Annotated in this window: 57 protein-coding genes (1 of these 57 only partly in view); 21 read left to right on the top strand and 36 right to left on the bottom strand. The window is 60.5% G+C overall.

Going from position 1 to position 56,547, the window contains the following annotated elements:
• The 10 genes from AC4PR2_RS07290 to AC4PR2_RS07245 form a co-directional block, all read right to left on the bottom strand.
• On the bottom strand, nt 1–247 hold the 5' portion of the coding sequence (locus AC4PR2_RS07290) for a BglG family transcription antiterminator (protein WP_089186491.1). Its footprint begins 1,670 nt before the window's first position; 247 of the gene's 1,917 nt are visible here — the first part of the coding sequence; its start codon is at nt 245–247; its stop codon lies off the left edge, out of view.
• 51 nt (nt 248–298) lie between these two features.
• Nucleotides 299–1,513, bottom strand: coding sequence for a lactonase family protein (locus AC4PR2_RS07285; RefSeq protein ID WP_087763586.1), 1,215 nt, complete (start codon nt 1,511–1,513; stop codon nt 299–301).
• A 337-nt stretch (nt 1,514–1,850) separates the two neighbouring features.
• Nucleotides 1,851–2,591 carry a 2-dehydro-3-deoxy-phosphogluconate aldolase gene (gene dagF / locus AC4PR2_RS07280; RefSeq protein WP_033648993.1) on the bottom strand — a complete coding sequence of 247 codons (741 nt, stop codon included), beginning with the start codon at nt 2,589–2,591 and terminating at the stop codon, nt 1,851–1,853.
• Nucleotides 2,588–3,706: a DgaE family pyridoxal phosphate-dependent ammonia lyase gene (locus AC4PR2_RS07275; RefSeq protein WP_049273708.1), complete on the bottom strand. Its 1,119-nt coding sequence runs from the start codon at nt 3,704–3,706 to the stop codon at nt 2,588–2,590. The genes dagF and AC4PR2_RS07275 overlap by 4 nt, the downstream gene beginning before the upstream one ends.
• Entirely contained in the window at nt 3,690–4,829 is a 1,140-nt protein-coding gene (locus tag AC4PR2_RS07270; RefSeq protein ID WP_060440973.1) for an amidohydrolase/deacetylase family metallohydrolase, read from the bottom strand. Before AC4PR2_RS07270 ends, AC4PR2_RS07275 begins: the two co-directional genes overlap by 17 nt.
• A 63-nt stretch (nt 4,830–4,892) precedes the next feature.
• A complete protein-coding gene (locus AC4PR2_RS07265) occupies nt 4,893–5,543 on the bottom strand; it encodes a DUF4310 family protein (RefSeq protein WP_048234891.1) in 651 nt (216 codons plus the stop codon).
• Nucleotides 5,544–5,554: 11 nt separating this feature from the next.
• Entirely contained in the window at nt 5,555–6,331 is a 777-nt protein-coding gene (locus AC4PR2_RS07260) for a DUF4311 domain-containing protein (RefSeq protein ID WP_004937006.1), read from the bottom strand.
• Between the two features lie 30 nt (nt 6,332–6,361).
• Nucleotides 6,362–6,658, bottom strand: a complete 297-nt coding sequence (locus tag AC4PR2_RS07255; protein WP_047729783.1) for a DUF4312 family protein — start codon at nt 6,656–6,658, stop codon at nt 6,362–6,364.
• Complete coding sequence (locus AC4PR2_RS07250; protein ID WP_019453148.1) at nt 6,658–7,023, bottom strand: glycine-rich SFCGS family protein; 366 nt, start codon at nt 7,021–7,023, stop codon at nt 6,658–6,660. The genes AC4PR2_RS07255 and AC4PR2_RS07250 overlap by 1 nt, the downstream gene beginning before the upstream one ends.
• A gap of 36 nt (nt 7,024–7,059) precedes the next feature.
• Nucleotides 7,060–7,386, bottom strand: a complete 327-nt coding sequence (locus AC4PR2_RS07245) for a glycine dehydrogenase (RefSeq protein ID WP_369803947.1) — start codon at nt 7,384–7,386, stop codon at nt 7,060–7,062.
• A 444-nt stretch (nt 7,387–7,830) separates the two neighbouring features.
• Between AC4PR2_RS07245 and rnk the strand changes: the two genes are divergently transcribed.
• A complete protein-coding gene (gene rnk / locus AC4PR2_RS07240) occupies nt 7,831–8,241 on the top strand; it encodes a nucleoside diphosphate kinase regulator (RefSeq protein ID WP_004936993.1) in 411 nt (136 codons plus the stop codon).
• A 37-nt stretch (nt 8,242–8,278) separates the two neighbouring features.
• Here the strand turns inward: rnk and AC4PR2_RS07235 are convergent, their stop codons facing one another.
• Genes AC4PR2_RS07235 through AC4PR2_RS07225 form a run of 3 tightly spaced genes read right to left on the bottom strand, consistent with a single transcriptional unit; the run spans nt 8,279 to nt 11,392 of the window.
• Nucleotides 8,279–9,067, bottom strand: a complete 789-nt coding sequence (locus AC4PR2_RS07235; RefSeq protein WP_060424644.1) for a sulfite exporter TauE/SafE family protein — start codon at nt 9,065–9,067, stop codon at nt 8,279–8,281.
• Entirely contained in the window at nt 9,060–9,941 is an 882-nt protein-coding gene (locus AC4PR2_RS07230) for a formyltransferase family protein (RefSeq protein ID WP_197803614.1), read from the bottom strand. Before AC4PR2_RS07230 ends, AC4PR2_RS07235 begins: the two co-directional genes overlap by 8 nt.
• Nucleotides 9,938–11,392, bottom strand: a complete 1,455-nt coding sequence (locus AC4PR2_RS07225) for an FAD/NAD(P)-binding protein (protein ID WP_060440971.1) — start codon at nt 11,390–11,392, stop codon at nt 9,938–9,940. The genes AC4PR2_RS07230 and AC4PR2_RS07225 overlap by 4 nt, the downstream gene beginning before the upstream one ends.
• 283 nt (nt 11,393–11,675) lie before the next feature.
• Here AC4PR2_RS07225 and AC4PR2_RS07220 point away from each other — a divergent pair, with 283 nt between their 5' ends.
• Nucleotides 11,676–12,458 carry an AraC family transcriptional regulator gene (locus AC4PR2_RS07220; protein WP_060440970.1) on the top strand — a complete coding sequence of 261 codons (783 nt, stop codon included), beginning with the start codon at nt 11,676–11,678 and terminating at the stop codon, nt 12,456–12,458.
• A gap of 4 nt (nt 12,459–12,462) precedes the next feature.
• Here AC4PR2_RS07220 and cybC read toward each other — a convergent pair whose 3' ends face one another.
• The 4 genes from cybC to AC4PR2_RS07200 form a co-directional block, all read right to left on the bottom strand.
• Entirely contained in the window at nt 12,463–12,849 is a 387-nt protein-coding gene (cybC, locus tag AC4PR2_RS07215; protein WP_060440969.1) for a cytochrome b562, read from the bottom strand.
• A 138-nt stretch (nt 12,850–12,987) separates the two neighbouring features.
• Entirely contained in the window at nt 12,988–14,328 is a 1,341-nt protein-coding gene (gene pmbA, locus AC4PR2_RS07210; protein WP_060424635.1) for a metalloprotease PmbA, read from the bottom strand.
• A gap of 175 nt (nt 14,329–14,503) precedes the next feature.
• Entirely contained in the window at nt 14,504–14,842 is a 339-nt protein-coding gene (locus AC4PR2_RS07205) for a helix-turn-helix domain-containing protein (RefSeq protein ID WP_033636158.1), read from the bottom strand.
• On the bottom strand, nt 14,826–15,188 hold the full coding sequence (locus AC4PR2_RS07200; protein ID WP_089186498.1) for a type II toxin-antitoxin system RelE/ParE family toxin: 363 nt from the start codon (nt 15,186–15,188) through the stop codon (nt 14,826–14,828). The genes AC4PR2_RS07205 and AC4PR2_RS07200 overlap by 17 nt, the downstream gene beginning before the upstream one ends.
• 190 nt (nt 15,189–15,378) lie before the next feature.
• On the opposite strand from AC4PR2_RS07200, the gene yjgA reads away from it, so the two are divergent.
• The gene (yjgA, locus tag AC4PR2_RS07195; protein WP_004936968.1) at nt 15,379–15,927 is read left to right on the top strand and encodes a ribosome biogenesis factor YjgA; all 549 of its coding nucleotides are present in this window, start codon (nt 15,379–15,381) and stop codon (nt 15,925–15,927) included.
• A gap of 30 nt (nt 15,928–15,957) precedes the next feature.
• Here yjgA and AC4PR2_RS07190 read toward each other — a convergent pair whose 3' ends face one another.
• The 5 genes from AC4PR2_RS07190 to aaeX form a co-directional block, all read right to left on the bottom strand.
• Nucleotides 15,958–16,257: a barstar family protein gene (locus AC4PR2_RS07190; protein WP_047730838.1), complete on the bottom strand. Its 300-nt coding sequence runs from the start codon at nt 16,255–16,257 to the stop codon at nt 15,958–15,960.
• Nucleotides 16,258–16,262: 5 nt separating this feature from the next.
• Nucleotides 16,263–16,730, bottom strand: a complete 468-nt coding sequence (locus tag AC4PR2_RS07185) for a ribonuclease (protein ID WP_087763582.1) — start codon at nt 16,728–16,730, stop codon at nt 16,263–16,265.
• A gap of 279 nt (nt 16,731–17,009) precedes the next feature.
• Entirely contained in the window at nt 17,010–18,977 is a 1,968-nt protein-coding gene (aaeB, locus tag AC4PR2_RS07180) for a p-hydroxybenzoic acid efflux pump subunit AaeB (RefSeq protein ID WP_087763581.1), read from the bottom strand.
• Nucleotides 18,977–19,912: a p-hydroxybenzoic acid efflux pump subunit AaeA gene (aaeA, locus tag AC4PR2_RS07175; RefSeq protein WP_084827489.1), complete on the bottom strand. Its 936-nt coding sequence runs from the start codon at nt 19,910–19,912 to the stop codon at nt 18,977–18,979. Before aaeA ends, aaeB begins: the two co-directional genes overlap by 1 nt.
• 7 nt (nt 19,913–19,919) lie before the next feature.
• Nucleotides 19,920–20,123, bottom strand: coding sequence for a p-hydroxybenzoic acid efflux pump operon protein AaeX (gene aaeX / locus AC4PR2_RS07170; protein WP_004936952.1), 204 nt, complete (start codon nt 20,121–20,123; stop codon nt 19,920–19,922).
• Nucleotides 20,124–20,437: 314 nt separating this feature from the next.
• Here aaeX and aaeR point away from each other — a divergent pair, with 314 nt between their 5' ends.
• Nucleotides 20,438–21,349 (top strand): HTH-type transcriptional activator AaeR, encoded by a 912-nt coding sequence (gene aaeR, locus AC4PR2_RS07165; protein WP_004936950.1) that lies wholly within the window; start codon nt 20,438–20,440, stop codon nt 21,347–21,349.
• Here the strand turns inward: aaeR and AC4PR2_RS07160 are convergent.
• Nucleotides 21,340–21,684, bottom strand: coding sequence for a hypothetical protein (locus tag AC4PR2_RS07160; protein ID WP_060424629.1), 345 nt, complete (start codon nt 21,682–21,684; stop codon nt 21,340–21,342). The two genes, aaeR and AC4PR2_RS07160, sit on opposite strands and share 10 nt — an antisense overlap.
• Nucleotides 21,681–21,956: a zinc ribbon domain-containing protein gene (locus AC4PR2_RS07155; RefSeq protein ID WP_443014498.1), complete on the bottom strand. Its 276-nt coding sequence runs from the start codon at nt 21,954–21,956 to the stop codon at nt 21,681–21,683. Before AC4PR2_RS07155 ends, AC4PR2_RS07160 begins: the two co-directional genes overlap by 4 nt.
• Before the next feature lie 207 nt (nt 21,957–22,163).
• Between AC4PR2_RS07155 and uriH the strand changes: the two genes are divergently transcribed.
• The 3 genes from uriH to AC4PR2_RS07140 all read left to right on the top strand — a co-directional run bounded on the left by uriH (nt 22,164) and on the right by AC4PR2_RS07140 (nt 25,470).
• The gene (gene uriH, locus AC4PR2_RS07150) at nt 22,164–23,105 is read left to right on the top strand and encodes a uridine-preferring nucleoside hydrolase UriH (RefSeq protein WP_060424624.1); all 942 of its coding nucleotides are present in this window, start codon (nt 22,164–22,166) and stop codon (nt 23,103–23,105) included.
• Between the two features lie 5 nt (nt 23,106–23,110).
• On the top strand, nt 23,111–23,317 hold the full coding sequence (locus AC4PR2_RS07145) for a hypothetical protein (RefSeq protein ID WP_127554753.1): 207 nt from the start codon (nt 23,111–23,113) through the stop codon (nt 23,315–23,317).
• Between the two features lie 473 nt (nt 23,318–23,790).
• Nucleotides 23,791–25,470, top strand: a complete 1,680-nt coding sequence (locus AC4PR2_RS07140; protein ID WP_443014497.1) for a PglL family O-oligosaccharyltransferase — start codon at nt 23,791–23,793, stop codon at nt 25,468–25,470.
• Nucleotides 25,471–25,515: 45 nt separating this feature from the next.
• Here the strand turns inward: AC4PR2_RS07140 and AC4PR2_RS07135 are convergent, their stop codons facing one another.
• From AC4PR2_RS07135 to csrD, 10 genes are all read right to left on the bottom strand, one after another.
• Nucleotides 25,516–26,280 (bottom strand): CDP-diacylglycerol diphosphatase, encoded by a 765-nt coding sequence (locus AC4PR2_RS07135; RefSeq protein ID WP_413727292.1) that lies wholly within the window; start codon nt 26,278–26,280, stop codon nt 25,516–25,518.
• A 107-nt stretch (nt 26,281–26,387) separates the two neighbouring features.
• Complete coding sequence (tldD, locus tag AC4PR2_RS07130) at nt 26,388–27,833, bottom strand: metalloprotease TldD (RefSeq protein ID WP_443014496.1); 1,446 nt, start codon at nt 27,831–27,833, stop codon at nt 26,388–26,390.
• 7 nt (nt 27,834–27,840) lie between these two features.
• The gene (gene nit1, locus AC4PR2_RS07125; RefSeq protein ID WP_004936930.1) at nt 27,841–28,701 is read right to left on the bottom strand and encodes a deaminated glutathione amidase; all 861 of its coding nucleotides are present in this window, start codon (nt 28,699–28,701) and stop codon (nt 27,841–27,843) included.
• On the bottom strand, nt 28,698–32,501 hold the full coding sequence (yhdP, locus tag AC4PR2_RS07120) for an AsmA2 domain-containing protein YhdP (protein ID WP_443014495.1): 3,804 nt from the start codon (nt 32,499–32,501) through the stop codon (nt 28,698–28,700). Before yhdP ends, nit1 begins: the two co-directional genes overlap by 4 nt.
• 86 nt (nt 32,502–32,587) lie before the next feature.
• Nucleotides 32,588–34,057: a ribonuclease G gene (gene rng, locus AC4PR2_RS07115; RefSeq protein WP_025304418.1), complete on the bottom strand. Its 1,470-nt coding sequence runs from the start codon at nt 34,055–34,057 to the stop codon at nt 32,588–32,590.
• A 38-nt stretch (nt 34,058–34,095) separates the two neighbouring features.
• Entirely contained in the window at nt 34,096–34,680 is a 585-nt protein-coding gene (locus tag AC4PR2_RS07110) for a Maf family protein (RefSeq protein ID WP_004936921.1), read from the bottom strand.
• 10 nt (nt 34,681–34,690) lie between these two features.
• Entirely contained in the window at nt 34,691–35,179 is a 489-nt protein-coding gene (gene mreD / locus AC4PR2_RS07105) for a rod shape-determining protein MreD (protein ID WP_004936918.1), read from the bottom strand.
• A complete protein-coding gene (gene mreC / locus AC4PR2_RS07100) occupies nt 35,176–36,201 on the bottom strand; it encodes a rod shape-determining protein MreC (RefSeq protein WP_060424614.1) in 1,026 nt (341 codons plus the stop codon). The genes mreD and mreC overlap by 4 nt, the downstream gene beginning before the upstream one ends.
• A gap of 94 nt (nt 36,202–36,295) precedes the next feature.
• Nucleotides 36,296–37,339 carry a rod shape-determining protein MreB gene (gene mreB, locus AC4PR2_RS07095; RefSeq protein WP_003855260.1) on the bottom strand — a complete coding sequence of 348 codons (1,044 nt, stop codon included), beginning with the start codon at nt 37,337–37,339 and terminating at the stop codon, nt 36,296–36,298.
• 413 nt (nt 37,340–37,752) lie between these two features.
• Nucleotides 37,753–39,687, bottom strand: a complete 1,935-nt coding sequence (csrD, locus tag AC4PR2_RS07090; RefSeq protein ID WP_142110579.1) for an RNase E specificity factor CsrD — start codon at nt 39,685–39,687, stop codon at nt 37,753–37,755.
• Nucleotides 39,688–39,891: 204 nt separating this feature from the next.
• On the opposite strand from csrD, the gene acuI reads away from it, so the two are divergent.
• The 11 genes from acuI to fis all read left to right on the top strand — a co-directional run bounded on the left by acuI (nt 39,892) and on the right by fis (nt 49,627).
• The gene (gene acuI, locus AC4PR2_RS07085; RefSeq protein WP_443014494.1) at nt 39,892–40,869 is read left to right on the top strand and encodes an acrylyl-CoA reductase (NADPH); all 978 of its coding nucleotides are present in this window, start codon (nt 39,892–39,894) and stop codon (nt 40,867–40,869) included.
• Between the two features lie 155 nt (nt 40,870–41,024).
• Entirely contained in the window at nt 41,025–42,026 is a 1,002-nt protein-coding gene (msrP, locus tag AC4PR2_RS07080) for a protein-methionine-sulfoxide reductase catalytic subunit MsrP (protein WP_047729767.1), read from the top strand.
• Complete coding sequence (msrQ, locus tag AC4PR2_RS07075; protein ID WP_047729766.1) at nt 42,027–42,626, top strand: protein-methionine-sulfoxide reductase heme-binding subunit MsrQ; 600 nt, start codon at nt 42,027–42,029, stop codon at nt 42,624–42,626. It abuts the gene before it with no gap.
• 287 nt (nt 42,627–42,913) lie between these two features.
• Nucleotides 42,914–43,366, top strand: a complete 453-nt coding sequence (aroQ, locus tag AC4PR2_RS07070) for a type II 3-dehydroquinate dehydratase (protein WP_004936891.1) — start codon at nt 42,914–42,916, stop codon at nt 43,364–43,366.
• 32 nt (nt 43,367–43,398) lie between these two features.
• Entirely contained in the window at nt 43,399–43,866 is a 468-nt protein-coding gene (gene accB / locus AC4PR2_RS07065; RefSeq protein WP_492174962.1) for an acetyl-CoA carboxylase biotin carboxyl carrier protein, read from the top strand.
• Nucleotides 43,867–43,878: 12 nt separating this feature from the next.
• Nucleotides 43,879–45,228 (top strand): acetyl-CoA carboxylase biotin carboxylase subunit, encoded by a 1,350-nt coding sequence (gene accC, locus AC4PR2_RS07060; protein ID WP_004936886.1) that lies wholly within the window; start codon nt 43,879–43,881, stop codon nt 45,226–45,228.
• Between the two features lie 152 nt (nt 45,229–45,380).
• Nucleotides 45,381–45,623, top strand: coding sequence for a DUF997 family protein (locus AC4PR2_RS07055; protein WP_197659211.1), 243 nt, complete (start codon nt 45,381–45,383; stop codon nt 45,621–45,623).
• Nucleotides 45,613–47,058: a sodium/pantothenate symporter gene (gene panF / locus AC4PR2_RS07050; protein ID WP_336948333.1), complete on the top strand. Its 1,446-nt coding sequence runs from the start codon at nt 45,613–45,615 to the stop codon at nt 47,056–47,058. Before AC4PR2_RS07055 ends, panF begins: the two co-directional genes overlap by 11 nt.
• Nucleotides 47,059–47,069: 11 nt before the next feature.
• Nucleotides 47,070–47,951: a 50S ribosomal protein L11 methyltransferase gene (prmA, locus tag AC4PR2_RS07045; RefSeq protein WP_033636181.1), complete on the top strand. Its 882-nt coding sequence runs from the start codon at nt 47,070–47,072 to the stop codon at nt 47,949–47,951.
• Nucleotides 47,952–48,344: 393 nt separating this feature from the next.
• On the top strand, nt 48,345–49,349 hold the full coding sequence (gene dusB / locus AC4PR2_RS07040; protein ID WP_004936856.1) for a tRNA dihydrouridine synthase DusB: 1,005 nt from the start codon (nt 48,345–48,347) through the stop codon (nt 49,347–49,349).
• Nucleotides 49,331–49,627, top strand: a complete 297-nt coding sequence (gene fis / locus AC4PR2_RS07035) for a DNA-binding transcriptional regulator Fis (protein ID WP_000462905.1) — start codon at nt 49,331–49,333, stop codon at nt 49,625–49,627. Before dusB ends, fis begins: the two co-directional genes overlap by 19 nt.
• Before the next feature lie 127 nt (nt 49,628–49,754).
• On the opposite strand, the gene AC4PR2_RS07030 is transcribed toward fis, so the two are convergent.
• Nucleotides 49,755–50,096, bottom strand: a complete 342-nt coding sequence (locus AC4PR2_RS07030; RefSeq protein WP_016930249.1) for a hypothetical protein — start codon at nt 50,094–50,096, stop codon at nt 49,755–49,757.
• 246 nt (nt 50,097–50,342) lie between these two features.
• On the opposite strand from AC4PR2_RS07030, the gene lpxO reads away from it, so the two are divergent.
• The 3 genes from lpxO to AC4PR2_RS07015 all read left to right on the top strand — a co-directional run bounded on the left by lpxO (nt 50,343) and on the right by AC4PR2_RS07015 (nt 53,283).
• Nucleotides 50,343–51,248, top strand: coding sequence for a lipid A hydroxylase LpxO (gene lpxO, locus AC4PR2_RS07025; RefSeq protein WP_060424607.1), 906 nt, complete (start codon nt 50,343–50,345; stop codon nt 51,246–51,248).
• Between the two features lie 301 nt (nt 51,249–51,549).
• Entirely contained in the window at nt 51,550–52,470 is a 921-nt protein-coding gene (lpxP, locus tag AC4PR2_RS07020; protein WP_060440957.1) for a kdo(2)-lipid IV(A) palmitoleoyltransferase, read from the top strand.
• Between the two features lie 114 nt (nt 52,471–52,584).
• Nucleotides 52,585–53,283 carry a CTP synthase C-terminal region-related (seleno)protein gene (locus tag AC4PR2_RS07015; protein WP_321189997.1) on the top strand — a complete coding sequence of 233 codons (699 nt, stop codon included), beginning with the start codon at nt 52,585–52,587 and terminating at the stop codon, nt 53,281–53,283.
• Nucleotides 53,284–53,332: 49 nt separating this feature from the next.
• On the opposite strand, the gene AC4PR2_RS07010 is transcribed toward AC4PR2_RS07015, so the two are convergent.
• Nucleotides 53,333–56,547 (bottom strand): non-ribosomal peptide synthetase (locus AC4PR2_RS07010; protein WP_492174961.1); only part of this gene is annotated, 3,215 nt, incomplete at its 5' end.

The raw sequence follows: 56,547 nt of genomic DNA, 5'->3' as shown, positions 1-56,547 counted from the left end.
TGCGGCGCTCCTGATGCTGCAGAGCGCTGAACAGCGCGGCGTTATCGACCTGCAGGCGATAGCCGGCCCCGCGGCTATGCACGAAACGCGCGCCGTATTTGTCCAGAATCTCGTTCAGCGCGGTGATGTCCGCCCGCACCGTGCGGGTGGACACGGCGAAACGCTTCGCCAGCTCATCCTGCGGCAAAGTCTCGGTTTGCAAAGCATCGAACAAGTAAGCCAAACGCGGGTAAGGAAATCGCACCATTCTGTGTCCGTCAATCAGGCAACCCGCCCGGTGAACCGGGCGGGCCACGGGTTACTTCGGCGGCGGCAGGAACGCCATTTGCGAGGGGCTGCCGATCGGCAGATAGCCGCCCACAAAGCTGAGTTTGCCGTCCGTCGGATTTACGCTGAAACGGGTAACGTTATCGCTGCGCTGGTTCAACGCATACAGATAGCGGCCATCCGGGCTCAGCGCCAGCGAACGCGGGTAATCGCCGCGGGTCCAGGTTTCCGCCACCGGCTTCAACTCACCACCGGCGCCCACGCTGAACTGGGCAATGCTGTTATGCAGCCGGTTGGCGACGTACAGCGTGTCGCCGTTCTTGCTGAGCGCCAGCCCCGAAGCGAAGCTGGTGCCCTGATAGTCGGCGGGCAGTGCGGAAACCGCATGCAGTTGTTTCAGAGTACCTTTTTGGCGATCAAAACGGTAGCTGGTCAACGTCGAGGCCTCTTCGTTCACCAGCAGCACGGTTTCGCCGTCCGGATGGAACACAAAGTGACGCGGCCCCGCGCCGGCGGAAGAGGCGGCGATCCACGGCGGATCGTTCGGCGTCAGCCGGCCGCTCGCGGCGTCAAAGCGCCATTGGTAGATGCGATCCAACCCCAGATCGGTGGAGAACACGAACTTGCCGCTCGGATCGCTGGCGATCATATGGGCATGCGGGCCATTGTGATCGCTGATGGCGAAGCTGCCGTTCACCGCCGCCGCCGGTTTGGCCGCGCCCGCCGGGCCCTGCTGTTGCTGCACCGAGCTGGCGGCGCCCAGGCTGCCGTCCGCTTCGATCGGGAAAGCCGCCACGCTGCCGCTGACGTAGTTGGCCACCAGCAGATGCCGCCCGTCCGGCGTCGATGAGAGATACACCGGCCCCGCCCCCTGCGAATCTACCTGGTTGAGCTGCGTCAGGCCGCCGTCGGCAGGATTGACCCGGTAAGCGGTGATGCCGCCGTGTTTGCCGCCGTTGAAATCGGCCACTTCGCTGGCGACATACAGCGTCTTGCCATCGGCGCCCAGCGTCAGCTGCGCCGGATTCGGCACTTTGCTGACCAGCGTAGTGTGGCTCAGCGCGCCGCTGGCCGGATCGACCTGCACCCGATAAACGCCTTCGCCGTTGGGATTGTAGGTGCCGATATAGGCGAAATGAGATGACATGGAATTCATTGCATCCTCAGCATGCAGCGCCGGGCCGGTCACGGCCAGCAGCGCCAGGAACAACGCGGTGCGTCGGGTTGGAGTCTGCCAGTTTCGCATAGTAATCCTCAGTATATATCCGTCATCTTTCAAGCTGCAGCGTTGTTGGCTGCCCGCACTCACCCCAGTCACTTACTTAAGTAAGCTCCTGGGGCTCCTGCGCTTGCCGCCTAGCTGCAACTTGAAAGCTATAGGCTATAGCTAACGGCGACGCGGCATGCCGCGCCACGGGAAAACCTTCGCCTCCCAGCGTTATCCCGTCATACTTGAAGTTACTTCTGTGTTGGCTGCAAGCACTCCCCCCAGTCACTTACTTAAGTAAGCTCCTGGGGACTCATGCTCTTGCCGCCGGGAAGCAACTCCAATTATTTAGGGCATACCTCATCCCATTGCGCGTTCAGCCCACCAGCTTTTTGGTCATTGCCAGCAGGGTTTTCACGTCCTGCGGTCGCGTGTCGCCGCTGGCGGCGTCGATGATCGAGCTGTAGATATGCGGGATCACGCGTTTCACGCCGGCCGCCAGCGCGATCTCGACGATCGGCTCGTAGTTCTCCAGATCGATGCCGCCGGTCGGCTCCAGCATAAAGTCATGCTCGGCGCAGGCCTTGGCTACGTACTGGTATTCGTCCTTGCACTTCAGGCCGCCCATCGGGAAATACTTGATCGAGCTGCCGCCCATGTCCTTCAGCAAGGCGATGGCGGTTTCCACCGGCACGATGCCGTCAGGCGCTGCGGCACTCAATGGGCCGGTAGAAATCTTCACCCAGCCGACGCGGCCGGTCGGCGATACCAGGCCGTTGACCACGCTGTCGTTCTGGCCCAGCAGCGCGCGGCTGGCGCCGACGCCGGTAAACACCTGGTTAACGTGCTGCGGCTGCACCTGCTGAGCGATCAGGCTGACCATCGCCGACTGTTTCGGATCGCCGGCGCCCAGGCCGACCGAGAGCGCGTTTTCAATCAGGCGCGCATAGCGCAGCATGTCGGTCACCGCGCTGTCGACGTCCGGGTAGTTCTTGGAGAGTACGCCCACCAGCACATGGCCTTCCGCCGCGGCGTAGATGTCCTGCGCGTTGGCTTTGGAGCCGGCCAGCACGTTCAGGCAGACGCGGTCGCGATAGTAGTTAGGCTGCAGCTTCATGCTTGTTTCTCCGTAAACAGGTTCTTGATACAGCTAAAGACGGTCATCAGCTGTTGCTCGTCGACGCTGCGCACGTCGACCTCAATCTTGCCCTCGTTGGCCTTGTAGCCGCGGAAGTAGATGGCAATATCGCCGGTTTTCAGCGCCTGAACGATGTCATAGGTCGACCGCCCCAGCACCGCTTCGTCGAAGGTGATCTCGGCGCGGGCGATATCGCGGCCGGCGCTGTCCCAGACGGTTTTGGCGCTGACGCCGGTCAGGGTGTTGAGGCTGTCGAGGAACGGCGTCATCCGCGCCACCATCTGTTGCCCGGTGGTTTTCTCAAGCGTCAGATAGCTTTCAATCGCCTGCGTCAGGCCGAGGATGCCCTCTTTGCCGACCTTCATCGCCCGGCCGATACCGCCGGACTGCAGCTTCACCCACTCGACGTACTGTTTCTTGCCGATCACGAGACCGCTGGTCGGCCCCTCGATGGCTTTGGCGCCGCTGTAGATCACCAGATCGGCCCCCATCTGGTAGTAACACATCAGATCTTCTTCCGCCGCGGCGTCGACGATCAGCGGCAGGTTATGCTTGCGCGCCACTACCGCCGCCTGTTCGACGGACAAAATGCTTTTCTGCACGCAGTGGTGCGATTTGACGTACAGGATCGCCGCCGTCTGCGGCGTGATGCAGGCTTCAATCTGCTCCGGCGAACATTCATTGGCGTAGCCCGCCTCCACCACCTTGCCGCCACCCAGCGCCACCATGGTGTCCACCGGCGCGCCGAAGTTGACGTTGTGACCGCGCGGCAACACGATCTCGCGCGGCACGGCGATCGGCGCCGAGTGCAGGTTCACCAGCAGATTGGCGTTATCTTTGACGATCGCTGCCGCCACCGACTGGGCGATGCCCGCCGAGGCGCAGGAAACGATCACCGCGTCCTCCACGTTGAGCAGATCGGCGATGTAGGCGCCGGTCTTGTTGACCAGATCCTTGATTTCGAAATAGTGATTCAGGCCGTAGTCAACGGCGTCAATCACGTCCTGGCGCGGCGTGGAAACGCCGAGAATGGTCATGCGGCCGGAGGTGTTGATCACCTGCTTCAAACCGTATTTTTCATAAATCGAAGACATGGGCTGCCTCCCCTTGTTCGGTTAATAGGATTTCCCCGGCCACCACCGCGGCCAGCGGCACCAACAGCTGTTCGCCCTCGGCGGTTTGCCCTTCGGCGTCGGCGAACACCTGCGGTTCGCGGCGCAGTTCAAACAGCGTGAAATCGGCGTCATAACCCGGCTCCAACCGCCCTTTGCCGCTCAGCTGCAGCGCCGACGCGGCGTTCTCCGTCACGCAGGCGATCACCTGCGGCAGCGTCAGGCCGACGCTGAAGAATTTGGACATCACCGTCGCCAGGCTGTGCACCGGCCCGTTCATGCGGTTGCGGCAGTAAATATCTGAGCTGATGGTATGCGGCAAAATGCCCAGCGAGATCGCCTGGCGCGCCACCTCGAAGCTGAAGCTGGCGGTGCCGTGCCCCACGTCGAGCAACACGCCGCGCCGCAGCGCCCGCTGGATCGACTCGCGCAGCGTGCCCGCCGGCGTCAGAATGCGGTTCGGTTTGCCGTTGTAGCAGTGGGTGATGATGTCGCCACGGGTCAGCAGATCGGCGATCTCGTCCAGATTCGGCGGGTTGTTGCCGATATGCACCATCAGCGGCAGCTGGCGGTTTTCCCGCTGGATCTCTTTGGCCAACACCAGCGGCCGGGTGCCGTTCTTGCCCACCACGCTGCTGCTCATGCGCGCCTTGATGCCGATGATAAAACCGGGATGGTTGGCGATGGCCTGGCCGGCCTCGTGCTTGTCGATATCCGTCAACTCCGCCAGCTCGTTCTGCCGCAGCAGGCCGATGCGCGAGATGTTGAGGAAGGCGAACACGTTGGTTTTGGCGCTGCGCGTCAGCTGATAAAAGGCGTCGATATCGTCGGCGCCGGTGCTGCCGGCATCGACCACGCTGGTGACACCGCTGGCGACGCCGACCCGATCGGGCTCGTCATGGTAAATCGGCGAGTCGGGATAGCAGTGCACGTGCGCATCGATCCAACCGGCGCTCAGGCGGCAGTTGCCCGCCAGATCCAGTTGGCGAACGGCGCTGACGTCCGCCGCCAACCGCCCGACCGAGGCTATTTTGCCGTCTTTCACCGCCAGATCGATCAGCGTGTCGTCCGCCAGTCTGGCACCTCTGATTACTAAGTCATACATACCGCATTGCTCCTGTTAGCCCGGGCGCCGCCGCAGCATCGGGCGGCGCCTGGCGCAGGCCTCTTAAGAAATGGCTACCGGGAAGATCGCCCCCAGGATCATCGCGCCGAGGATCGCTCCGCCGGTGATCGGTTTACCCCAGATATAGAACAGCAGCGCGCCGAGCAGCGAACCGATGCCGATCGGGATCGAGGCGGTCATCGCCGACAGGATGATCAACGGCCCGAGGAAGCGGCCCGACGAGTTGCCCGCGCCCATCATCACGTCCGCCCCGTAGGTGGAGTTGCTCTGATTGATGGTGAATTTGCGCGCCAGGATGATCACGTAACCGATCGCCAGGCCGATGACGAGGCCGGTGGCCAGCGAAGCGGCGAAGTTGGCGACCGGGAACACGATGCCGGCCCCCAGCAGCAGCGCCGGTACGCCCAGCCCGACGCCGGTCTGGATCGCGCCACCGATGTCCAGGATCCCCACCAGCGAACCTTCGATGATGCGCGCGAACAGGAAGCTGGCGCCGAACGCCGCCACCGCGCCATACACGCCGGTATCCATCCCCGCCCGCAGCATGGAAACGAACGCCACTTCGTTAAAGGCGCCGATGCCGTACAGGTAGTACATGTGCGTCCCGGCGAACACGCCGGAGGACAGCAGGCCAACAAAAATCGGGAATGACCAGTCGGCGTACCAGAAGCCTTTTTGGGTTTGCTCTTCCATCATCCCGCTCCTTATTTACCGCTCAGGGTGTTGTGAATGGCGTCCAGCCAGCCCGGCACGCCGAGGCTGAAGGACTCGAGAACTTTCATGTCGAAGCCGCGGAAGAAGCCGCTCAGCACGAACAGCAGCACGATCACCGCCATCATGATCTTGGTGATCTTGTTCCAGCCACTCTCTTCCACGCCTTTGCCGATCAGAATGCCCAGCACCAGGCCCGGTACGGCGTTGCCCATGATCAGCTGCGCCAGGCCACCGAAGATGGTGCCCCAGAAGCCGGAACGGCGGCCGGCGTCGATCGCCGCCAGCCAGAAGATCACCGGCATCACGGTGTTCACCAGCAGGTTGGCCGCCGGCACCAGCACCTTGATCGCGGTGACCTGCAGCGCGGCAGGCACGGCGGAAGCGGTGGTATTGAGGAACGCCACCACCAGCATGCCGATGATGCCGCAGGCAATGGCCATTTTTTTCGGATCGTGCAGCGTTTGCGCCAGATTGCGGTTCTTGACCATCAGGGCCGCCGCACCCCAGTGCGGGATGATGCGGTGGTCGACGTCCTGCGTGAAGGAGCCCGCCGCCACGGAAGACGCCCAGGCGTTGAAGAAGAAGCCCAGACCGAATGAGAAGTGGGAAGCCGGATCGCCCTCGCAGGAATTCAGCTCGCCCAGGGTGCGAAACGCCCCCATGCCCTGTGTTGTCGGTGCGTGGAACATGCGCGCGGCGCCGGCCCCTACGCCGACCCCCACCAGCCCACCGATAATAATCGATTTAAATAAGATGATTAAAAACATCAGTATACCCTTTCATTTATGCTAACGTTTTTATTTCGTGACGAAGACAACCTTCTCGGTATTGATAATGGTTACGTTCACGGTTATTTCCAGAGAAACGGCATAGCGCTTTCTTTCACGCGGCAAAAAGAAGAAAAGAAATTTCTCTTTAGTTATTTTCTCTTCCGCTTTCACTACGCTGACGTCCTGCGGCTCGATACGCAGCAGAATATTGTTGGTGGACTTTAATACCGCTCCCTGCACATTAGCCAAGGCGGAAGCAAAAGCTTTCGCTTTGCTGTCGCCTTTACCCTCCACCTTTACCGATGTGGTATATTGCTCTTTCATTATGGATTGCCATGTTTTTTGACGTAGGCTTCCACCAGTTTCTGGCCCAGCTCTTCTTTATCCATAAAGCCGAAGCCCAGCACGTTGTAGCCTTCGTTAATTGCCGTCACGCCCTCTTCCACCGAACGCATGCCATATTTAGCCTTGTAGCCGTGTTTGGTTTGCGCGGTAATCGCGCCGGCGCCGCCGCTGCCGCAAAAAGAGATGCCCAGCTGCGCGTTTTCCGCTTTCATGACGTCGCCGAGCTTCATGTCCGCCGCGACGCCGGGGATGACTACCGCTTTTCCGCCTGCGCTTTCAACGCCTTGGCCAACTTTTTGCCCTTTGCCCAGACGATCGCCGATCACTACGGTAATTTGACCCATGGTATATTCTCCTGATTGAAATCGATGCGTTAACCGCTATGCGTTATTATCTTTCGCCACTTCGAAGTGCACTGACAGCAAATAGGCTTCTTCGATAGGCAATGTGCCAAACTGATTCACCACGCGCTCCGCCATTTGCATGGATTCGGCAGAGATTTCGTCGAACAACGATTTATCCACCTCCGGCAACGGCTCACCGGTTATTGAACGCAGCACCATGGCGCGAATATGCGATTCCAGCATCTGTTGCTGCACCGCATTGGTATAAATATTTTCAGCATTCAGCATCGCGGTAATATCCGCCAACACCCGAGCAGCGATCGCTCCGGCTTCGCTGACATCGGATTGTTCAATTTCTTTTATCGAAGCAGATCCATCATTCACTTTTCAGTACCCCTAGATCCTACATTAATCAGTAAGCCGTAAAGCGCATCACCTGAATAACCCGCTTTCTGTGATGTCTTTACCCTACCCTCGGTAGGATTTTCTGTGTAGACCGGTTTTTTCCAGTTCGAAGTGGAAATCGAATGACGCGCGGGGATCCATTTCGCAAAACGGCGCGGCGGTGAAAAAGTCAATGAGATAACAAATAGATAACCGGGCTAACCGTTTCTTTTGCCACGATTGACGATAAAAGCCTTCGTGATCGGGATCTCTTTCTTTTCTCGCCCCAACCGCCTACTATCAATAGGACAAATCGACATTACCCACACCCCCGCTCCTCTGGCGCGGGGGTGTTGCTTTGTGTTGTTTTTCCGAATTTATGGGTGCACAGACTGGCACCCTTTGATTTGACTGGAGAGTGGAATGACCAAACCCATCATTACTATTAATGAGCTGGATGCGGAACGCCTGGATGCGCTATTGGAACAACCGGCCTTTGCCAACACCGACGTCGCCGCCGCGCTGAACGACGAGTTGGATCGCGCGGAAATCCTGCCGCCGGAGAAAATGCCGGCCAACGTGGTGACCATGAACAGCCGCGTGCGTTTTCGCGATCTGCACACCGATGAAGAGCACGTGCGCACGCTGGTTTACCCGGCATCGCTGAAAGACAGCCACGATCAGCTGTCGGTAATGGCGCCGCTGGGCGCAGCGCTGCTCGGCATGCACGTCGGCAAGCAGATCTCCTGGCAATTGCCGAACGGTGAAGAAGCGCGGATTGAAGTGCTGGAATTGCTGTACCAGCCGGAAGCGGCGGGCGAATACCACCGTTAAGCGGTTCTCAGGGCGGCATCCGGCCGCCCTTTCTGTTTCAGAGGCAAATAGCGATCAGCACGGCGATCAGCAGCAGCACGTAGATTTTGGCATGCAGCGCATCGCTCACCTTAGGCAAACAGCGCCTGGCAAACACGATCCCCGCAATCCCCGCGACCACCAGCAACCCCAGAATGTTCAGATTGACGTAGCCCAGATACTGCGGCCCGCTCATCTCGTGCCACCCCAACACGATATACATCAGCGCCCCGATCACCGCCACCGGGATCGACAGCGGATTAGCGGCGCTGACGCAATACTTCATGTCGTAACCATGGCGGCGCAGCAGCGGCACGGTCATCACGCTGCCGCCCACCCCCAGCAGGGTGGCGATGCCGCCGATCAGCGGCCCACCGCCCCACAGCGTAACGGGGGACAGTTCGGCGCGCGCCGGTTTGATCAAAAAACCCCGGCGGAACAGGCAGTCGGCGATGGTCACTGCCATATAGACCACAAACAGCCCGCGGATCACGCCGTCCGCCAGCAGCGAAGAGGCGAACGCGCCCAGCGCCGCGCCGATGCCGATGAAAAAGATCAGCGGCACGATGGTTTCACGCAGCAGGTTGCCGCTGCGCCAGTTGGTCAGCGTGGCGTAACTCGCGTTGAGGATCATCACCGCCGTCGAGGTCGCCACCGCGATATGCATCGCCTGGCCGGGCTGCTCGCCCGAGGCGGAGATCAGGTGATAGACGAAAGGCACCACCACAAAGCCGCCGCCGAAGCCGAACAGAATGGTGGTGATGCCGGTCAGAAAACCGGCACCCAGTACAATCAAGGTTTCAATCATGGCCGTGCGCCCGCACGAAGTCGTCGAACCCGGCGCAGAACTGCCCCGCCAGCGGGTGGAAACGATCGCCGACGAACAGCCCCAGATACTGCTCTCGCACGGCGTCATGGTCCACCAGCTCAATGCCCGCCTGCTCTGCCTGCGCCAGCGTCTGCGCGTCCGGGAAGCCCCAGTAGCGCGAATCGCCCTGCTTTTCCGCCGCTATCGCTTCGCTATGCTCCGCCCGCATCAGCTGGCGCGCCAGGAAAGTGCCGCTCTGCACGCCCAACAGCATCATGTTTTCCAGGAACGACAGATCGTGACGCAGCTCGGCGGGCAGGCGGGCGATCACCGGGCCGGCGTCCCAGTGCTCATCCATTTCATGCAGCGTTACCGCACAGTCCCTGTCACCGTTCATCATCGCGCGGAACAGCGTCATCACCCCACGATAGCGCGGCAAATCCCCCGGATGCAGGTTCCAGAGCAGCTTGCCGCGTCGGCTGAAGGCGCGCACATAGTCGGCGGAGAATTTCTGATAACAGCGCAGGGAGATCACCCCATCCATATGCTCCAGGCTGCTGATAAACGCGGTGTCGTTGATGTCGAGAACGCGATGCGCTTTGACCCCGGCGGCGGCCAGGAACAGCGCCGGCGGCTGATAGGCGCCCTCGCAGGCGGCGGCGTTGCGGCCCACGAACGGGAACACGAAATCGTTCAGCACTTCGCGCTCATACAGCCCCAGGCGGCGAACAGCCGGCTCCTGCGTGCGCCCGGCGCTTTTCGCCAGGGGGAAATACACCGTAAAGGCACACTCGCCTTTCAGGGCGGCGATCAGATCCTGACACACCAGCCAGGAGAAAATGTCGTTGCCGACAAAGAGCGCTACGTTTTTCATACTTCAGCCTTCTTTGCGTTGAAAATAGGGTTGTTAAACACGATCTTGCTAATATCCCGCGTGATGGACTCCATCGCCGAGGTGTAAAACAGATCGCCCTTGGCGGGCGCGCCGAGCGAGTAGAGATGCTGCTCGCGGCCGCGCCGGTCGGCGATTTTCAGCGTGTGCGGGTTGCACTTCACGCCGCCGAACAGGTTCTCTTGCACCAGCCCGTCTTGCAGCAGCTGATGGCTCAGGCGGTTGGGCGGCAGTTGATAGGAAGGCGTGGTGCAGTTGAACAGATACTGCGCGTGCACCCGCGTCTCATGGCAACGGAGGGTAAACCCGTCCGCTCCCTTGCTGATATCCGCCAGGCCGCCGCAGGCGCGCAGGCGTTGGCTCTCCAGCGCCGCCACGATCTTGTTGGCGTTCTTGATCGGCATGGCGTGCCGATTGCGCATCCAGGAGGAGTTGTAAAAGCGCATGAAGACCTGCCGGTTGTTGGCATCCATCTTGACCCAGGCGGCGCACACCGCCGGGTGGATCGCCGCCAGATAGCTGCAAATATGCTCCCGGGCAAAACGCGCGCGATCGAGGCTGTCTGCCAGATCGCGATAGCAATCGCGCCTTTCCCCCAGCGCCGAGAGCACCGTCAACCGCTCCGGCCCCGGATAGTGGCGCGCCAGCGCGGCATTGATCGCATGCACCAGCTGATGCGCGTCAATGAAATCGCAGCCGGCGACAAAGCGCCGCACCCCCTCCACAAACGCCTCCGGCGGCGGACGCATCAGCGCCGGCTGCACGCTGGGGAACAGGCCCGAGCGCGATAAAGCGCAGATGTCGGTCGCCCCCAGGCGCTCCATCAGCTCTACGATGGCGTCAATCGCCGTCAGGCTGCAGCCGATCACGCCGATGGTCGAATAAGGGTTGATCGGCGGCAGATCCTGGTGGGCCTGATAGGCGATCACCCCGTCCACCGGATAGAGACATTCCGGCGGGTTGTGCCCTGAGCACAGCACCAGCGCGTTCATCTGCTCGGCGCCGCCGCAGGCGGTGGTCAGCCGATAGCCGGCTTCGTGCGGCGCGATGGCATTCACTTCGGCGGTCACGAAATTCAGCGTCACATTACTGTCCGCCGCCATATAAATCGTCATGTCGCGAATAAAATCGAGATATTCCCGATACAGCCAGCGCGGCGGATAACGATCCTGGCAAAACTGCGGGAAATGCATGGCAATCCAATCAACAAAGTGCGCATCGTCGAAAATATCCGCCGACATGTTTTCCGGCGTCATATTTAATATATGGCTGTCAAAATCGCTGCTGTATGCCATACCGCCTTTGAAGCCCTGCTTGTCGAAAACCTTCAGGGAAAGCGGTCTTTTGCAATGATTAACCGACTTATTTTTTATAAAGTTATACGCAAAAGATATCCCGGCGGCTCCGCCGCCAATCACACCGAACTTATACATGAAATATCACCTTATAGTCATTGAGCTGCACTAAGAACTATTGCTTCAGGTGTTGGAATAAAATGACGCTTTATTCCTTATTAACTTCTTGTATTGCGAGAACGAGAACGTTCGTCCCACCCCGGTGTGAAAACTTGCATGGGTTGCCTGGCCGATAAAATAGCGGCGCCCCGAACAAGCGTTATTTTTCTGCCCCGATAGTAGGGCGACGGCCGTTGGCTTGCTTTATATGAAGGGCCAACTATCATTGCGTTTCGGCCAATCTGCCCGCCAAAGAGGACACATGCGCAATGTCCGCATTGATGACATCGACCACGTAACGCGCGCGGTGATCGCCATCGGCACCGACTACCCGCCGGGGCATCTGCTGCCGATGCACAGCCACCGGCGCGCGCAGTTGCTGTACGGCGCCACTGGCGTCATGCACGTATTCACCCAGCAAGGCAATTGGGTCGTCCCGCCGCAGCATGCGGTGTGGCTGCCGCCGCAGATGCCGCACGCGGTGAGGATGGTCGGCGTCACCACCCGCAGCCTGTACCTCGAACCCGGCGCATTGCCCGCCGAACGGCCGCAGGTCTGCCAGGTGGTCAGCGTCACCCCGCTGATGCGCCAGCTGTTGATGGCGGCGGTGGATATGCCGCTGGAGTATGAGCGAGACGGGCGCGACGGAGCGCTGGCAACGCTGCTGCTGCATGAGTTGGCCCGGCTGCAACCCTTGCCGTTGCACATCCCGCTGCCCGCCGATCATCGGCTGGGCGAGCTGTGCCACGCCTTTTTGCAGCACCCCGACGCCCACGACTCCGCGCAGCGGTGGGCGCCTCGTCTGTACATGAGCATCCGCACCTTCAGCCGCTTCTTTCGCGCGCAGACCGGCCTGCCGTTTTCGCAATGGCGCCAGCGCGCCTGCGTGGTGCTGGCGTTGGCGCTGCTGGCCGAAGGGCGCAGCGTAACGCAGGTGGCGATGGAGATGGGATATGACAGCAGCGCGGCGTTTTCAACCATGTTTCGCCGCGTGCTGGGGCAGGCGCCCTCCTCCTATCTGACGGAAGACGGGCGCGACGGTTGACGGGTTAGCGGAATTTCTTGTGGTTGGCGTCGCGGGTCTGTTTGAACCCCTGCGCCAGCTGCTTCGCTTCGGCGACTTTGCCCTGATTGGCCAGCGCCAGCGCCTGATCGATCTGGCCGATCAGGGTATCCAGCCCGTGGCGGAAATCTTTCATTTCCGGACTGTCGGCGGCTTTGTCCTCCAGCTTCGGCGGAGTGCCCTGTTTGGCGTCCTGCGCGGCGGCGCGCATGTTTTGCAGGCTCTGTTTAAGGGTAGCGGCGGAATCGGTATTCAGCACCGTTTTATAGTTTTCCGCCAGGGTGTCCATATCGTCGCCCAGATCGGCGGCGGCCGCCAGCGAACTGGCCGCCAGCAGCGTCAACGCCGCCAACGCTTTCAGGGTATTCTGCATGTTTGCTCACCTTCCAGTTATTGTTTTAATAAACCCACCGTTACCATAGGCAAGGCCGGGCAAAACCGAAACCGGAGATTTGTAAGCAAGGTTGAGGCGGGATAACGCGCAGCCGGCAGGCACCGGCCGCGCAGAGGATCACTGACCGGCGATCTTCATTTCCGGCAGCAGCACCGAACCGCACTGGATATTGCTGCGGGTTTCGATATCGCTGCCGACGCTGACGATATTGCGCAGCATGTCTTTCAGGTTGCCGGCGATGGTGATCTCGCTGACCGGGTATTGGATCTCGCCGTTTTCGACCCAGAAACCGGCGGCGCCGCGCGAGTAATCGCCGGTAACGCCGCTGACGCCCTGGCCCATCAGCTCGGTCACCACCAGGCCGGTGCCAAGCTGTTTCAACATGCCGGCAAAGTCCGCGCCCTGCCCGGCAATGCGCCAGTTATGGATGCCGCCGGCATGACCGGTGCTGTGCAGGCCCAGCTTGCGCGCCGAGTAGCTGGTCATCAGCCAGGTTTGCAGCACGCCGTCCTTGACGATATCGCGCCGCTGGGTGCGCACGCCCTCGCTGTCGAACGGCGTCGACGCCAGCCCTTTCAGCAGGTGCGGATGCTCCTCGACGGTCAGCCACGCCGGCAGGATCTGTTTGCCGAGCGAGTCCAGCAGGAAGGTCGACTTGCGGTAAACGCTGCTGCCGCTGATGGCGCCCACCAGATGGCCGAACAGCCCGGTGGCCACCTCGGAGGCAAACAGCACCGGCGCCTTCATGGTCGACAGTTTGCGCGGCGCGAGGCGCGCCAGCGTGCGGCGGGCGCACTCCTGCCCCACCCATTCGGGGCTGTGCAGATCGCCCATCGCACGGCCGATGGTGTAAGCGTAATCTCGCTCCATATCGCCGTCCTGCTCAGCAATGACGCAGCTGGACAGCGAGTGGCGGCTGGAACAGTAGCTTTGCAGCATGCCGTGGCTGTTGCCGAACACCTTGATGCCGTAGTGGCTGTTGAAGCTGCCGCCTTCGGTGTTGGTGATGCGCTTGTCCGCCGCCAGCGAAGCCTGCTCGGCACGCGCCGCCAGCTCGATGCCGCGCTCGGCGTCCAGTTCGATCGGGTGGAACAGATCGAGATCCGGCGCCTCGAACGCCAGCAGATCTTTCTCCGCCGGGCCGGCGCAGGGATCTTCAGAGGTGTAGCGCGCGATATCCAACGCCGCCTGCACGGTGCGGGCGATGGCGTCCGGGCTGAGATCGGTGGAAGAGGCGCTGCCTTTGCGCTGACGGTGATACACGGTGATACCCAGCGCGCCATCGCTGTTGAACTCGACGTTTTCCACCTCGCCGAAGCGGGTACTGACGCTGATGCCGGTCGATTTGGTGACCGCGACTTCCGCCGCGTCGGAACCGGCGCGGGCCAGCTCCAGCGCCTGAGAAACGGCCTGTTCCAGCGCCTTGCGCTGTTCTGCAACTTGAGTGACTACTTTCATCAATCTGCCATAATTAATCAGAAAATCGTTGAGAAAAGTGCCGGAGCGGCGTAGTTGTGCACGCGGGGCGGCGCGCAAAAATCCTGAGATCTCTGCCGTTGAGTCTAACAGGAACCGCGTTGAATTTCGCATAAAGCCGAACTGCAAAGCCGGGATAACATGCAAAAGCCGCGCATTACTCGACGATCAGTTTTACCGACTTGCCGATATTCGCCATCATGTTGACCAACGCGTCCAGCGTGAACTTCTCGGTTTTCTGATTCACCACGTCGGACACGCGCGGCCGGGAAGTGTGCAGATAACGCGCCGCCTCCTCTTGGCGATAACCTTCTTCCTCAATCCACGCGCTAATCTCACCCATCAGCTGTTTTTTCAGTGCGATAAGCTGCGCAATTTCCGCATTGGACTGCGCTTGCAATTGCCGAGCCTCGTCGGCGGAAAATCCCAGATCCGCAAACACATTGCCGCCTGCGGGCGTAACGTGGCGTGAACCGGTATCAATCGGTTTGGTCATGACCTTTACTCCGCTCATTAATAACCGCGTCATAACGCGCTTTGATTATCTGAATATCGTGGCGGCTGGTTTTCTCCGTCTTCTTCTGAAAGCTGTGCAAGACGTAGATCGCTTCGCTGAACTTTGCCACATAGACCACCCTGAACGCGCCGCCGGTGACATATAAACGGATTTCGATAACGCCGCTTCCGCAGCTGACCATCGGTTTCCAATTACCGGGTTCCAGACCTCTTTGCACTTTACTCAGTTCAAATCCTGCCGCTTTTCGCGCATCGATTGGAAAGGCCAGCAAATCCGCTAACGATGAACCGCGCCAATCAATGGCTTTCTCGATGCCATCATCCATGAATACCATCTCCTTTTGTATAAAATTTTATACAAACATGATGATAAAAACAACAGCATGAATTCAGAGGACAGGTGCCAAGACATGATTGTGCCCCAGCGCGGCAGCTATACTCAGTTTGCTCAAGGCACGCAATTGGCGGGTTGCCGGACAACCTGTTAGGATTAGCCTCTTTTTAACGGAGCCTACCATGAACAAACAGCCTGAAGACTGGCTCGACGATGTCCCGGAGAATGAAAACGAGGACGATGACGAGATTATCTGGGTCAGTAAAAGTGAGATTAAACGTGATGCCGAAGCGCTGAAAGACCTGGGGGCCGAAATGGTCGATCTGGGCAAAAACGCGCTGGACCGCATTCCGTTGGACGAAGATCTGCGTGCCGCCATCGAGCTGGCGCAAAAGATCAAGAAAGAGGGCCGTCGCCGTCAGCTGCAGCTGATCGGCAAGATGCTGCGCGCCCGCGATATCGAGCCGATCCAGACCGCACTCGACAAGCTGAAAAACCGCCACAACCAGCAGGTTTCGCTGTTCCATAAACTGGAAGCGCTGCGCGACCGCCTGGTGGAAGAAGGCGATGACGTCATTCCGTCGATCCTGGATCTGTATCCGGCCGCCGATCGCCAACAGCTGCGTTCACTGGTGCGCAACGCGCAGAAAGAGAAGGCTGCCAACAAGCCGCCTAAGGCTTACCGCCAAATCTTCCAATACCTGCGCGAGCTGGCCGAAGCGGCCGACTAAGCGCCGCCGCCATCCCGGGATGAAGCCGTTTCATCCCCGGTGATGGGCCGGCTCGCCGCTGCTTTCGCGGATATTGAAGCGCAGGCTGCCTTCCAGCTCTTCTTCCGCCTCTTCAAACAGCAGAATGATCGCGCCGAAACGACGCTTGCTGCGGGCATTCAGGTGAGTGAACTCGATTTCCACCGGCAGGCCGATATCGCCGGTCACCACGTCCCACAGCGCGTCGAGGTTGGCGCCGAACCCCTCGTCCAGCGCAAACTTGCGCGCGAAATCGCGGTAGAAGGCCGGCACATCCTGGATCTGTTCAAAATCAAACTCTACTTTTGCCATCAAACTCACTCCACACGAATGAAGTTTTTGTAATGGTCGCGCGTGACGAAGATCAGACCGTCGCTCGAATACAGCAGGCGATCGGCGCCGCGCCGGCCACACTGGTAATTGATGTCCGCTTCGCGCCAGACCCGGCCGCCGGCGGTCGGCAATTGCCCTTCACGGTTAGAGAATCGATCGCCGCCAATCGCCTTGCCCGGCAATACCACACAGAGGTTGCCTGAACGCGGATCCCAGCCCTGCTCGCGCGCCTGCTTCTTGGTGACGTAATAATCCGGCAGCCGCTGATGCTGCTGCAGGTAACTCACCACCGTTTGCTGCTGCGTGAGCCGATCGATGCTCTGCTGCTGCCCCGCCGGGGCCTGGACCACCGCCGGATTGCCGCCGATCGCACGGTGCTCGTTGCCGCGCAGCGCGCTGAAGACGGCGATGATCACGGCGATGACAATCGCCACCAGAATCCGCTTGTTCATGACATTCCCTGAAATTATGCCGCCGAAGGCGCCGCAGCTCCCCCAGGCTAGTTAGGTATATAGTCGACCTGGATGAAACTAAGATGACCGGCAAGTAACGTTTTCGCGGCGGCTAAGGTTTCATCCATTCATGACAATGATGCCACTTTCCAGCCGTTCTGGCACTCGGAGTCTCTCTGAAAACGGGCCGCCTCTTATGAGACGGCCGCCGTACCAGGCGCTGCTTTCAGTATAGTCAGGGAAGGCGCCGCATAACGCGGCGCAAAAGGCGGGAACGCATCAATCGATCAAGGCGTGGCGATAGCGATGCAGCATGTCGGCCAGGCGTTTCACCGGCCCGGTGACGCTGAGCGGCGCCTGATTGTCCACCAATTTTTGCTGGTACTCGTTCATTTCACCCAGCAAGCGATCGTAGTAATAGGCGCGCTTGACGTCGTTCTTGGCCGAGACCACCCGATCGGCGGTGCTGCGGATCTGGCGGTGGAAGGCCGACAGCTCTTCGCTGACCGGGATTTCCGCCCGCTGCATACGCTGGTGGGCGATGATCAGGTTCAGCGCCAGACGATACTTGGCGATATCGTTCGGGAACATCATCAGCAGCTGGTTGAGCTGTTGATACAGCGCTGGCAGGTGGTTCTGCCGACGGCGCGCCGCCTTGGTGGTCAGCGCCGACACCGCGCTGCTGACGAACTGGTTGAGCAACGTGCGGCCGGTGCGCTCGCGCGAATTGTCGCGGATCAGCAGCAGCACCATCAGCCCGACGCAGCTACCGAGGAACTGGCCGAGCGCCCCATCGAGAAACTGGGTGACGTTGAACTCCATCGGGTTGCTCAGCACCAGAATGTTGATCGTCCCCGCCAGCAGCCCCAGCGAACCGAGCCGCCGCTTCTGCACCTCGATGCCGATGAAAAACGCCAGCAGGCCGAGGCTGAGACACAGCAGCAAAATGCTCTGCTGCGTCGCCGGCAGGATCACCATGAAGAACAGGGAACCGACCGGGATCGCCGCCAGCATGCCCAGCACGAAATCCATCGCCACCATGCGCGGCGCCGGGGTGCGCATCGCCAGCGAGGTGATTACCGCGATGATCACCATAAAACCGCTGCCGGACGTCCAACCGGTCCACAGCCACAGCAGGCTGCCGAACGCCGTGGCCACAAAGGTGCGCAGGCCGTTGATCATCGCGTGATGCCCTTCCGCCGAGGTCGGCTTGACCACGGTTTCATTGCTTAACACGCCCTCTTCCACCGCGCTGATACTGCCGTTGGTGCGTACGCCCTTCGACAGCAGCAGGTAGCGCGTCGCCGCGCCGACCCAGCCGGTGAGGGTCGGCAGCGTTTCATCGGAGCGATGCGTGGTCAGCACCTGGCGCAACAGCTTCATGCGCTTGTGGATCTCCTGCGGGGTTTCCGCCGGCACCATCAGTTGCTCCCGCAGGCTCGCTTGCAGCGCGTCCGGGTGATTCAGCAGGATCAGATAGGTTTCGCAAGCCTGGGTGATCAGCGTCAGCGACAGGGTATGCAGCGCCTTCACCCGACGGTTGACCTTCTGCCAGCGCGAGGACTCCATCATCAGGTTGTTGCGCATGCCATCCAGCGCCGTGGTGCTCTTGACCAGATTGCTCCAGGCACGGTCAATGTCTTCTTTGTCGGCGTTGCTGATGCACATCTGCATCAGGCGATATTGATCCACCAACAGCTGATCCACCGCCCGATCGATGTCCTGCTTGATCGAACGCGGCGAGAACAGCAGATCCGCCAATACGGCGCTGACGATGCCCAGCACGATCTCGCTGCAACGCTCGATGGCGAACTGCGGCGCTTCCAGCAGATGGGCCTCGCTGGTGGCGACCGTCACGATGATGATCAGCGCGGTATAGCCGGCCAGGCCCCAGGCGTAGGAGTTCTCGACCTTGATCAGCGAAGAGAGCCAGGTGCAGAAGCCGGCCCAGATGCAGCACAGCAGCAGCATCACCACTGGCGCACGGGCGGTGGTGATGATAATGATCAGGCCGACAAAGCAGCCGATAAAGGTGCCGATGATGCGCAGCCAGCCGCGGTGGCGGATGGCGCCGGAGAAGGGTTCACCGCCGGCGGCAAAGGCCGGGCCGGCGGCGACGATGGCGGCGGTCATCGCCGACCAGCGCGGGGTTTCCAGGTTGAGATGGAAACCGACGAACAGCGCAAACACAATCGCGAAGCTGAGTTTGAAGGCAAACCTCAGCCGGATAAAGGTTGGGCTGTTCATTAGCCGAACTCACGCAGCCGGTGCATCAGGCGCACAAAGGGCGAGCCGCTGTCGGCATTGCGATCGTTCTTGCCGACGATCACCACGGTGGCGGTAGTGCCTGCCGGGTACGGATGCTGTTGGTCCTTGGCGTCCAGCAGGATCTTCACCGGCACGCGCTGCGCCAGGCGCACCCACTCCAGGTTGCTGTCGATCGAGGCCAGCCCTTTGCTGTTGACCGTGCTGCTGCTGTTGTTCACCGCCGCCGCCACGCTGTCAACGGTGCCGTGCATGATGCGGTTGCTGCCGAGCGGGGTGATCTCCGCGCGGTCGCCCTTATTCAGGCCGGTCAGCTTGGTTTCTTCCAGGTACGCCAGGATGTAGAAGGAGTCTTTCTTCACCAGCGCCACCGCCACCGAGCCGCGGGTGATGTATTCGCCGGCGTGGACGTTGAGGTTGGTGATCCAGCCATCGGCCGGGGCGCGCACCGTGGTACGCTCCAGATCCAGCTGCGCCAGCTCGCGCGCCGCCACGGCCTTCGCCAGCTGGTGTTGCACGGTCTGCAGCGAGTTGTTCGACTGGTCGATTTCTTCCTGCGACATCGCCTGCACGCCCAGCTTCACGCGGCGGCCGGCTTCGCGCCGTTTTTCCGCCGCCAGCGTTTGATAGTAGGCGACGTCGGCACCGGCCTCCGCCAGCGCCTGCTCATAGCGCGGCCGATCGACCACGAACAGCACCTGGCCTTTCTTCACCAGCTGGTTGTCCACCACCGGCACTTCGGTCAGCAGGCCGCTGACGTCCGGCGCGATCGCCACCACGTCGGCGGTGAACTTGGCGTCACGTGTCCACGGCGACTCGGTGTAGAACACCCAGGCCTTGAACACCGCAACGATACCCAGCAGCACAAGAATCAAAGTGATCGCGATTCGGGTTATTTTTATCGAAAAATTTTTCACAGCGACCTCAAACAAAAAGACATGAAATCAGATAAAACAAGCAGCAATACAGCGCGGTGTTAAACAGCGCCGGATGCCAGACAAAATCGTAAATCCCCGTCGGCTGCAGCAGGCGGCGCAAGAGAAAAAACAGCGCCAGCGACACCAGCAGCTCGAAAAACACCGGCGGAAACGACAGTCCGAAGATGACCATAACCGGAAGCAAACTCATCACTTTTTCCTTATTGTTCACTACGCCGGGGAAAGACACATCTCGCCATTCACATTCTCTTTACATTTTAGCGTGCGCGCGCCACAAATCTTGACCGGACAGCTTGTCCAGGTCACGAACCCGAAAAAAGGTTAAACTTTGGGGCAGACATCCACGACAGGGATTGCGAGGGTGCCGGAGGAGCGGCAGGATTGCGTCGCCGCTCGCTCTCGCACGTTGGTAAGGTCTATTCACCCGACCACGTTATATTAGCCTGCTTACTATCAAGGCATCAACAATCTGTGATCTAAATCACTTTTAAGCCAGAGTGAATAATGGAAAGATTAAAACGGATGTCGGTATTCGCCAAAGTGGTTGAGTTCGGGTCGTTTACCGCGGCCGCGCGCCAACTCGACATGAGCGTTTCATCGATCAGTCAAACCGTCTCGAAACTGGAAAATGAGCTGCAGGTCAAGCTGTTGAACCGCAGCACGCGCAGCATCGGCCTGACCGAGGCCGGCAAAATCTACTATCAGGGCTGCCGACGCATGCTGCAGGAAGTCAGCGAAGTGCATGAGCAGCTATACGCGTTTAACAATACGCCTGCCGGCACGCTGCGCATCGGCAGCTCATCCACCATGGCGCAAAACGTGCTGGCGAACATGACCGCCGAGATGATGAAAGAGTACCCGGGCCTGACGGTCAACCTGGTGACCGGCATTCCGGCACCGGATCTGATCACCGATGGATTGGATCTGGTGATCCGCACCGGCGCGCTGCAGGACTCCAGCCTGTTCTCCCGCCGCCTGGGGCAGATGCCGATGGTGGTGTGCGCGGCCAAAAGCTACCTCAGCCAGCACGGCACACCGCAGAAGCCGAGCGACATGGTCAACTTTTCCTGGCTGGAGTACAGCGTGCGCCCCGACAGCGAATTTGAACTGATGTCGCCGGAGGGCATCACCACGCGCATTTCACCGCAGGGGCGCTTCGTCACCAACGACTCCTCCACCATGATCCGTTGGCTGAAAAACGGCGCCGGCATCGCCTACGCCCCGCTGATGTGGGTGATCGAAGAGATCAAGCGCGGCGAGATCGAGATCCTGTTCAAAAGCTACCATTCGGATCCGCGACCGATCTACGCGCTCTATACCGAGAAGGACAAACTGCCGCTGAAGGTGCAGGTGTGTATCAACTACCTAACCGACTATTTCGAACGCGTGGCGGCGGTCTATCAGGGCTATCGCTGAGCGGCGCTCAAATAGCGGTGCGCCAGCGCGCCCAGCAGCATCAGCGCCAGCATGCCGAGGCCCCATAGCAGCCAGACGGCGTAGCCGGCCCAGTTCAGCAGCAGAGGAAAATAGCTCGCCAGCCCGCTGCCCAGCTGTTTCAGCCACGGCAGCCAGGCATCCAGCACCGTCTGCGGCACCAGACTCAGCGCACCGCTCACCGGCAGCGATGCGCCGCCGGCCGCTTCCGCCAACGCCGGGAGCCAGGTCAGCACGCCGGCCACGCCCCAGGCCAACAGCGTCCATAGCGCCATGGCGCCCAGCAGCAGCGCGGCTGTCCAACCGCCCCGGTTCACGGCACACCGCCGCCGCACTGCGGGCAAAAGCGGCTGCCCGGCGGCAACGGCGCGGCGCACTGGCCGCAGGTGGCGCTCACTGTGGCAAATGGCTGACCGCAGCGATGGCAATAACGTGCGCCCGGTTTATTCACCGCCTGGCATTCCGGACACTGCGGCCCCGGCTCGCCATGCTGGTTATAGCGGTTGCCATGATGCCCGCCGCGGTGACCCGCGCGCTGATGACCGCCGTTAATACCGCCTTGCCCCAATAACCTTTTCAGTAAGCTCATCCCGCCTCTCCTCTGTACATTGACGCTGAAGCTCACTGTAAACCCTGGAGTAAACTCCAGGGTAAAGCCCGGCGATGAGGATTTACGTTTCATTACATCGAAAAAGTGGCAAGGCTTTGATGCCGTTAACAAAAGCACCATCGGTATTATCCCACGCCGCCGCGCTGCGTTATGCTGCGGGAACCTCTCCCTGCATCAGGAATAACCATGAAAAAAATCATACTGGACTGTGACCCGGGGCATGACGACGCCATCGCCCTGCTGCTGGCCTGGGGCAATCCGCAGATCGACCTGTTGGCGGTCACCACCGTGGTGGGCAATCAGACGCTGGACAAAGTGACGCGCAACGCACTGGCGGTGGCGCGCATCGCCAATATCACCGGCGTGCCCTTCGCCGCCGGCTGCCCACGCCCGCTGGTGCGCAATATCGAAGTGGCACCCGACATTCACGGCGATTCCGGCCTCGATGGCCCGGTGCTGCCGGAACCCCACCTGCAGCTGGACTCGCGCCACGCGGTGGATCTGATCATCGATACCGTGATGGCCCACCCGCCCGGCAGCGTGACGCTGGTGCCGACCGGCGGCCTGACCAATATCGCCATGGCAGTGCGCAAAGAGCCGCGCATTGCCGAGCGGGTCAAGGAAGTGGTGCTGATGGGCGGTGGCTACCACGTGGGCAACTGGAGCGCGGTGGCGGAGTTCAATATCAAAATCGATCCCGAGGCGGCGCACATCGTGTTTAACGAAAAATGGCCGCTGACCATGGTCGGGCTGGATCTCACCCACCAGGCGTTGGCCACGCCGGCAGTCTGCGAGCGCATCGCCGCCCTCGGCACCCGGCCGGCCGCCTTCGTCGGCGAACTGCTGGCCTTCTTTGGCCACATGTACCGGCAGGCGCAGGGCTTCAGCGCCCCGCCGGTACACGATCCTTGCGCGGTGGCTTACGTGATCGATCCGAGCGTGATGACGGTGCGCAAAGCGCCGGTGGATATCGAACTCACCGGCACCCTGACGCTGGGCATGACGGTCGCGGACTTCCGCGCGCCGCCGCCGCCGGACTGCCACACCCAGGTGGCGGTCAAACTGGATCAGGATAAATTCTGGGATCTGGTGGTAGATGCGCTGGAGCGGATTGGCGAAGTGGAGTGAGATCTGTGAAACATGGATTAACGCGCTTTTACAGGCGCGTTGGTCCGTCTGGCATGATGGCAACAGGGATAGGCAGACCATCTCTCCGTTATTTACAAGAGCACAGAACAATCTTAAAAAAATTTACTTTAATAAAATTCAAAAAAAACCATAAGAACAAGAATAGTCTTAATAAAAATAAAAAATGGCGTGATAAAGAAAATGTGAAATAAGATAATGAACAGCGATAAATAAAATAACGCCCACCGCACCGCCATTAGCAACAACGATTTAACAATAAAATGCTTATCTCATTGGCTCCGTCAGCTGTTTGCCCAGACGCTCGTTGCCGCTCACACGGCGTTCCATTACGCACAAGACAATCACAACCAATTGATTTAAAAACAAAAACAAAACAATAGATTAAAAATTGACTGGAGCGAGATAAATTTGAGAAAATGACAACCCTGTTTAAAAAAAATAAAAAACCTTTTTGCAGGCAACTGAATACGGCTTCCCCCTTTTTATATAAGCCGTCCCCGCGCTCACAGGGGGGGAATTATTTATCACTTCGATATGAAGTCTTTTCAATTCCTATAAAGCATTTCAGGCATTGACGCTTCAGCGAATTTAAACCCCAGGATAAGGATAGGGAATCCTCAAAAAATGCATTCAATGAACGATATCGAGACATGGCGGGTTAACCATGACCGATAAAGCCCCCGTTAACGCACCGGCTATCGCCGTGTTGCCCCTGCTGCTGATCTGGATGGCGGTGCTCCTGCCGGTCTATCACCCCAACATGGGCGGCGGCGGCCTGGCGCTGCCGCAAAATATTCTGGCCTGGAGCGTCATGGCACTGACCACGCTGATCGTGACCTTCACCGTTTGCCTTGGCCGTACCCGTCTTTCGCTTACCCCCACGGCACGCCTGTTGCTGCTCGGCATCGCCGTGCTGGCGCTGCCGCTGCTGTATACCCGCCCCGAGTGGCGCGAAGATGCCCTGTGGCGCTGCGCCGGTTTGCTCGGCGGTTGGCTGTTCTATGTCGCCTGTCTGCAGCTGCGCCTGACAGCCCGGCAGCGCAACCTGTTGCTGTACGGCCTGCTGTTCGCCGTCGGCGTTCAGGCGTTGCTAGCGGCGCTACAGCTGTTCGCCCCTGCTCTGGCCTGGGTATCTCCTAACGGCAGCCGGGTCTACGGCGTCTTTCAGCAACCGAACGTGCTGGGCAGCTTCATCGCCACCGGGCTGGCTTTGGCGCTCTGGCTGCTGCTTGCCCCTCTCTCTGCGCCGACGCGGCGGCAACTCCCGCTGCTCGCGCTGCTGGCCGCTTTCTCCGCCCTGCTGGTGCTGATCCAGTCGCGCGCCGCCTGGCTGGGCGGTGCCCTGGCAGCGGCGTTGCTGCTGTGGCGTTTTGCCCGCCAGCACCCGGCCGTGAGCCGCTGGGCCGGCGGTGCGCTGTTGCTGGGCATCGCCCTTGGCCTGATGGTACTGTTCACCGGCTTTGGCCTGGATGGCCGCTCAGGTCTTATCGCACGCGAAGGCTCCAATTATTCACGTCTGACAATGCTGCAAGATACCCTAAGTATGATCCTGGCCAAACCGCTGCTGGGCTGGGGCTACGGCGGCTTTGAATACAGCTTCGCGCACTTCCGTCTGCAGACAATGCCCTGGCGAGAAGTGTTGGAAGTCGCCGGGCACCCGCACAATGAAATCCTGCTGTGGTGGGTTGAGGGCGGCCTGCCGGCGCTGGCGGGTATCGTTATCGTCCTCGTCGCCGGCGCGCTGCTGTTGAAACGCGCCTGGCAACGGGATCGCGAGCAGCCGGCCGGTGCGCGCGTCGGGCTGTTTCTGGTGCTGCTGCCAATGCTGGTACACACCCAGCTGGAATACCCTTTCTATCTGTCTACGCCGCATTGGCTGGCGTTTCTGCTGCTGCTGGCGCTGCTGGACGGCCAAACCGGCGAGCCGCGCCCGCTGCCGTTCGCCAAAGCCCTTAGCCTACCGGTGGCGATGGCGGCCATCGGCGTACTGGTGATGGCGGTCTTTGCCTGGCAAGGGCGCATGGCGCTCACCCAATCGGAGCGCACCATGCTGGCCACCATCGACAGCATCGAGCAGATGCCGCCGCCGGCCGCCTGGATCTACCGGGAGCGCAAAACCTTCGACGAGCAATCTCACGCGCTGCTGGTCTATAACCAAACGCGTGATGATGCCCTGTTGACCGGCTATCGGCAGTGGGCCAACGCCTATCTGCAGCGCCGTATCGACGCCAACGTCTACGCCACGCTGATCATGATCTTGCGCTACCAGGGTGCTCAGGCGGAAGCCGACGCTCGCCAGCGGGAAGCCGCTTTTCTGTTTGCGCGGGATGCGCGGTTCAGGTAGGAAAAGTGAGGTGAGAGCGTGTTGCTCTCACCTGCCGTCTTGAGATTAACTCGGCAAAATCGCGCACGTTTTATCCAGCAGCGATTCTACCGAGGCGCGGTTGCCAACGTCCCAGCCGCGCTTCGAGGCCAGCAAGATAAACCCCCGTTGGCCGGCAAACGTGGTCGGAACGACGGCCACGCCATACTCCGCCAGCTGCTGCGGCGAGAGATGAAAATAATCCGCAAGATCCTTAATCGGGTAGATGCCCATCGCGGTCGGTTGCATCACGCGGCGGGCATAGTAGGTGTGGCGCAACAGCTTATCCGGCAAAGGTCGCCATTGTTCCTGAATATAGGGGCGTTCTGCCTGTAATTGGCGCCGTACATCTTCGCGCAGACAGGTCAGGTGAATATGCAATTGGTTCTGGCTGCGGCCATAAGCGGAGTTGATCGCCATGCCCAGCCTGTCGTCCGGCACCGGCCCGCCATACTCGGCGGCCAGCCGGTAACGCATCAGCCATGCATAGCCAAAATAGTCCGTCCGCTCCCCGGCCAGCAGCAGCGGGCTTTCAATGCCGGAAAGCGGCGCCGTCGGCACCAGAATGAAGTGATAGGGATAACGCGGGTTTTGCAGCACGCTAAAGCCCTGCGCTTTCCCCTGCGGCATATAAATCTGCTCACACGGGGCCGGATCGCGCTTTTGCTGATAGTTGGCCATGCAGAGCTTATCGACCACGCCCCACAGCGCATCGGAACGGGCGCAGCCCGTCAGGGAAAGAACGCCCAGCAACAGCAACCAACGCCGGGTAGACACACCAAAGCACGCCATCGTCATCTTTCTCGGCATCATCGCCGCACAGCACTCTTTGCGTGGGCGAGAAAAAACTCAAAATGGGGAATGAACAAGGGGCCAGTGCATGGCCCCTTGAGGAAAGATTACGCCGTGCCGCCGACGGTCAGCGTATCCAGTTTCAGCGTCGGTTGGCCGACGCCCACCGGCACGCTCTGGCCTTCCTTGCCACACACGCCCACGCCTTTATCGAGCGCCAGATCGTTGCCGACCATCGAGATCTGCTGCATCGCCTCGATGCCGGAGCCGATCAGCGTCGCCCCTTTCACCGGTTTGGTGATGCGGCCCTTCTCGATCAGGTAGGCTTCGGTGGTGGAGAACACGAACTTGCCGGAGGTGATGTCCACCTGGCCGCCGCCAAAGTTCGGCGCGTACAGGCCGTATTCGACGCTGGCGATGATCTCTTCCGGCGTCGATTGGCCCGCCAGCATATAGGTGTTGGTCATGCGCGGCATCGGCAGATGCGCGTAGGACTCGCGGCGGCCGTTGCCGGTCGGCGCGACGCCCATCAGCCGCGCGTTGAGCTTGTCCTGCATGTAGCCTTTCAGCACGCCGTTTTCGATCAGCACGTTGTACTGGCCCGGCACGCCTTCGTCGTCGATCGCCAGCGAACCGCGCCGCCCTTGCAGGGTGCCGTCATCCACCACGGTGCACAGCTCGGAAGCCACCAGCTCGCCCATATGGCCGCTGAACACCGAGGTGCCACGCCGATTGAAGTCGCCTTCCAGGCCGTGGCCCACCGCCTCGTGCAGCAGGACACCCGGCCAGCCGGCCCCCAGCACCACCGGCATATTGCCGGCCGGCGCCGCCACCGCGCCAAGGTTGACCAGCGCCATGCGCACCGCTTCTTTGGCGTAAGCATCGGCGCGCACGTCGCCGTCGACGGTTTCCAGGAAGTAGTCATAGCCGAAACGGCCGCCGCCGCCGCTGGAGCCGCGCTCACGCTTGCCATCCTGCTCCACCAGCACGCTGACGGAGAGGCGTACCAGCGGGCGAACGTCCGCCGCCAGCGTGCCGTCGGTGGCAGCCACCAACACCTGTTCGTAAACGCCGGTGATGCTGGCGTTCACTTCCTGCACCCGTGCATCGGCGGCACGCGCCACCTTGTCGACGCGGTGCAGCAGGGCAATTTTCTCTTCGCGCGGCAGGCTTTGCAGCGGATCGAGCAGCGGGTACAGCGCCCGATAGCCGATCTCGCCCAGGGTGTGCGCCCGCCCGTCGCCCTGCTCACTCACGATGCTGCGCGCCGCCTGGGCGCTCTGCTGCAGCGCATTCAGGGTGATCTGATCGGCATAGGCGAAGCCGGTCTTCTCGCCGCTGACGGCGCGCACGCCAACGCCCTGGTCGATATTGTAAGAGCCATCCTTGATGATGCCGTCCTCGATCACCCAGGCTTCGTGATAGCTGGACTGGAAATAGAGATCGGCGTAATCGATACGGCGTTCTGCCAGTTGACCCAGTACCTTGTACAGGTCTTGATGACTCAGCTTGTTGGTAGCGAGTAACTGCTCACTGACAAACGTCAGGCTCATAATGGTTTCACTCTTGATTGGAGGATAACTTGTCAGACGGCGCCGTCAGCGACGTCTGGAATCGGTTGTGCTGCAGCACCGGCATCTGCGCACGAATATTTTTCAGGCTTGCGGTGTCCACGCGCACCTTCAGCGCCGCCACGGCGTCCGCGTTCTCAGCCAGCACCTTGCCCCAGCCGTCGACAGCCAGCGTGTGGCCCCAGGTGCGGCGGGTCGGCCCGTGGCGCCCCACCTGCGCCGGCGCCAGGATCATGCACTGGTTCTCGATCGCCCGGGCGCGCAGCAGAATTTCCCAATGCGCCTCGCCGGTGACCCGGGTAAAGGCCGCCGGCACCGAAATCAGTTCGGCCCCCTGTGCCCGCAGCGCCTGGAACAGCGCGGGGAAGCGCAGATCGTAGCATATGGTCATACCCAAACGCCCGACCGGCGTATCCACTACCGTCAGGTGCTGCCCGTGCTGGTAGGTATCCGACTCGCGGTAGTGGCCGTGCGCATCGTTGATGTCCACATCGAACATGTGCAGCTTGTCGTAGCGGGCGCGGATTTCGCCCTGCTCGTCGAACAACAGGCTGCTGGTGGTGATAAGCTCCGGGTTTTCGCGGCTGATCAAGGGCATCGAGCCCACCAGCAACCACACGCCATAGCGGCGCGCCAGCTCGCGCACCGCGTTTTGCAGCGGACCGTCGCCCTGTTTTTCCGCCTGTTGGCGGTAGGCCGCAGAGTTGGCGAACAGCAGCGCGTTCTCCGGCGTCATGACCAGTTTTACCCCGGCATTGAGCTGTTTGATCTGCTGTTCAATCTGGGCCAGGTTATCGCGCACCTGATCGCCACTGCACAACTGCAACAACGCAACGTTAGCATTCCTCATGACGCCTTATCCTCCTTTGCCTTACGAAGTACCTCATTGATCTTCGGCTGGTCGAGATCGCCGCCGATATGGTAGCGAATCAGCGAAATCTTGCTCCACAGCGGCCCCAGCACCTGCGAGGCGGCAAATACCGCCGCGCCGACGATCGGGTTCACCACAAACGCCGTGGCCACGCCGACGGTCGCCGAAATCGCCGGCGCCACCACCGCCTCCATATCAATACGGCGGCGCGCCAGATCGATCTGGCCACTCATGGCGATATCCGCCGCCAAGCCGTCGATCAATAGATTATCAGTATGCATTATGCCATCTTTCAGCCAGGCGGTGCTGCGGATGGAGTCAAAGTAGAAGCCTTTGCCGAAGGTATCGCTGAAATCGAACTGCAGCTTGCGCAGCAAGGCGTCGAAGCTGACCAATCGCAGCAGCTGACCGGCGCGGCCGCCGCCCATGCTGTCGATCTCGCCCTTGCCCATCTTGACCTGCAGCGCGCCGCTCAGCGTATTGACCTGCGGCTGCCACGGCGCGCCGTGCCAGTACAGATCGAAGTCCACGTCGTAAGGCGCGCCTTTCAGCGGGATAGTGATGCCGAAGAAGGCGGCGGTTTCATCGATTTTGCCGCCGAGCAGCTTGCCTTTCAGCGAGCTGCGCTCTTCCTGCGCATTTTGCTTCCACAGGCCGGTGGCGCTCATACGCCCTTTGCCGGTGTCGACCAGGCCGTGATCCAGCGTCAGGGTATCCCCTCGATTGCTCAGATCCGCCTCGACCCTGCCGAAGTTCTGCCCCAGCACCCAGCACGACTTGCAGCGCAGCATCAGCGAAGGCCAGTCGCGGAAGGAAACTTTCTCCGCCGGCGGCGTCGGCGTGCCCGCCGCGTTTTTCGTCTCGGCGAACTGCGGGTTGTAATACAGGTAGTTGATATCGGCGCGCCACGGCCCGCGATCGGCCACCCGCAGGCTGCCGTCCACTTCATCGCTCTTAGCGCTCACCACGGTGGCACCCAGCTGTTTTTCGGCCGACAGCGTCAGCTTATGCCAGGCCTGGCCGCCCAACAGCAGCTGCGGCGTGGTCAGCGCCACGGTGGTGGGGAAGCTGAAGCCGCCCACCTGACCGCTGCCGCCCCCCTGTTTCAGCGCCGGCGCCAGCAGCGCCAGCCACTGCTCGCCGTCCAGCGCCGGCAGGTTCAGCGTCATCGACTTGCCGGCCGGCAGCGGCGGCGTGCCGCCACCATTGGTTTGCCAGGCGGCGCGCGCCAGATTCACCTGTTTTTTGTCGAAGCGCCATTCACTGTTGAAGCGGTTTTGCTTGCCCGCGCTGCCGGTCAACATGAAGCCGTTCAGACCGCCTTTGACCTTAACGTTCACCGGCAACGCCTCGCCCGGCGGTTTGTCCAGCGGTGAAGGTAAGTGACTGCTCACTTTTTTCAAATCCGCGTCGATGCCGATATCGTAGCTGGCCGAGCCCTGATGTGGGAGCGCGATGGCCACCTGGCTCTGCCAGGGCGCACTGCCGCTGAGCGCATCGGCAACCTCTTTCGGCAGGCCGGGGAACTTGCCCGGCTGCCAATCACCCTTCAGGCCGACGTCAATCTTGTAGTCGCGAGCGCCTTCCTGCGTGGAGAAGTTGACCGCCACCGGCTGCCCGAACCAGGTGGCCGACAGCGGGTCGCTCTGCAGGTTACCGTTGTCGAAGCGGAACTTGCCGCTGAGCTTCTGCAACTCGCTATCCAGCGGCTTGATCAGCAACGAGTTGTTGTTCAGCGCCACTTCACCGGTGGCTTTGACCAGCTCGCCGTCCAGGGGAATATCGAGATGTAAGCGCCCACTGACATCACCGCCAATCTGCAGCTGCTCCAGCGCCGCCCCCAGCGAATCGTGCAGCGGCGTCTGCATGAAGTAGTCGTGCACGTCGCTGCCCGCGCCTGCGACTTCGGCGTCGATCAGCAGCCGCTCTTTCAGGTAATCCGGGATCACCGCGCTGATATTTTTGCCCGCCACCTTGCCCAACCGGGTTTGCGGCGCATGCATCCACAGCCCCTCGTTGGCGAAGTCGAGGTCGATCGCCAAATCGGTCAGCGCCGGCCAGCCCGGTTGGAACTGGAAGGTGGCGTGGCGCAGCGGCACGAAGACTTCAAACTGTCCTTCGTTTTTACGGTACGGGAAGTGCTGCGGATCGCCGGAATAAATCAGCGTGGCGTTATCCACCTGGCCGCCCTGAATGGCGCCGCTCAGGTAGTCCACCAGATGCTTGCCCATCAGCGGTTCCGGGAAATAGCGCCAGGCGTCGGCGCCGTCATACAGGCGGATGCCCGCCAGAATGTTCAGCCACGGATCGCCCTTGGCCGGCTGCTGATAGCGGAAATCACCGTTGACCCACAGCGACTTCGCCTTGACGTCCAGCCCCTGGCTCGCCAGCTCCCAACCCCGATCGTTGTAACGCCAGGTCAGCGCGCCGCGCGCGCTGCTGACTTCAAGCGGCGCACGGAACATATCGCCGTAAGGCAAGGTGCTGCCTGCCAGCCCCAGCGTCAGGCGGCCGTTCTCCACCCCGCCGCTCAACGCCCCGGAGAAGTGGTTGACGCCCGGCAGCAGTTCCCAACGCTGCCAGCTGACATCGCGCCACAGCGCCTGGAAACGGCTCTTTTCCGGCTGGTTCAACGGAATGTCCAGCGCCAAGGCCTCCATCGTCCCCTGCGGCTGCAGATCGTTCCAGCGATCGAGCACGTCCGGGCTGAGGAACGAGAAGGTCGGCAGCAGCGCCGACAGGCGCTCCAGCTGAAGGTTGGTCGCGCGCACCCGCAGCTCTTCATTCTGCGCCGGCCCCATGAACTCGGTGTTTTCCGGCAGCCACAGGGCGGAAAGCGTGCCCTGCGGCCAGGCCTGGCCGTCGGTGCTCAAGCGCAGCTGCGGCACGTCGAGCTGCCAACCGGTACCCTGGCGGCGCAGCGACAGCGCCAGATTGTCCACGTCCAGCCGGTGCTGCGCGGCGCCGGTATCCCAGTTGGCCGCCCCCTGCTTGAGCAACGCGTGGCCGCCGGCAATCTCGCCGTTCTGCACCTGCAGCCAGGCCGCCAGGCTGAAGTCAGCGCTTTCCAGCCCGGTGTTGGCGCGCAGCCAGCGGGTAAACCAGGGTTTCATGTCGATGTTATCGGCCTGCAGGTAGACCGTGCCGGTGTCCAACAGGCCCTGATTATCGCGCAGGTCCATGCGCAGCTGCACCACGCCGTGTTGGCCGTTCAGCGTCGACAGGCTGATCTGCCCCTCGGCGCGGTGACGATCGCGGCCGTTGAGCCAGGTCAGCTGAGGAATGTCGAATTCGGCGCGCGCGCCGGCGGGCGTCAGGAACGAGATACGGCTGTCGCGCAAATCGAAGTGATCGAGCTGGCGTAGCATCAGATCGCTGATTTTACCCGGTTCAAGGCCTTCGCCCTGCCGGTCGCCGCCCAGCGTGGCGTTCAGATCGAGCCGGAATTGATAGAAAGTCAGATCGCGGAACTGCCAGCGCCAGTGCAGCAGCGATTGCCACACGTCCAGCGCCAGCGTCACGCGTTCGATATGCACATTGCTTTTGGGCAGCGTAACGCTCAGGTTACGCACTTCAAGCTGTGGGCCGAACGTTTCCCAACTGCCCTGCAGGAAATCCATCTGCACGGGCACGCCGGACAGCTTCTCCACCTGCGCCAGCAGTTGGGGACGGTAGTCGTTCAGCTTCGGCAGCATCAGGCGCAGCCCGCTGATCAGCAGCGCCACAATCACGATTAGGGTGGCGCCTGTTGCTAACAGAATCCCAGGCAGTCGCCTCACGCAGTTCTCCTTGCTCCGCTGCCTGGCAACGGGAATATCTATGCACTGACGGGCCCGGCATCCGGGCCCTTACGATGTCGGACGGGCTACATCATGACGACGTCGAACTGCTCCTGGCTGTACAACGGTTCGATCTGCACCTTCACCTGTTTGCCGACGAAGATCTCCACTTCGGCCAGCGCATGCGACTCTTCGCTCTTCAGCGCTTCGCCGACCGCCGCCGAAGCGTACACCAGGAAGCGATCGGAATCGTAAGCATGGTGCACGCGCACAATCTCGCGCAGGATCTCGTAGCACACGGTTTCCACCGTTTTCACGGTGCCGCGCCCATTGCAAGTAGGACAATCGTGACAGAGCACATGTTCAATGCTTTCACGCGTTCGTTTACGCGTCATTTCAACTAAGCCTAGCTGAGAGAAGCCGTTGATCGTGGTTTTTACCCGATCTTTACTCAACGCCTGCTCCAGCGAGTGCAGCACCCGGCGGCGATGCTCTTCGTTGTTCATATCGATAAAGTCGATGATGATGATGCCGCCCAGGTTACGCAGCCGCAGCTGGCGCGCGATGGCCTGCGTCGCCTCGATGTTGGTATTGAAGATGGTTTCGTCGAGGTTGCGGTGGCCGACGAAGGCGCCGGTGTTGATGTCGACCGTGGTCATCGCCTCGGTCTGATCGATGATCAGATAGCCGCCGGACTTCAGCTCCACCTTACGTTCCAGCGCACGCTGGATCTCGTTTTCCACATCGTACAGATCGAAAATCGGCTGGCTGCCGGTATAGAGTTCGAGCTTGTTGGTAATGTCCGGGATGTACTCGCCGGTAAACTCCACCAGCAGATCGTGCGTTAGCCGCGAATCGACGCGGATGCGATCCAGCGCCGCGCCGGCGAAATCGCGCAAGATGCGTTGCGCCAACGCCAGCTCGCCGTACAGCTTGTATTTGGTCTGGTTGCGCTTCTTGCGCTCCATTACCTTGGTCCACAGGCGTTTAAGGAACGCGGCATCCTGCGCCAGCTCTTCCTCGCCGATGCCTTCCGCCGCGGTGCGGATGATAAAACCGCCCAGCTCGTCGCAGTGCGGCGCAACGATGGATTTCAGGCGCTCGCGCTCGGCTTCGCTGTCGATACGCTGTGAAACGCCGACGTGCGCCGCGCCCGGCATGAAGACCAGATAGCGCGATGGCAGCGTGATGTCGGTGGTCAGGCGCGCGCCCTTGGTGCCGAGCGGATCTTTCACCACCTGCACCATCAGGTCTTGCCCCTGGCGCACCAGCTCGGCGATGTCGCGCACGTGGAAGTTTTTCCGCTCGTCGCCGGCGACGCATTCGGTATGCGGCATGATGTCGGAGGCGTGCAGGAAGGCGGCCTTGTCCAGGCCGATGTCGACGAACGCCGCCTGCATCCCCGGCAAGACGCGGCTGACGCGCCCTTTATAGATATTGCCGACGATGCCGCGTTTGGATTCGCGTTCGATATGGATCTCTTGCAGAATGCCGCCATCGATATAGGCGACCCGCGTTTCAGACGGTGTGATATTAACCAGTAGCTCAGCTGTCATGCCTTCTCCTCAGAGCCGGTCGATAATGGCAGCGCCCATCAACCGGTTCTTACATCACGTAATGCGACAAAATTACTGAGCAGCTCATGTGTTTCGACCAGCGGCAGACCGACCACCGCGTGATAACTCCCGGTTATCGTTCTGACGAAACAACCACCCTTTCCTTGAATTCCATAGGCGCCCGCTTTATCCATCGGTTCGCCCGTAGCAATATAGTCGCGGATATCCTGTTGTGACAGGCTGCGGAACGTCACGTCGGTCACCACCAGCTGGCAGCGCACGTCGTGGCGATCGGCGATCGCCACCGCCGTCATCACCTGATGCTGTTTGCCCGACAAAGCCGCCAGCATATCCGCCGCATGGGCTTCGTCGCGCGGCTTCTCCAGCACCCGGCCGTTGAGCACCACGATGGTGTCGGCGCCCAGCACCGGCCGATCTTCCTGCGCCAACGCTACACCCGCTTTGGCCTTGTCCTGCGCCAGGCGGCGCACATAGGCTTCGGCGGCTTCGCCTTCCCGGCGCTGCTCTTCGGTATGCGTCAGCAGAATGTCGAACGACACGCCCAACAGGGTCAGCAGTTCACGTCGACGTGGGGAGCCGGAGGCCAGATAAAGCGAAGTCATTGAGATACCCTTACTGTACGGCGAACTGACGGCGGATTTTGCGCATCAACAGGAACAACCACGGCCACAAAATGCCGTTTACCACACTACTCCAGAACACCTCTGGGCGGAAAGAGACGTTGATCACTAAAAACTCAGCCCAGAACACCACCACGTCCATCGACAGCGACAGCAGCACGACGATCAGCGCCTGTTGCCACAGCGCCATATTGCGGAACAGTTGGAATTTGAACGCCACCAGGTAGGCGATGATACCCAGCGCCAGCGCGCGCACGCCCAGCGTGGAGCCGAGGATCAGATCCATGATCAGCCCCAGCACGAAGCCGGTGCCGACGTTGACCCGGTGCGGCAAGGCCATCACCCAGTAGATCAGGATCAACACCAGCCAGGAAGGCCGGAACATGTAGATTTGCTCCGGCCACGGCATGATTTGCAGCACCAACGCCACCAGGAACGACAGCCAGATTATCCAGCGCCCGTGGCTGCGGTAGCTGTTCATTGCACCACTCCCGCCGCAGCAGGCTGAGCTTGAGGCTGGACAGACGCCGGAGCGGCGGTTTGCGGCGCCACGCCGGTAGCCGGAGCCGGCAGCTGAGGCCCGACCGAACCGGCAGGCGGCAGCACCTGCGGCATCATCTGCATCAGGCGTTCATTTGCCACGCGGTGCACTTCGTCCGGCGGCAGCGGCATGTCGCCGTTGCGATCGGCGCCCCACAGCAGCAGCAGGTAGCGCAAGCGCTGCAGACCGGCGGTCGGCCGCGCCTGAATCACGGTGTAAGCGCGCTGGTTGTCGACCTTGACCGAGGAGACCACCGCCACCGGATAGCCTTCCGGGAAGCGGCCGCCGAGGCCGGAGGTCACCAGCACGTCGCCAACGCGGATATCGGTGTTGTTCGGCAGATGCTCCAGCTGCAGATCGTCGGCGCAGCCGCTGCCTGCGGCAATCACCCGAATATCGTTGCGCAGCACCTGGATCGGCAGCGCGTGCGAGGCATCGCAGATCAGCAGCACGCGGCTGGTGACTTTCGCCACCGCCACCACCTGACCAACCACGCCCTTGTCGCTGATCACCGGCTGGCCTTCATAGACGCCGTTGTCCGACCCTTTGTCGATCACCACCTGATCGCTGTACGGATCGGAACCGGTGGAGATGACCTGGGTCACCATCTTGTGTTCGTCCTGGCGCAGCGGGGAACCCAGCAGCTCGCGCAAACGGGCGTTTTCCTGCTTGAATTGGCCAAGAAGAAGAATATCGCTGTTTTTCAGCAGCAGTTCCTGCCGCAGAGCTCGGTTTTCCAGCTCCAGCTGTTGGCGGGTAGCCAGCGTTTCTGACACGCTGTCCAAAACTTTACGCGGCCCGTTGGCCAGAAAATAGAAAGGGCTGACTGCGGTGTCCATGTAGTTGCGTATCTTCACGAACGTGCCGAGCCGGCTGTCAGCAACGATCAGGCCAATGGCCGCGATCACCGCCAAAAAAAGTCGCAGTTGCAGGGAAGGCCCCCTGCTAAAAATCGGCTTCATAAATTATGCGAGTTCCTCGACAACAGAAAGAGGAACCGTACCCGATTTTCGCTGTGCGCATTCATCCGATACGATTCCTCCTTCCAGGGGCTGACTATTCTTCGCTGAACAAATCGCCGCCGTGCATGTCGATCATTTCCAACGCCTTGCCGCCACCGCGCGCCACGCAGGTCAACGGATCTTCCGCCACCACGACCGGAATGCCGGTTTCTTCCATCAGCAGGCGATCGAGGTTGCGCAGCAGCGCGCCGCCGCCGGTCAAGACCATGCCACGTTCGGAAATGTCGGAGGCCAATTCTGGCGGGCACTGCTCCAGCGCAACCATCACCGCGCTGACGATGCCGGTCAGCGGCTCTTGCAGGGCTTCGAGGATTTCATTGGAGTTCAGGGTAAAGCCGCGCGGTACGCCTTCGGCCAGGTTACGGCCGCGGACTTCGATTTCGCGCACTTCGTCGCCCGGATAGGCAGAACCGATTTCGTGCTTGATGCGCTCGGCGGTCGCTTCGCCGATCAGCGAGCCGTAGTTACGGCGCACATAATTGATGATGGCTTCATCGAAGCGGTCGCCGCCGATGCGCACGGAAGAGGAGTACACCACGCCGTTCAGCGAGATCACCGCCACTTCCGTGGTACCGCCACCGATATCCACCACCATGGAACCGGTCGCTTCGGAAACCGGCAGACCTGCGCCGATCGCCGCCGCCATCGGCTCTTCAATCAGGAACACTTCACGCGCGCCGGCCCCTTGGGCGGACTCGCGGATAGCGCGGCGTTCAACCTGGGTTGCGCCGACCGGCACACAGACCAGCACGCGCGGGCTTGGGCGCATGAAGCTGTTGCTGTGAACCTGTTTGATAAAGTGCTGCAGCATTTTTTCGGTCACGAAGAAGTCGGCGATTACGCCGTCTTTCATCGGGCGAATAGCCGCGATGTTGCCGGGGGTGCGGCCCAGCATCTGTTTGGCGTCATGACCGACGGCCGCTACGCTCTTTGGGGAGCCGGCACGATCCTGGCGAATGGCAACCACCGAAGGTTCATTCAGTACGATGCCTTGCCCTTTAACATAAATCAGGGTATTGGCGGTACCCAAGTCGATGGACAAGTCGTTGGAAAACATGCCACGAAATTTCTTAAACATAACGAAAGGATAATCCTGCAAGCTGGGGGCGGAAAATAAAATCCGCCTACTTTACCAACCACACGAAGCAGCGACAAGGCGCAAAAACGTTCTACTTCGGTGAAAAATAGTCTGTATTGTTTCTGCTCGAATGCACGGAAATTGGATGAGGCCTGAATTCCCTGAACAAAGGCTCAGTTTACCACCCTGTCAACGCACGAAACGGCGTAACACAGCTCATAAAATCTAACATATTCCCTGATTGCCGCCGATGGTAAGCACCTACCAACGTCAACCAGATAAAAGCTGACAAGAGCCTATCTCAAATAGGCGTCGTTGTCGCAGGCAGATTGGAGAAAACTCCAAAATGACGGGTGACATGGCCCAGATGGATCCGGCGCTCATTCTACGTCAATTTTTGTCCGGCAATCAGCTTAAACACGATAACGACGTGAATATTTTTTACGCCCCACGTCGATCGGTTCCGGCGACGCGAAAAAGTCGCCCTGCCCGCCGTGGATACCACGCTCTTTCAGCGTCTGCCACTCGTTGCGCGTGCGTACGCTGGCGGCGAACACCTGCGCGTGCGTGCCCGCGCAGGCGCCCGTCAGGCTCTGCACGAACAGCTGATTTTCGTCCCGCTTATCGATACTCCGCACCAGCCCCGGGTGGAGCTTGACGATCTCCACCTGCAACGACTTGATATAGGACGTACTGACCACGGTTAAACCCGCTTTGGACACCGCGAGGCGGCAGCCCAGCCCTGACAGCAACTTCAGTACCGGACGCAAACGGTCGATATGTTGACACACATCTGCCTCCGCAAGTTCAATCAGAATTCGCCTACGCTGACTTTTTTCGCACTGCAACAACGTATCGCGCAGCCAGCGCTGGAAAGAACGCTGCAAAATCGAGTCGACGCACAGCGGAAACGCCAGCGTTTCCTCAGGCCATTGCGCCAGCAAGGGGATGATGCGGCTCACCTGTTGGCGATCGTAACTCTCCGCCAACCCCAGCTGCTGCACCAGCGGCATATATTCCGCCGGCAGCAACTCCTGGGAGCCGTCATAAATCCGGCTCATGATCTCAAGATGGTGTACCTCGCCTGCCACGGTCACCGCCGGTTTCTGATACAGCCGCGGGCCGCCGCGCGCCAGTACCTGTTCCAGCAACGTGCGCCACTTGACGCTGCCGCGCCCCTTTTCCGGCACCTGGCTGTCGTACACATACCAGCCGTTTTCGCCCTGCAGCGTCGCGTGGCGCGTCGCCTGCTCCGCGTAATCGATCACCTGCTCCGTGGTTTGCCCGCTGCGGTACGCCACGATGCCGATGTGCAGGAAGGCCTCACGATCGATCAGCGCCGTGGAAGGCAAGGCATCGATGGCGTTGACCAGCTGTGACGCGATGCCGTCGGCCTCCTTCAGGGTTCGATGCGGCAACAGCACGGTAAAATCGCTGTGGAAATAGCGCGCCAGCAGCGCCGAGGGGTAGCGCATCACAAAGGTAGACAGCAGGTTAACCAGCGAATACATCAGCTCCTGTACCGCCACGCTGCCGTGCGTGTCGCGCAGGGTCTCGAAATCGGGCAGCCGCACCATCATCACGATGCCGTGCGAACCTTCGTCTTCCAGCTGAGTGGTCAATTGATTATCGAAGAACAGGCGATTATTCAGCCCGGTTTTGGCGTCCTGCGCGGCGAAGGCGCGGATCAGCGTATCGACCCGGCTGCGCTCTTCCCGCGCTTCCGCCAGATCGGCCAGCAGGCGATCGAGCGCGCCGCTGACGTTGGCCGGCCACTCACGCACGTCGCCCTGCATGACGTTTTCACGCTCGCCGTTCAGAATGCGCCGCGCGCGGCGTTCCAGGCGATCTTCACCGTCGGCCTGCTCACGCAACCAGCGCAGGCTGAACAGCAAAACCACCACCATGACGACGATCGACAGCGTGACGGCGGCGGTGGACTGCAACGTGCGCACGTCGCTGGCGAAGGGATCGAGGTAAGTGATGTACAGCGTGCTGCCCGGATGTTGCAACAGGGGGCGCGAGACCTGACGATAGCCGTTCAGCGTATCCCAGGGCTCTTTTTTCAGCGTCGGCAATTTATAGTTGAGAAACTGGCTGGTGCCGGCCTCTACGCGGATCGACACGATGCCGAGCGGGCGCATGACGATCGGCAACCATTTCTCCTGATCGCGCGGCGATTCGTGCAACATGGCCTGATCGATAGAGGTAACCAGCGAATCAAAGCGACGCTCCTGGCGATCCTGGGTAACGTAAAAGAAGCTGTATGAGCATCCCATCAGCATCAAAAACATCGCCAGCGCGACCAACAGAGTGATCAATGCAGAGAGTTTGGTGGTAAATCGCATCCCTGTGCCTTGTCCGCTATGGTTAAGTGAGTGTTCACCCTTTAGCTAAAAGGGGCCGTCCAACCCTAACAAGCCTTGCTGAAGAATTAAACCTGCAAGCGCCGTTTTTGTCCTTTGTCAGGACTTGGGCCGCTTATTATGCATATAGTCAAATAAATGTGATTCAGCCATTGATAGAAAAGTGTAAACGAGAGGAAGAGTGACATGCGTGCACTGTTATTGGAACAACAAGACGACCAAACTCTGGCTCAAATCAAAGATATCGGCAGCGATAGCTTGCCGGAAGGCGATGTCACCGTCGACATCAACTGGTCCAGCCTAAATTATAAGGATGCGCTGGCGATCACCGGCAAAGGCAAGATCGTGCGCAACTTCCCGATGGTGCCGGGCATCGACTTCGCCGGCACCGTGCGCCACAGCCGCGACGATCGCTTCAAAGAGGGGCAAAGCGTGGTGCTCACCGGCTGGGGCGTGGGTGAACATCACTGGGGCGGCCTGGCCGAGCAGGCGCGCGTCTCGGGCGAATGGCTGGTACCGCTGCCGAACGGCCTGGATGAGCGCAAGGCGATGATCATCGGCACCGCCGGCTTTACCGCCATGCTGTGCGTCATGGCGCTGGAGGAAGGCGGCGTGCACCCGGACGACGGCGATATTCTGGTTACCGGCGCCAGCGGCGGCGTGGGCAGCACCGCCATCGCCCTGCTGGCGGCGTTGGGCTATCGGGTGACCGCCATCAGCGGCCGCGATAGCAATACCGACTACCTGAAAGCGCTCGGCGCCAAAGAGGTGATGTCGCGCGATGGCTATATCGACACGCCGCGCCCGCTGGAGAAACAGCTGTGGGCCGGCGCGGTGGACACCGTCGGCGACAAACTGCTGGCGCGGGTGCTGGCGCAGATGAACTATAACGGCACCGTCGCCGCCTGCGGCCTGGCGGGCGGTTATCAGCTGCCGACCACCGTGATGCCGTTCATTCTGCGCAACGTGCGTCTGCAGGGCGTGGATTCAGTACATACGCCGCTGCACCGCCGCCAAACCGCCTGGGAGCGGCTGGCCGGTATTCTGCCGGACAGCTTCTATCAGCAGGCCACGCATGAAATCACCCTCGAGCAGGCGCCGGCCACCGCCGCCGCGCTGCTGAGCAACCAAATCACCGGCCGCACCCTGGTGAAAATCCGCTGACCTTCTCCCCCCGGCAACGGGGGTTCACCCGCTTCTGCGAAATTTCATATTTTCCCGCGTCCCCTCGCTTCCGGCCGGCTTTAGCGCCATGCTTATTTCATGGAGACCCGTTAGCCGCTCGCAGGCGGCGGGAATCAGTCGCGGAGAACATAAGCATGAACAAACACCCGAAATTGACCGAGGCCGACGTCACGCCGGAGAGCGTGTTCCACCAGCGGCGCAAAGTGCTGCAGGCGCTCGGCATCACCGCCGCTACGCTGGCGCTGCCTACCGGCGCACGGGCGGATCTGCTGTCGTGGTTCAAAGGCAACGATCGCCCCAAGGCGCCGCCGGGCAAAGCGCTGGAATTCAGCAAGCCGGCCGCCTGGCAGGCGCAGCTGGCAATGACGCCGGAAGACAAGGTCACCGGCTACAACAACTTCTATGAATTCGGCCTCGACAAAGCCGATCCGGCCGCCAACGCCGGCGGGCTGAAAACCGAAGGCTGGAAAGTGCGCATCGATGGCGAAGTGGCGAAGCCGATAACGCTGGATATCGACGATCTGATGAAGCGTTTCCCGCTGGAACAGCGCATTTACCGCATGCGCTGCGTCGAGGCCTGGTCGATGGTGGTGCCGTGGATCGGTTTCGAACTGGGTAAGCTTCTCAAGCTGGCCGAGCCGAACAGCAACGCGCGCTACGTGGCCTTCCAGACGCTGTACGATCCGGAGCAGATGCCCGGCCAGAAAGATCGCTTTATCGGTGGCGGCCTGAAGTACCCCTACGTCGAAGGGCTGCGGCTGGACGAGGCGATGCATCCGCTGGCGCTGCTGACCGTCGGCGTGTACGGCAAAACCCTGCCGCCGCAAAACGGCGCGCCGCTGCGGCTGATCACGCCATGGAAATACGGCTTCAAAGGCATCAAATCGATCGTGCATATCCGTCTGGTGCGCGATCAGCCGCCGACCACCTGGAACCAATCCGCGCCGAACGAGTACGGTTTTTATGCCAACGTGAACCCGCACGTCGATCATCCGCGCTGGTCGCAGGCCACCGAGCGTTTCATCGGCTCCGGCGGCATTCTCGACGTCAAACGCCAACCGACGCTGCTGTTCAACGGCTATGCCGATCAGGTGGCGTCGCTGTATCGCGGCATGGATTTGCGGGAGAATTTCTAAGTGCGCCTGACGCCTGTTCATATCAAATGGCTGAAAGCCGCCCTGCATCTGGCGGCGTTTTTGCCCTTTCTGTGGTTGGTGCTGGCGGTAGATCAGGGCTGGTTCAGCGCCGATCCGTCCAAGGACATCCAACATTTTACCGGCAGGATGACGCTGAAACTGCTGCTGGCCACGCTGATGATCGCCCCGCTGGCGCGCTACGCCCGCCAGCCGCTGCTGATCCGCTGCCGCCGTCTGGTGGGGCTGTGGTGCTTTGCCTGGGGCACGCTGCACCTGATAAGCTACTCCACGCTGGAGCTGGGGCTGAGCAATCTCGGCCTGCTGGGCAGCGAGCTGGTGAATCGCCCTTATCTGACGCTTGGCATCCTCACCTGGCTGATCCTGCTGGCGCTGGCGGCCACCTCGACGCTGTGGGCGATGCGCAAACTGGGCGCCAAATGGCAAATGTTGCACAACTTCGTCTATCTGGCGGCGATCCTCGCCCCTATCCACTACCTGTGGTCGGTCAAAACGTTTTCCCCCCAGCCGTTCATCTACGCGCTGCTGGCGGTGGCGCTGTTGGGCCTGCGTTACAAGAAATTCCGCGCCTGGTGGCGCTGAATCACGCGGCGGCGCGCGTTATTGTCGTTGAAAAACACGCGCCGCCGGCCGGAACTTTTTCTGTGTTCCAGCGCTCATATTCCTGTCACGGATCCCCGAGTTCGTCGATTTGGGGTTGAATATCTTCGCTGATAAGACCAGTATTTAGCTGCGAATTGCTACGATATCGTTATAATGCCCGACCTTGTTTCTGTTCTCAGGGTGAATTGGCCCCTTAACAGGTGACAAATCGATAACATCGGGTTATTTTCTACGATGATGGTTTTATTGCCGGAGATACCAGCACAATGGCGGATAAGTTTCACATTTTGCTTCTGAACGGCCCCAATCTCAATCTGCTGGGGACGCGTGAGCCGGAGAAGTACGGCAGCACGACGCTGACAGAGATTGTTAACGGATTGGAAAACCAGGCATCCGCATTGGATATTACCCTGAGCCATCTGCAATCCAACGCCGAGCATCAGCTGATCGATCGCATTCATCAGGCGCGCGGCAACACCGATTTCATTCTGATAAACCCGGCGGCGTTCACGCATACCAGCGTGGCGCTGCGCGATGCGTTGCTGGCGGTGCAGATCCCGTTCATCGAGATCCACCTGTCCAACGTGCACGCCCGCGAACCTTTCCGCCATCACTCCTATCTCTCAGACGTGGCGGTAGGCGTGATTTGCGGCCTCGGCGCGGATGGCTACGCTTTCGCTTTACAGGCAGCGGTTAACCGTCTGTCAAAAACCCACTAATTGCTCCACAAAAAGAGTACGGAATCACACTCATGGATATTCGTAAAATCAAGAAACTGATCGAACTGGTTGAAGAATCAGGCATTTCTGAACTGGAAATCTCTGAAGGCGAAGAATCGGTTCGCATCAGCCGTGCCGCACCGGCGCAGGCTTACCCTGTCATGCAACAGGCCTATGCGATGCCGGCACAGCAGCAGCCGGCCCTGGCTGCCGCCGTTGCTACCGCACCTGCGGCAGAAACCCCGGCGGCACCGGCGGCCATGAGTGGCCACGTCGTTCGTTCGCCAATGGTAGGCACCTTCTACCGCACCCCAAGCCCGGACGCGAAAGCCTTCGTGGAAGTGGGCCAGAAAGTGAACGCCGGCGATACCCTGTGCATCGTTGAAGCCATGAAAATGATGAACCAGATCGAAGCGGACAAGTCCGGCGTCGTGAAAGCCATCCTGGTGGAACACGGCCAGCCGGTCGAATATGACGAGCCGCTGGTCGTCATCGAATAACGAGGCGCCCCCATGCTTGATAAAATTGTTATCGCCAACCGCGGCGAGATCGCGCTTCGCATCCTGCGTGCCTGTAAAGAACTGGGCATCAAGACCGTTGCGGTTCACTCCGCGGCCGACCGCGATCTGAAACACGTGCTGCTGGCCGACGAGACCGTCTGCATCGGTCCTGCGCCATCAGTAAAAAGCTACCTGAACATCCCGGCCATCATCTCGGCGGCGGAAATCACCGGCGCCGTGGCGATCCACCCGGGCTACGGCTTCCTGTCCGAGAACGCCGACTTCGCCGAGCAGGTTGAACGCTCCGGCTTCATCTTCATCGGCCCGAAAGCCGAAACCATCCGCCTGATGGGCGACAAGGTTTCCGCGATCAACGCCATGAAGAAAGCCGGCGTGCCTTGCGTACCGGGCTCCGACGGCCCGCTGACCGACGACATGGATAAAAACCGTGCCTTCGCCAAGCGCATCGGTTATCCGGTGATCATCAAGGCGTCCGGCGGCGGCGGCGGTCGCGGCATGCGCGTCGTGCGCAGCGACAAAGACCTTGAGCAGTCCATCAACATGACGAAAGCGGAAGCCAAAGCGGCTTTCAACAACGACATGGTGTACATGGAAAAATACCTGGAGAATCCGCGCCACATCGAGATTCAGGTATTGGCCGACGGCCAGGGTAACGCCATCTATCTGGCCGAGCGCGACTGCTCCATGCAGCGCCGCCACCAGAAAGTGGTCGAAGAAGCGCCGGCACCGGGCATCACCAGCGAAATGCGCCGTTACATCGGCGAACGCTGCTCGAAAGCCTGCGTGGAAATCGGCTACCGCGGTGCGGGTACCTTCGAGTTCCTGTATGAAAACGGCGAGTTCTATTTCATCGAAATGAACACCCGTATTCAGGTAGAGCACCCGGTTACCGAAATGATCACCGGCGTGGATCTGATCAAAGAGCAGCTGCGCATCGCTGCCGGTCAACCACTGTCGATCAAACAGGAAGAAGTGAAGATCCACGGCCACGCGGTAGAATGCCGTATCAACGCCGAAGATCCGAACACCTTCCTGCCGAGCCCGGGCAAGATCACCCGCTTCCACGCGCCAGGCGGTTTCGGCGTGCGTTGGGAATCTCATATCTACGCCGGTTATACCGTACCGCCGTACTATGACTCCATGATCGGCAAACTGATCACCTTCGGCGAAAACCGTGACGTGGCGATTGCCCGCATGAAGAACGCCCTGGCTGAACTGATCATCGACGGCATCAAAACCAACGTTGAGCTGCAGCAGAAGATCATGAATGACGAAAACTTCCAGCACGGTGGCACCAATATCCACTATCTGGAGAAGAAGCTGGGTCTGCAGGAAACCTAAGGCAGCCACGCAGCATCGTCTGACGAAAGGCCGGTTAATCACCGGCCTTTTTCTTTGGCGTTGCCGCCAGTAACGGCTTGGCAAAACGCCGTCATGCCGTAAAATTCCCTACCTTTGATGAATCCATCACCGTAAACCTATGGGAGACACGGATGGACAAACGTTTTATCCAGGCGCACCGCGAAGCGCGTTGGGCGCTGGGGCTGACGCTGCTCTACCTGCTGGCCTGGGGGCTGGCGGCCTACCTACCGGACAGCGCTATCGGCGTCACCGGCCTGCCGCACTGGTTCGAAATGGCCTGCCTGCTGGTGCCGATGCTGTTCATCGGCCTGTGCTGGCTAATGGTGCGCACGGTGTTCCGCGACATTTCGCTGGAGGACCGCGATGCAAACTGAAGTGATCCTGCCGCTGGTCGCCTACCTGCTGCTGGTGTTCGGTCTGTCGGTGTACGCCTACAGCCGCCGCCAGAGCGGGAATTTCCTCAGCGAATACTTCCTCGGCAACCGCTCGATGGGCGGCTTTGTGCTGGCGATGACCCTGACCGCCACCTACATCAGCGCCAGTTCGTTTATCGGCGGCCCCGGCGCCGCCTACAAATACGGCCTGGGCTGGGTGCTGCTGGCGATGATTCAGCTGCCGGCGGTGTGGCTGTCGCTCGGGGTGCTGGGCAAGAAATTCGCCATCCTGGCGCGGCGCTACAACGCCATCACCCTCAATGACATGCTGTATGGCCGCTACCAAAGCCGCCTGCTGGTGTGGTTGGCCAGCCTCAGCCTGCTGGTGGCGTTTCTCGGCGCCATGACGGTGCAGTTTATCGGCGGCGCCCGCCTGCTGGAGACCGCCGCCGGCATTCCTTACGACACCGGCCTGCTGATCTTCGGCATCAGCATCGCGCTGTACACCGCCTTCGGCGGCTTCCGCGCCAGCGTGCTGAACGACGCGATGCAGGGGCTGGTGATGCTGCTCGGCACCGTGCTGCTGCTGGTGGCGGTGATCCACGCCGCCGGCGGACTGGACAGCGCGGTGCACAAGCTGCAGCAGATCGATCCGGCGCTGGTGTCGCCACAGGGCGGCGATCAGATCCTCAGCCTGCCGTTTATGGCGTCGTTCTGGATCCTGGTGTGCTTCGGGGTGATCGGCCTGCCGCACACCGCCGTGCGCTGCATCTCCTACAAGGACAGCAAGGCGGTGCATCGCGGCATTCTGCTCGGCACCGTGGTGGTGGCGGTGCTGATGTTCGGCATGCACCTGGCCGGCGCGCTCGGCCGCGCGGTGTTGCCGGATCTCAAGATCCCCGATCAGGTGATCCCGACGCTGATGATCACCGTGCTGCCGCCGTACGCCGCCGGGATCTTTTTGGCGGCGCCGATGGCGGCGATCATGTCGACCATCAACGCCCAGCTGCTGCAATCCTCCGCCACCATCATCAAGGATCTCTACCTGGGCGTGCGGCCGCAGCAGATCCACAACGAGCGGTTGATCAAGCGCTTCTCCAGCCTGACCACGCTGATCCTTGGCCTGCTGGTGCTGCTGGCGGCCTGGCGACCGCCGGAGATGATCATCTGGCTCAACCTGCTGGCTTTCGGCGGGCTGGAGGCGGTTTTCCTGTGGCCGTTGGTGCTGGGCCTGTATTGGGAACGCGCCAATGCTCAGGGAGCGCTTAGCTCAATGGTGTCGGGTGCGGTATGCTATACGCTATTGGCCAGCTTCAACCTGCAGCCGGCGGGGCTGCACCCTATCGTGCCTTCGCTGTTGCTCAGCCTGTTGGCGTTTTATTTCGGTAACGTCGTCGGCGAAAAGCGCCGGGCGGCGTCATCATTACCCTCTTGAAGAGAATTGCTATGCCTTGGATCCAACTCAAACTGAACACCACCGGCAGCCAGGCGGAAGACCTGAGCGACGCGCTGGTGGAAAGCGGCGCCGTGTCGGTGACTTTCCAGGACACCCACGACAACCCGGTGTTCGAACCCTTGCCGGGTGAAACCCTGCTGTGGGGCGATACCGACGTGATCGGCCTGTACGACGCGGAAACCGATATGGCCGAGGTGGTGGCGATGCTGGAACAGCACCCGCTGCTGGGCGCCGGTTTCCGCCACAAGATAGAACAGCTGGAAGACAAGGACTGGGAGCGCGAGTGGATGGACAACTTCCACCCGATGCGCTTCGGCGAGCGCTTGTGGATCTGCCCGAGCTGGCGTGACGTGCCGGATCCCGACGCGGTCAACGTGATGCTCGATCCGGGCCTGGCGTTCGGCACCGGCACCCACCCGACCACGGCGCTGTGCCTGCAGTGGCTGGACGGCCTCGATCTGGCCGGCAAAACCGTTATCGACTTCGGTTGCGGTTCCGGCATCCTGGCAATCGCCGCCCTGAAGCTGGGTGCAGCGCGCGCTATCGGCATCGATATCGATCCCCAGGCCATTCAGGCCAGCCGCGACAACGCGCAGCGTAACGGCGTTTCAGAGCGTCTGGAGCTGTATCTGCCGAAAGACCAGCCGGCGGACCTGCTGGCTGACGTGGTGGTCGCCAACATCCTCGCCGGCCCGCTGCGCGAGCTGGCGCCGCTGATCGGCTGCCTGCCGAAGGCCGGTGGTCATCTGGGGCTGTCCGGCGTGCTGGCCAGCCAGGCCAGCAGCGTTGCGCAAGCCTACGAAGAGAAGTTCACGCTCGACCCGGTCGCCGAGCGTGAAGAGTGGTGTCGCATCACCGGCCGCCGCAAGTAAGCGTCACGGTCTATTGCCCCCTCATCCACCGGCCCTGCGCCGGTGGATTTTTTTTGCCTGACGATCGGCCTGCGGGCGAGACAAAATTTTATGCAATTTTTCGCCGCTCAACGACGGATCGCCCTGACAATGCGCCTTCCAGACAGGCTATCTCGGCAAAAAACGCGGGTGAATGCAGATAATATTCTGCGCAAAGGCGAATATTTTGCCGCACACAAAATAAGCACTTTTCGTCAACTTATTGTAAAATATATATAATATTTTTATGAATCACCGCGTAGCGTATTTTTCGTCCTAATATCGGGCCAATTGGTTAAAGTTTGGCCTTTCATCTCGACGCAAAAATGCGTAATATACGCGCCCTTGCGGACACAGTATGGTCACTCTTTGTCTATGCGCATTGGACACCACCAGCTTACTAATTGCCTGATTGCGGCCCCGATGGCCGGTATTACAGATCGCCCGTTCAGAACCCTCTGTCATGCAATGGGTGCTGGGATGGCTGTATCCGAAATGCTCTCCTCCAACCCGGAGGTGTGGCGGACGGATAAGTCGCGTCTGCGTATGGTGCATAGCGATGAACCAGGGATCCGCTCCGTGCAGATTGCCGGATGCGATCCTGATGATATGGCCGCCGCCGCACGTATCAACGTGGCCAGCGGCGCGCAGATCATCGACATCAATATGGGATGCCCTGCCAAAAAAGTGAACCGGAAGCTTGCCGGGTCCGCCTTGTTGCAGTACCCGGATCTGGTAAAACGGATCCTCCACGCGGTGGTTGACGCGGTGGATGTGCCGGTAACGCTGAAGATTCGCACCGGCTGGGCGCCAGAGCATCGTAACTGTGTAGAGATTGCCCAACTGGCCGAAGACTGTGGTATTCAGGCCCTGACGATTCACGGCCGAACCCGCGCCTGTCTGTTTAACGGCGACGCGGAATACGACAGCATTCGGGCAGTTAAGCAGAGTGTTTCCATTCCGATTATCGCGAATGGGGATATTACTGACCCGCATAAAGCCAGAGCAGTGCTCGACTACACCGGGGCCGACGCCCTGATGATAGGCCGCGCTGCTCAGGGGAGACCCTGGATCTTCCGGGAAATCCAGCATTATCTGGACACTGGGGAGCTGCTGCCGCCGCTGCCGCTTGGCGAGGTGAAGCGCTTGTTGATTGGGCACATTCGGGAATTGCACGGCTTCTATGGCCAAGGCAAGGGATTCCGGATTGCTCGTAAGCACGTGTCCTGGTATCTCCAGGAACACGCTCCGAATGACCAGTTTCGGCGCACATTCAACGCCATAGAGGATGCCAGCGAACAGCTGGAGGCGTTGGAGGCATATTTCGAAAATCTTAGCGTAAAAAAAGAGCTGACAGAACTATGTTCGAACAACGCGTAAATTCTGACGTACTGACCGTTTCTACCGTTAACTCACAAGATCAGGTGACTCAAAAGCCTCTGCGTGACTCGGTTAAACAAGCACTGAAGAACTATTTTGCTCAACTGAACGGTCAAGACGTAAATGACCTGTATGAGCTGGTACTGGCTGAAGTTGAACAGCCACTGTTGGACATGGTGATGCAATACACCCGTGGCAACCAGACCCGCGCAGCCCTGATGATGGGCATCAACCGCGGCACGCTGCGTAAGAAGCTGAAAAAATACGGCATGAACTGATACTAGTCAGTTAACGTGTTGAAAAGGCGCAACCTTGCAAGAGGCGGCGCCTTTTTCTTTTGGGGCATGCCCGTTTTGCAGGCAATAAAAAAGGCCGCAGCGCGGCCCTTGGGGTAAAGCTGAGACCTTATTCGGTCGCTTTGTTCTTGAGGCTTTCCGCCCCTTGCTTGGTCTTATCCCAAGCCTTCTCCGTACCCTGTTTGGTGGAGTGCCAGGCCTTTTGCGAGCCTTCGCTCACTTTGCTGCCGACGCTGTCGCTCTTGCCTTCAGCGGCGTGCTTGGCTTTCAGCTTCAGCTCTTCACCCTTGTCCTGAGACTGGTGCAGCTTTTCTTTGGCGGTATCCGCCCCTTTGTGCGCTTCGGCAACGACCTCGTTGCTGGCGTGAGCGGCGGTGTCGGTCGCGGTCTCAGCGGCGAACACCGGGGAAGCGAGCAGCAGTGCAGACAAGGCAATGATTGATTTCTTCATAAGTCCCTCTTTTTTCAGATACGTGCCATTCGTCATGAAACAAGATGGCATGAAACGCCCCTTGAACGATTTAAGAATAGGACTAAAACCAAAAAATCGATATAAAATTTTATTAAAAATAAATTTCTCATTTTTTTATGCCGTTCGAGCGAATCCCGGTCAAAAAGCACGAAAACGTTAAATTTTTCCTGCCACAAAACTATAATTTGTATGAATTTTTAACAAGCATTAACAGGGATGGATTCTATGGTTGCCGCGATCATTATCGGCATTTTCATCGTCAGCTTCTTCTACGCGCACTCCCGCGGCAAAGAGAAACAAAAGGTTACCCGCCAACTGTTCGATCACTCCACCTTTATGGGGCCGATCAACATGTTTATGACCGGTTTCTCCCGTTTGCCCGCCAAACAGCCCTATTTCGACGAAAAAGGCTTCCCGGAGCTGCAGACGCTGACCGACAACTGGCAGGTGATCCGCGAAGAAGCGGTGCGCCTGCAGGATCACATCAAAAAGGCGCAGTCGCACAACGATGCCGGCTTCAACACCTTCTTCAAACGCGGCTGGAAACGTTTCTATCTGAAATGGTACAGCGACAGTCACCCTTCGGCGCAGACGCTGTGCCCGCAAACCGTCGAGCTGCTCAACCGCATCCCGTCGGTCAAGGCGGCGATGTTCGCCGAGCTGCCGCCCGGCAGCCATTTGGGTAAACACCGCGACCCTTACGCCGGCTCGGTGCGCTATCACCTGGGGCTGATGACGCCCAACGACGATCGCTGCTTCATCGAAGTGGATGGCGAACAGCACAGCTGGCGTGACGGCGAGGCGGTGATCTTCGACGAAACCTACGTGCACTGGGCACAGAACGACACCGACCAGACGCGCATCATTCTATTTTGCGACGTCGAGCGGCCGATGAAGTGGCGCTGGGCGCAGGCGGTCAACCACTGGGTCGGCTCTACGCTGATGTCTGCGGCCAGCTCGCCGAATGACGACCAGGACCGCACCGGCGGCATCAACCGCATCTTCAAATACGTCAACGCGGTGCGCGATGCCGGTCAGCGCCTGAAAGCACGCAACCGCCGCGGTTACTACCTGCTGAAATGGCTGGTGATCGCTGCAATCTTCGCCGCGATTATCATTCCCAGCCTATAAAACGCGCCAATCTTCAACTTAGGGGCAACGCGAATGAGAATATTCGCATGCCCCTCTTCCGCCACACCCCGTACCCTGTGCTAGCATAAGCATTCCTAGAGCCGCCTCCGCTGGCCAACAGCTATCCCTCCGAAGCCTGATAGCAGCGCAAACCGCCCTTCGAATGTAAATGTTTAGTCAATTATGGAATCCCGACTAAACCCTGGTCGTGCCCGGGTGTCTGAGTGGTCGTATCGCTATCGAGTGGAACCTTTATGCGTTACAGCTTGCTGCCCCTTTTTAACGTATAAAACGAGTTTCTATGAAATCAGCCAAAGCATTTCAACTGGCCTTGCTGCACCCGCGCTACTGGCTCACCTGGTTCGGCCTCGCCCTGCTGTTCCTGCTGGTCCAGCTCCCCTATCCGTTGCTTTACCGGCTGGGGGTGTGGATGGGGCGTACCTCGATGCGTTTTCTCAAGCGTCGCGTCGCCATCACCCGCCGCAACCTCGAGCTGTGCTTCCCCGAGATGGACGAAGCGCAGCGCGAGCGCAAAGTGGTGGGCAACTTCGAATCGCTCGGCATGGGCCTGTTGGAAACCGGCATGGCCTGGTTCTGGCCGGATAAACGCGTCAAGCGCTGGTTCAACGTCTCCGGCATCAACCACCTCAACCTGGCGCAGCGTGACGATCGCGGCGTGCTGGTGATCGGCGTCCACTTTATGTCGCTGGAGCTGGGCGGCCGGGCTATGGGCCTGTGTCAGCCGATGATGGCGATGTACCGTCCACACAACAACAAAGCGATGGAGTGGGCCCAGACCAAGGGCCGTATGCGCTCCAACAAGGCGATGATCGATCGCAAGGATCTGCGCGGCATGGTGCACGCACTCAAGCGCGGCGAGGCGGTGTGGTTCGCGCCGGATCAGGACTACGGCCCGCGCGGCAGCGTATTCGCCCCGCTGTTCGCCGTCGATCAGGCCGCGACCACCAGCGGCACCTTTATGCTGGCGCGCATGGCCAACCCGGCGCTGGTGCCGGTGGTGCTGATCCGCCGCGAAGGGGGCCGTGGTTACGACCTGCTGATTCAACCGGCCCTGGAAGACTATCCGCTCAGCGACGAGCAGGCGGCGGCGGCCTATATGAACAAAGTGATCGAGAAAGAGATCCTGCGGGCACCGGAGCAATATCTGTGGCTGCACCGCCGCTTCAAAACCCGGCCGGTCGGCGCGCCGTCGCTTTACTGAACCCTTTTTCCAGCCCGGCCGACGCCGGGCTTTTTTGTGCGCAGCGTTTAAAAAATCTGCGGTTCACGATCCCGCTTTCCTGTAATCTCCTTTTTTACCCGCACAGGAAAGGAAATGATGAAAGCTCAAGTCCGCATTGCTCTGGTCGGTGATTACACCCCGCAAGCCGTGGCCCATCAGGCCATCCCCGTAGCGCTCCAGCTCACCGCCGCCCACCTCGATATCGACGTGCAGCCCCAGTGGCTACCGACCGACACCCTGACCTCCCCCGACGTCCTGCAAGATTTCGACGCCATCTGGGTGGTACCGGGCAGCCCGTATCGTCACGACGACGGTGCTTTTATGGCGATCCGTCATGCGCGGGAAAACGACGTGCCGTTCCTCGGCTCCTGCGGCGGTTTTCAATACGCGATCGTCGAGTACGCCCGCAACGTGATGGGCTGGCACGACGCCGGTCATGCGGAAACCGACAGCGGTGGCCGGCTGGTGATCGCTCCGCTTAGCTGCTCGCTGGTGGAAAAAACCGGCGACATCGTTTTCCAGCCCGACACCCGCGTCGCACGGGCCTACGGCAGCCTGAACACCCATGAAGGCTACCACTGCAACTTCGGCGTCAATCCGGAATTCGTCGTCGATCTGCAACGCTTCCCGCTGGTCATCAGCGGCCACGACAGCGAAGGCGACGTGCGCGCCATCGAACTGCCGGCTCACCGTTTTTACGTCGCTACGCTGTTCCAGTCGGAACGCGCCGCGCTGCGCGGCGAGCTATCACCGCTGGTGGTGGAGCTCGTCAAAACCGCCGCCAACGGGTAAAAAAAAAGCCCTCTTGCGAGGGCTTTCTCATCGGATACATCCCGCCGGCTTACGCCTGTCCGAGCTCGCGCAACGCCAGATTGAAGTGTTGCCCCAGCTCACGCCGATGAACCGGATGCTCCATCATCGACACATGGTCGCCGTTGACCTGGCTGACGCGGACGGTCGCCGGCGGCAGCAGCTTATCCCATCCCAACGCGGAAGCGTCTTCGCGGCAATATCCCGCCTGCTTGATCTTCTGCCAATACGCCTGGAACTGTGCGTTCTGCGAATTGACGGAAACCTGCTCCTGCTTCGCCTTGAACAGATGGATTTTCAGCGATGCGGGCTGCACCAGGGTCGCTTCCACCAGTTTGGCGTAGTGGTGCCGCTGCTGCCAGAGCGCCGCCTCGTCGGCCACTTCCTCACGCTGAGTCTTGATCCCGGCGCGTTGCACGGCCGCGATCGCCTCCGGCAACGGCAGCTCGGCCAACTGCTGACAGAACTGCGGATCCGGCCTTTCCTGCGTTGACTCCACCCAGTTCAGCAACAGCTGGACCGGGCTGTGCATTGCCGCCACCGGCCGCAACGTGTCGATCAGCCCCAGGAAAGCGACCGCTTCCCCGGCCGATTGCAGCTGCTCGGCGATGGCATAGGCCAACACCCCGCCGGAAGAGTACCCCGCCAGATGGTATGGCCCCTGCGGCTGCACTTCGCGAATCAACGCCACGGCGCTGGCGGCCATATCGGACATGGTGGCCGGCTTCTCCTCCACCGCCGGCCACGGCACGGCGTAGACCGGGAAGGTCTCGTCGATCTCCTTGGCCAATTCAAACACGTAGGAGTGGTCGCCAAAGCCGGTCGGGACGAAGAACAGCGGCGGCCGGCTGCCGCTGCTGCGAGCCGGCACCGCTTTACGCAGCGGAGCCTCGGCGGTGCGACGATCTATCCGCTCGGCCAGCTCGGCCAATATCGGATGGTTGAAGATCGCCTGTACCGGCAAGGTGATGCCTTGCTGACGCAGCTGGCTGGAAAGACGTACCGCCAGCAGCGAATGGCCACCGAGCTCGAAGAAATTGTCGTGACGCCCTATCTGGCCAATCTCGAGCAGCTCACACCATACCCGTGCCAGCGTCGTTTCGGTCTCCCCCTGAGGCGCCGCATACTCCCGAGTGCCGACTGCCGTGCGCTCCGGCTCCGGCAAGGCGCGCCGATCCAGCTTGCCGTTGGCGGTCAACGGCAGCGCATCCAGCCAGACATAAGCCGACGGCACCATGTACTCCGGCAAACGTTCGCTCAGATAGGCCCGTAGCTGTCCCTGCAACGCGCTGCGGTCAACGTCGGCCGTCGGTACGATCCAGGCGACCAGGCGCGGATGATGTTCCGTCGAACAAACCTGCACCACCGCTTCCCGCACCCACGGGCTCGCCGCCAGCTGCACCTCAATCTCGCCCGGTTCGATGCGGAACCCGCGCAGCTTGATCTGCTGATCGCATCGCCCCTGGTATTCAAGACTGCCGTCCGGCAAATAACGCGCCAGATCGCCGGTGCGATACATGCGGCCGCCACCGACCGGATTGAACGGATCGCTCAGGAAGCGCTGTGCCGTCAGTTCCGGTCGGTTCAGGTAGCCCAACGCCACCCCCACGCCGCCGATGTGCAATTCCCCCACCGCCCCCATCGGCACCGGGCGCCCGCGGGCGTCCAGCAAGTAAGCGCGGGTATTGCCGATCGGTTTCCCAATCGGCAAGCGCGCCTCCCCCTCAGCCCGCTCGATACGTGCCGTTGTCGCAAAGGTGGTGGTCTCCGTCGGCCCATAGGCATGGATCAGGTGCACCGGCCCCCGCTCTTGCAACAGCCGCGCATAAGCGCCCGGATCCTCTTTCTCCCCTCCGCTAATCAGATATTTCAACTGCGCCAGTGCGCCGCTGATGCTGTGCACATACTGATTGAACAGCGCGGTAGTCAAGAACAGCGTGGTGATGCGATGGCGTTGCAGTTCGGCCGCCAGACGCTCGGCCTCCATCATCACTTCCGGCGCGATCACCACCAGCGCACCGCCATTCAACAGAGCGGCCCAAACCTCCATCGTGCTGGCATCAAACGCCGGGTTGGCGGCAAAGGCGATGCGGTCGTCGGCGTCAAAGGCGGCGTAGCGGTTGTTGCGCACCAGACGCGTGATCCCCTGGTGCGGCGTCATGACGCCTTTCGGCGTACCGGTCGAGCCGGAGGTATACATGATGTAGGCCGTCGCGCCGCTCGACACGCGCAACGCCGGGTTACCGACATGACCTTCAGCTTCGCGATCCTCGACCGTCAGCTGCGGAATGCTTTCGTCGCCGACGGCGTCCGTCAGCATCAGGCAGGCGCCGCTGTCATCGGCGATCCACGCCTGGCGCGCGGCCGGCAGTTGCGGATCGATAGGGACATACGCCGCCCCGGCCTTGATTACCGCCAATTGGGCGCAGACCAGTTCGATGCTGCGCGCCAGCCGCACCGCGACCCGGTCGCCCGGTTGTACGCCGCGCTCAATCAGCCGATGCGCCAACCGGTTGGCGCGCGCATTCAACTGTGCGTAGCTGAGCCGTTGCGCATCCTGAATCAAAGCGATGGCCTGCGGCGTCTGCCGCGCCTGCTGTTCAAACAGTTCGTGCACGCAGGTATCCGCCGGGTAAGCTTCCGCCGTATGATTCCAGCGGCACAGCTGCAGCGCATACTCTTCATCCGGCATCACCTCCAGTTCGCAGACCGGTGTCTGAGGCGCCTGCTCCAATGCCTGCGCCAATGCGCTCAACGCCTGCGCCATATAGCCGCACACGCGCTGCGCTTCAATCGGCTGCCTGACCTGCGCCGTCAGGCCCAGCGAATCACCGCCATCCTCGACCGACAGCACGAACGGATAGTTGGTACGTTCCTGGCTATCGAGCAGCGTCACGCCGGTCGGCAATGCGGTGTCCTCGCCGCTGTTATGCCGGTAGTTCAGCAGGGCACTGAACAGCGGCGTGCCTGCGGCGACGCCGCTGCAGCGCTGCGCCAACGCCAGCGGCGCATGCTCATGGGCCAGCAGCCCGCTCAGCCGGATGTGCGCCTGCAACACCGCCGATTCCGCGCCGACCTCGTTGACATCCAGCCGTAGCGGCAGAGTATTGATAAACAATCCGAGCGCCCGTTCCGCCCCGTCTCCGGCCTGCATGCGGCCCAACAATACGGTGCCGAACACCACCTCATCGCGGCCGGTAGCGCGCGCCAACACCTGCGCCCAGGCCAGGTGGCACAGGCTGGCCA

The sequence above is a fragment of the Serratia sp. A07 genome (assembly GCF_058725505.1).
This window is presented reverse-complemented; position numbering and strand designations above follow the sequence as displayed.

Coding starts and splice junctions, on each gene's coding strand:
- AC4PR2_RS07285 (WP_087763586.1), bottom strand. CDS start 1,513: ATGCGAAACTGGCAGACTCCAACCCGACGCACCGCGTTGTTCCTGGCG.
- dagF (WP_033648993.1), bottom strand. CDS start 2,591: ATGAAGCTGCAGCCTAACTACTATCGCGACCGCGTCTGCCTGAACGTG.
- AC4PR2_RS07275 (WP_049273708.1), bottom strand. CDS start 3,706: ATGTCTTCGATTTATGAAAAATACGGTTTGAAGCAGGTGATCAACACC.
- AC4PR2_RS07270 (WP_060440973.1), bottom strand. CDS start 4,829: ATGTATGACTTAGTAATCAGAGGTGCCAGACTGGCGGACGACACGCTG.
- AC4PR2_RS07265 (WP_048234891.1), bottom strand. CDS start 5,543: ATGGAAGAGCAAACCCAAAAAGGCTTCTGGTACGCCGACTGGTCATTC.
- AC4PR2_RS07260 (WP_004937006.1), bottom strand. CDS start 6,331: ATGTTTTTAATCATCTTATTTAAATCGATTATTATCGGTGGGCTGGTG.
- AC4PR2_RS07255 (WP_047729783.1), bottom strand. CDS start 6,658: ATGAAAGAGCAATATACCACATCGGTAAAGGTGGAGGGTAAAGGCGAC.
- AC4PR2_RS07250 (WP_019453148.1), bottom strand. CDS start 7,023: ATGGGTCAAATTACCGTAGTGATCGGCGATCGTCTGGGCAAAGGGCAA.
- rnk (WP_004936993.1), top strand. CDS start 7,831: ATGACCAAACCCATCATTACTATTAATGAGCTGGATGCGGAACGCCTG.
- AC4PR2_RS07235 (WP_060424644.1), bottom strand. CDS start 9,067: ATGATTGAAACCTTGATTGTACTGGGTGCCGGTTTTCTGACCGGCATC.
- AC4PR2_RS07230 (WP_197803614.1), bottom strand. CDS start 9,941: ATGAAAAACGTAGCGCTCTTTGTCGGCAACGACATTTTCTCCTGGCTG.
- AC4PR2_RS07225 (WP_060440971.1), bottom strand. CDS start 11,392: ATGTATAAGTTCGGTGTGATTGGCGGCGGAGCCGCCGGGATATCTTTT.
- AC4PR2_RS07220 (WP_060440970.1), top strand. CDS start 11,676: ATGCGCAATGTCCGCATTGATGACATCGACCACGTAACGCGCGCGGTG.
- cybC (WP_060440969.1), bottom strand. CDS start 12,849: ATGCAGAATACCCTGAAAGCGTTGGCGGCGTTGACGCTGCTGGCGGCC.
- pmbA (WP_060424635.1), bottom strand. CDS start 14,328: ATGAAAGTAGTCACTCAAGTTGCAGAACAGCGCAAGGCGCTGGAACAG.
- AC4PR2_RS07205 (WP_033636158.1), bottom strand. CDS start 14,842: ATGACCAAACCGATTGATACCGGTTCACGCCACGTTACGCCCGCAGGC.
- AC4PR2_RS07200 (WP_089186498.1), bottom strand. CDS start 15,188: ATGGATGATGGCATCGAGAAAGCCATTGATTGGCGCGGTTCATCGTTA.
- yjgA (WP_004936968.1), top strand. CDS start 15,379: ATGAACAAACAGCCTGAAGACTGGCTCGACGATGTCCCGGAGAATGAA.
- AC4PR2_RS07190 (WP_047730838.1), bottom strand. CDS start 16,257: ATGGCAAAAGTAGAGTTTGATTTTGAACAGATCCAGGATGTGCCGGCC.
- AC4PR2_RS07185 (WP_087763582.1), bottom strand. CDS start 16,730: ATGAACAAGCGGATTCTGGTGGCGATTGTCATCGCCGTGATCATCGCC.
- aaeB (WP_087763581.1), bottom strand. CDS start 18,977: ATGAACAGCCCAACCTTTATCCGGCTGAGGTTTGCCTTCAAACTCAGC.
- aaeX (WP_004936952.1), bottom strand. CDS start 20,123: ATGAGTTTGCTTCCGGTTATGGTCATCTTCGGACTGTCGTTTCCGCCG.
- aaeR (WP_004936950.1), top strand. CDS start 20,438: ATGGAAAGATTAAAACGGATGTCGGTATTCGCCAAAGTGGTTGAGTTC.
- AC4PR2_RS07155 (WP_443014498.1), bottom strand. CDS start 21,956: ATGAGCTTACTGAAAAGGTTATTGGGGCAAGGCGGTATTAACGGCGGT.
- uriH (WP_060424624.1), top strand. CDS start 22,164: ATGAAAAAAATCATACTGGACTGTGACCCGGGGCATGACGACGCCATC.
- AC4PR2_RS07140 (WP_443014497.1), top strand. CDS start 23,791: ATGACCGATAAAGCCCCCGTTAACGCACCGGCTATCGCCGTGTTGCCC.
- AC4PR2_RS07135 (WP_413727292.1), bottom strand. CDS start 26,280: ATGGCGTGCTTTGGTGTGTCTACCCGGCGTTGGTTGCTGTTGCTGGGC.
- tldD (WP_443014496.1), bottom strand. CDS start 27,833: ATGAGCCTGACGTTTGTCAGTGAGCAGTTACTCGCTACCAACAAGCTG.
- nit1 (WP_004936930.1), bottom strand. CDS start 28,701: ATGAGGAATGCTAACGTTGCGTTGTTGCAGTTGTGCAGTGGCGATCAG.
- rng (WP_025304418.1), bottom strand. CDS start 34,057: ATGACAGCTGAGCTACTGGTTAATATCACACCGTCTGAAACGCGGGTC.
- AC4PR2_RS07110 (WP_004936921.1), bottom strand. CDS start 34,680: ATGACTTCGCTTTATCTGGCCTCCGGCTCCCCACGTCGACGTGAACTG.
- mreD (WP_004936918.1), bottom strand. CDS start 35,179: ATGAACAGCTACCGCAGCCACGGGCGCTGGATAATCTGGCTGTCGTTC.
- mreC (WP_060424614.1), bottom strand. CDS start 36,201: ATGAAGCCGATTTTTAGCAGGGGGCCTTCCCTGCAACTGCGACTTTTT.
- mreB (WP_003855260.1), bottom strand. CDS start 37,339: ATGTTTAAGAAATTTCGTGGCATGTTTTCCAACGACTTGTCCATCGAC.
- csrD (WP_142110579.1), bottom strand. CDS start 39,687: ATGCGATTTACCACCAAACTCTCTGCATTGATCACTCTGTTGGTCGCG.
- acuI (WP_443014494.1), top strand. CDS start 39,892: ATGCGTGCACTGTTATTGGAACAACAAGACGACCAAACTCTGGCTCAA.
- msrP (WP_047729767.1), top strand. CDS start 41,025: ATGAACAAACACCCGAAATTGACCGAGGCCGACGTCACGCCGGAGAGC.
- aroQ (WP_004936891.1), top strand. CDS start 42,914: ATGGCGGATAAGTTTCACATTTTGCTTCTGAACGGCCCCAATCTCAAT.
- accB (WP_492174962.1), top strand. CDS start 43,399: ATGGATATTCGTAAAATCAAGAAACTGATCGAACTGGTTGAAGAATCA.
- accC (WP_004936886.1), top strand. CDS start 43,879: ATGCTTGATAAAATTGTTATCGCCAACCGCGGCGAGATCGCGCTTCGC.
- AC4PR2_RS07055 (WP_197659211.1), top strand. CDS start 45,381: ATGGACAAACGTTTTATCCAGGCGCACCGCGAAGCGCGTTGGGCGCTG.
- panF (WP_336948333.1), top strand. CDS start 45,613: ATGCAAACTGAAGTGATCCTGCCGCTGGTCGCCTACCTGCTGCTGGTG.
- prmA (WP_033636181.1), top strand. CDS start 47,070: ATGCCTTGGATCCAACTCAAACTGAACACCACCGGCAGCCAGGCGGAA.
- dusB (WP_004936856.1), top strand. CDS start 48,345: ATGCGCATTGGACACCACCAGCTTACTAATTGCCTGATTGCGGCCCCG.
- fis (WP_000462905.1), top strand. CDS start 49,331: ATGTTCGAACAACGCGTAAATTCTGACGTACTGACCGTTTCTACCGTT.
- AC4PR2_RS07030 (WP_016930249.1), bottom strand. CDS start 50,096: ATGAAGAAATCAATCATTGCCTTGTCTGCACTGCTGCTCGCTTCCCCG.
- lpxO (WP_060424607.1), top strand. CDS start 50,343: ATGGTTGCCGCGATCATTATCGGCATTTTCATCGTCAGCTTCTTCTAC.
- lpxP (WP_060440957.1), top strand. CDS start 51,550: ATGAAATCAGCCAAAGCATTTCAACTGGCCTTGCTGCACCCGCGCTAC.
- AC4PR2_RS07015 (WP_321189997.1), top strand. CDS start 52,585: ATGATGAAAGCTCAAGTCCGCATTGCTCTGGTCGGTGATTACACCCCG.